General features: G+C 60.8%; 52 protein-coding genes, 1 tRNA gene and 1 pseudogene (2 of these 54 only partly in view). 33 read left to right on the top strand and 21 right to left on the bottom strand.

What is annotated here, in order from left to right; translation table 11 throughout:
* Both Q1B40_RS15970 and Q1B40_RS15965 read left to right on the top strand, forming a co-directional pair.
* On the top strand, positions 1-53 hold the 3' end of the coding sequence (locus Q1B40_RS15970; protein ID WP_299816492.1) for a hypothetical protein. Its footprint begins 361 nt before the window's first position; 53 of the gene's 414 nt are visible here — the last part of the coding sequence; its start codon lies beyond the left edge, outside the window; it ends in the stop codon at positions 51-53.
* 127 nt (positions 54-180) lie between these two features.
* Positions 181-1,254, top strand: coding sequence for an alpha/beta fold hydrolase (locus Q1B40_RS15965; protein ID WP_299816490.1), 1,074 nt, complete (start codon positions 181-183; stop codon positions 1,252-1,254).
* Positions 1,255-1,277: 23 nt separating this feature from the next.
* Here Q1B40_RS15965 and hisN read toward each other — a convergent pair whose 3' ends face one another.
* Positions 1,278-2,081, bottom strand: a complete 804-nt coding sequence (gene hisN, locus Q1B40_RS15960; RefSeq protein ID WP_299816488.1) for a histidinol-phosphatase — start codon at positions 2,079-2,081, stop codon at positions 1,278-1,280.
* Positions 2,082-2,348: 267 nt separating this feature from the next.
* Positions 2,349-3,239 carry an N-formylglutamate amidohydrolase gene (locus Q1B40_RS15955; RefSeq protein WP_299816564.1) on the bottom strand — a complete coding sequence of 297 codons (891 nt, stop codon included), beginning with the start codon at positions 3,237-3,239 and terminating at the stop codon, positions 2,349-2,351.
* Positions 3,240-3,777: 538 nt separating this feature from the next.
* On the opposite strand from Q1B40_RS15955, the gene cpdR reads away from it, so the two are divergent.
* The 4 genes from cpdR (at position 3,778) to Q1B40_RS15935 (ending at position 5,446) form a co-directional block, all read left to right on the top strand.
* On the top strand, positions 3,778-4,137 hold the full coding sequence (gene cpdR, locus Q1B40_RS15950; RefSeq protein WP_068409675.1) for a cell cycle two-component system response regulator CpdR: 360 nt from the start codon (positions 3,778-3,780) through the stop codon (positions 4,135-4,137).
* 135 nt (positions 4,138-4,272) lie between these two features.
* A tRNA-Val gene (locus Q1B40_RS15945) sits at positions 4,273-4,347 on the top strand.
* A gap of 148 nt (positions 4,348-4,495) precedes the next feature.
* Positions 4,496-4,621 (top strand): type B 50S ribosomal protein L36, encoded by a 126-nt coding sequence (gene ykgO, locus Q1B40_RS15940; protein WP_006932207.1) that lies wholly within the window; start codon positions 4,496-4,498, stop codon positions 4,619-4,621.
* Between the two features lie 162 nt (positions 4,622-4,783).
* Positions 4,784-5,446 carry a tetratricopeptide repeat protein gene (locus Q1B40_RS15935; protein WP_299816486.1) on the top strand — a complete coding sequence of 221 codons (663 nt, stop codon included), beginning with the start codon at positions 4,784-4,786 and terminating at the stop codon, positions 5,444-5,446.
* A gap of 101 nt (positions 5,447-5,547) precedes the next feature.
* On the opposite strand, the gene pyk is transcribed toward Q1B40_RS15935, so the two are convergent.
* Together pyk and Q1B40_RS15925 are read right to left on the bottom strand one after the other, a co-directional pair.
* A complete protein-coding gene (gene pyk, locus Q1B40_RS15930) occupies positions 5,548-6,984 on the bottom strand; it encodes a pyruvate kinase (RefSeq protein ID WP_299816484.1) in 1,437 nt (478 codons plus the stop codon).
* The gene (locus Q1B40_RS15925; RefSeq protein WP_299816482.1) at positions 6,981-7,502 is read right to left on the bottom strand and encodes a DUF1036 domain-containing protein; all 522 of its coding nucleotides are present in this window, start codon (positions 7,500-7,502) and stop codon (positions 6,981-6,983) included. Before Q1B40_RS15925 ends, pyk begins: the two co-directional genes overlap by 4 nt.
* 378 nt (positions 7,503-7,880) lie before the next feature.
* Here Q1B40_RS15925 and Q1B40_RS15920 point away from each other — a divergent pair, with 378 nt between their 5' ends.
* The 3 genes from Q1B40_RS15920 to Q1B40_RS15910 all read left to right on the top strand — a co-directional run bounded on the left by Q1B40_RS15920 (position 7,881) and on the right by Q1B40_RS15910 (position 9,467).
* Positions 7,881-8,690, top strand: a complete 810-nt coding sequence (locus tag Q1B40_RS15920; RefSeq protein ID WP_299816480.1) for an N-formylglutamate amidohydrolase — start codon at positions 7,881-7,883, stop codon at positions 8,688-8,690.
* A 38-nt stretch (positions 8,691-8,728) separates the two neighbouring features.
* On the top strand, positions 8,729-9,025 hold the full coding sequence (locus Q1B40_RS15915) for a DUF1244 domain-containing protein (protein ID WP_299816476.1): 297 nt from the start codon (positions 8,729-8,731) through the stop codon (positions 9,023-9,025).
* Positions 9,026-9,200: 175 nt separating this feature from the next.
* Positions 9,201-9,467 carry a DUF2312 domain-containing protein gene (locus Q1B40_RS15910; protein WP_068409682.1) on the top strand — a complete coding sequence of 89 codons (267 nt, stop codon included), beginning with the start codon at positions 9,201-9,203 and terminating at the stop codon, positions 9,465-9,467.
* Between the two features lie 72 nt (positions 9,468-9,539).
* Here Q1B40_RS15910 and Q1B40_RS15905 read toward each other — a convergent pair whose 3' ends face one another.
* Positions 9,540-11,327 carry a DUF882 domain-containing protein gene (locus tag Q1B40_RS15905; protein ID WP_299816473.1) on the bottom strand — a complete coding sequence of 596 codons (1,788 nt, stop codon included), beginning with the start codon at positions 11,325-11,327 and terminating at the stop codon, positions 9,540-9,542.
* Between the two features lie 310 nt (positions 11,328-11,637).
* On the bottom strand, positions 11,638-13,194 hold the full coding sequence (locus Q1B40_RS15900) for a sigma-54 dependent transcriptional regulator (protein WP_299816472.1): 1,557 nt from the start codon (positions 13,192-13,194) through the stop codon (positions 11,638-11,640).
* A 197-nt stretch (positions 13,195-13,391) separates the two neighbouring features.
* On the opposite strand from Q1B40_RS15900, the gene Q1B40_RS15895 reads away from it, so the two are divergent.
* The 5 genes from Q1B40_RS15895 to Q1B40_RS15875 all read left to right on the top strand — a co-directional run bounded on the left by Q1B40_RS15895 (position 13,392) and on the right by Q1B40_RS15875 (position 18,896).
* The gene (locus tag Q1B40_RS15895; protein WP_299816561.1) at positions 13,392-15,212 is read left to right on the top strand and encodes a M3 family oligoendopeptidase; all 1,821 of its coding nucleotides are present in this window, start codon (positions 13,392-13,394) and stop codon (positions 15,210-15,212) included.
* 19 nt (positions 15,213-15,231) lie between these two features.
* The gene (locus tag Q1B40_RS15890; protein ID WP_299816470.1) at positions 15,232-16,140 is read left to right on the top strand and encodes a DUF3445 domain-containing protein; all 909 of its coding nucleotides are present in this window, start codon (positions 15,232-15,234) and stop codon (positions 16,138-16,140) included.
* A gap of 79 nt (positions 16,141-16,219) precedes the next feature.
* On the top strand, positions 16,220-17,599 hold the full coding sequence (locus Q1B40_RS15885; RefSeq protein WP_299816468.1) for an AarF/ABC1/UbiB kinase family protein: 1,380 nt from the start codon (positions 16,220-16,222) through the stop codon (positions 17,597-17,599).
* A gap of 256 nt (positions 17,600-17,855) precedes the next feature.
* Positions 17,856-18,137, top strand: a complete 282-nt coding sequence (locus tag Q1B40_RS15880) for an aa3-type cytochrome c oxidase subunit IV (RefSeq protein ID WP_299816466.1) — start codon at positions 17,856-17,858, stop codon at positions 18,135-18,137.
* Positions 18,138-18,224: 87 nt separating this feature from the next.
* The gene (locus tag Q1B40_RS15875) at positions 18,225-18,896 is read left to right on the top strand and encodes an RluA family pseudouridine synthase (RefSeq protein WP_299816464.1); all 672 of its coding nucleotides are present in this window, start codon (positions 18,225-18,227) and stop codon (positions 18,894-18,896) included.
* 42 nt (positions 18,897-18,938) lie between these two features.
* Here Q1B40_RS15875 and Q1B40_RS15870 read toward each other — a convergent pair whose 3' ends face one another.
* Positions 18,939-19,793: a tetratricopeptide repeat protein gene (locus Q1B40_RS15870; RefSeq protein ID WP_299816462.1), complete on the bottom strand. Its 855-nt coding sequence runs from the start codon at positions 19,791-19,793 to the stop codon at positions 18,939-18,941.
* Between the two features lie 169 nt (positions 19,794-19,962).
* Positions 19,963-20,193: a 30S ribosomal protein S21 gene (gene rpsU, locus Q1B40_RS15865; protein WP_068409696.1), complete on the bottom strand. Its 231-nt coding sequence runs from the start codon at positions 20,191-20,193 to the stop codon at positions 19,963-19,965.
* A 391-nt stretch (positions 20,194-20,584) separates the two neighbouring features.
* Between rpsU and Q1B40_RS15860 the strand changes: the two genes are divergently transcribed.
* Positions 20,585-21,982, top strand: coding sequence for an MATE family efflux transporter (locus Q1B40_RS15860; RefSeq protein ID WP_299816459.1), 1,398 nt, complete (start codon positions 20,585-20,587; stop codon positions 21,980-21,982).
* A gap of 5 nt (positions 21,983-21,987) precedes the next feature.
* On the opposite strand, the gene Q1B40_RS15855 is transcribed toward Q1B40_RS15860, so the two are convergent.
* From Q1B40_RS15855 to Q1B40_RS15845, 3 genes are all read right to left on the bottom strand, one after another.
* Positions 21,988-23,082, bottom strand: coding sequence for a 5-(carboxyamino)imidazole ribonucleotide synthase (locus Q1B40_RS15855; protein ID WP_299816457.1), 1,095 nt, complete (start codon positions 23,080-23,082; stop codon positions 21,988-21,990).
* 28 nt (positions 23,083-23,110) lie between these two features.
* Positions 23,111-23,605 (bottom strand): 5-(carboxyamino)imidazole ribonucleotide mutase, encoded by a 495-nt coding sequence (gene purE / locus Q1B40_RS15850; protein WP_299816455.1) that lies wholly within the window; start codon positions 23,603-23,605, stop codon positions 23,111-23,113.
* Between the two features lie 188 nt (positions 23,606-23,793).
* Positions 23,794-24,000, bottom strand: a complete 207-nt coding sequence (locus Q1B40_RS15845) for a DUF465 domain-containing protein (protein WP_068409705.1) — start codon at positions 23,998-24,000, stop codon at positions 23,794-23,796.
* 457 nt (positions 24,001-24,457) lie between these two features.
* Here Q1B40_RS15845 and Q1B40_RS15840 point away from each other — a divergent pair, with 457 nt between their 5' ends.
* Positions 24,458-24,640 (top strand): DUF465 domain-containing protein, encoded by a 183-nt coding sequence (locus tag Q1B40_RS15840; RefSeq protein ID WP_068409706.1) that lies wholly within the window; start codon positions 24,458-24,460, stop codon positions 24,638-24,640.
* 89 nt (positions 24,641-24,729) lie between these two features.
* Here Q1B40_RS15840 and Q1B40_RS15835 read toward each other — a convergent pair whose 3' ends face one another.
* Positions 24,730-26,364, bottom strand: a complete 1,635-nt coding sequence (locus Q1B40_RS15835) for an acyl-CoA synthetase (protein WP_299816452.1) — start codon at positions 26,362-26,364, stop codon at positions 24,730-24,732.
* A gap of 80 nt (positions 26,365-26,444) precedes the next feature.
* On the bottom strand, positions 26,445-27,209 hold the full coding sequence (locus Q1B40_RS15830) for a sulfite exporter TauE/SafE family protein (protein ID WP_299816450.1): 765 nt from the start codon (positions 27,207-27,209) through the stop codon (positions 26,445-26,447).
* A gap of 206 nt (positions 27,210-27,415) precedes the next feature.
* Between Q1B40_RS15830 and Q1B40_RS15825 the strand changes: the two genes are divergently transcribed.
* Positions 27,416-29,323, top strand: coding sequence for a propionyl-CoA synthetase (locus Q1B40_RS15825; RefSeq protein ID WP_299816448.1), 1,908 nt, complete (start codon positions 27,416-27,418; stop codon positions 29,321-29,323).
* Positions 29,324-29,459: 136 nt separating this feature from the next.
* Positions 29,460-30,251, top strand: coding sequence for an SDR family NAD(P)-dependent oxidoreductase (locus Q1B40_RS15820; protein ID WP_299816446.1), 792 nt, complete (start codon positions 29,460-29,462; stop codon positions 30,249-30,251).
* Between the two features lie 32 nt (positions 30,252-30,283).
* Here the strand turns inward: Q1B40_RS15820 and Q1B40_RS15815 are convergent, their stop codons facing one another.
* Positions 30,284-32,098: an ABC transporter transmembrane domain-containing protein gene (locus tag Q1B40_RS15815; protein ID WP_299816443.1), complete on the bottom strand. Its 1,815-nt coding sequence runs from the start codon at positions 32,096-32,098 to the stop codon at positions 30,284-30,286.
* Positions 32,099-32,420: 322 nt separating this feature from the next.
* Between Q1B40_RS15815 and rpmE the strand changes: the two genes are divergently transcribed.
* Positions 32,421-32,645 (top strand): 50S ribosomal protein L31, encoded by a 225-nt coding sequence (rpmE, locus tag Q1B40_RS15810; protein WP_008196026.1) that lies wholly within the window; start codon positions 32,421-32,423, stop codon positions 32,643-32,645.
* A 176-nt stretch (positions 32,646-32,821) separates the two neighbouring features.
* Here the strand turns inward: rpmE and Q1B40_RS15805 are convergent, their stop codons facing one another.
* Together Q1B40_RS15805 and Q1B40_RS15800 are read right to left on the bottom strand one after the other, a co-directional pair.
* Positions 32,822-33,352, bottom strand: a complete 531-nt coding sequence (locus Q1B40_RS15805) for a DUF1465 family protein (protein ID WP_299816441.1) — start codon at positions 33,350-33,352, stop codon at positions 32,822-32,824.
* A gap of 427 nt (positions 33,353-33,779) precedes the next feature.
* On the bottom strand, positions 33,780-33,977 hold the full coding sequence (locus Q1B40_RS15800) for a DUF1192 family protein (RefSeq protein ID WP_299816439.1): 198 nt from the start codon (positions 33,975-33,977) through the stop codon (positions 33,780-33,782).
* A gap of 149 nt (positions 33,978-34,126) precedes the next feature.
* On the opposite strand from Q1B40_RS15800, the gene Q1B40_RS15795 reads away from it, so the two are divergent.
* The 4 genes and pseudogenes from Q1B40_RS15795 (at position 34,127) to Q1B40_RS15780 (ending at position 39,222) form a co-directional block, all read left to right on the top strand.
* The gene (locus tag Q1B40_RS15795; protein ID WP_299816437.1) at positions 34,127-35,131 is read left to right on the top strand and encodes an NAD(P)H-quinone oxidoreductase; all 1,005 of its coding nucleotides are present in this window, start codon (positions 34,127-34,129) and stop codon (positions 35,129-35,131) included.
* A gap of 153 nt (positions 35,132-35,284) precedes the next feature.
* A pseudogene (locus Q1B40_RS15790) lies at positions 35,285-35,968 on the top strand (DUF1013 domain-containing protein); the annotation flags it as partial.
* 364 nt (positions 35,969-36,332) lie between these two features.
* Positions 36,333-37,289 carry a TAXI family TRAP transporter solute-binding subunit gene (locus Q1B40_RS15785; RefSeq protein ID WP_299816435.1) on the top strand — a complete coding sequence of 319 codons (957 nt, stop codon included), beginning with the start codon at positions 36,333-36,335 and terminating at the stop codon, positions 37,287-37,289.
* Between the two features lie 139 nt (positions 37,290-37,428).
* Positions 37,429-39,222, top strand: a complete 1,794-nt coding sequence (locus Q1B40_RS15780) for a TRAP transporter fused permease subunit (RefSeq protein WP_299816433.1) — start codon at positions 37,429-37,431, stop codon at positions 39,220-39,222.
* A 60-nt stretch (positions 39,223-39,282) separates the two neighbouring features.
* On the opposite strand, the gene Q1B40_RS15775 is transcribed toward Q1B40_RS15780, so the two are convergent.
* On the bottom strand, positions 39,283-39,759 hold the full coding sequence (locus Q1B40_RS15775) for an Lrp/AsnC family transcriptional regulator (protein ID WP_299816431.1): 477 nt from the start codon (positions 39,757-39,759) through the stop codon (positions 39,283-39,285).
* 88 nt (positions 39,760-39,847) lie between these two features.
* On the opposite strand from Q1B40_RS15775, the gene Q1B40_RS15770 reads away from it, so the two are divergent.
* The 10 genes from Q1B40_RS15770 to Q1B40_RS15725 all read left to right on the top strand — a co-directional run bounded on the left by Q1B40_RS15770 (position 39,848) and on the right by Q1B40_RS15725 (position 50,762).
* Positions 39,848-41,353, top strand: coding sequence for an aminotransferase class V-fold PLP-dependent enzyme (locus Q1B40_RS15770; RefSeq protein ID WP_299816429.1), 1,506 nt, complete (start codon positions 39,848-39,850; stop codon positions 41,351-41,353).
* Between the two features lies 1 nt (position 41,354).
* The gene (locus Q1B40_RS15765; protein WP_299816427.1) at positions 41,355-42,665 is read left to right on the top strand and encodes an MFS transporter; all 1,311 of its coding nucleotides are present in this window, start codon (positions 41,355-41,357) and stop codon (positions 42,663-42,665) included.
* A 32-nt stretch (positions 42,666-42,697) separates the two neighbouring features.
* Positions 42,698-44,185 (top strand): NAD(P)-binding domain-containing protein, encoded by a 1,488-nt coding sequence (locus Q1B40_RS15760; RefSeq protein ID WP_299816425.1) that lies wholly within the window; start codon positions 42,698-42,700, stop codon positions 44,183-44,185.
* Complete coding sequence (locus Q1B40_RS15755; protein WP_299816423.1) at positions 44,182-44,679, top strand: hypothetical protein; 498 nt, start codon at positions 44,182-44,184, stop codon at positions 44,677-44,679. The genes Q1B40_RS15760 and Q1B40_RS15755 overlap by 4 nt, the downstream gene beginning before the upstream one ends.
* Positions 44,676-45,263, top strand: coding sequence for a peroxidase-related enzyme (locus Q1B40_RS15750; protein WP_299816421.1), 588 nt, complete (start codon positions 44,676-44,678; stop codon positions 45,261-45,263). Before Q1B40_RS15755 ends, Q1B40_RS15750 begins: the two co-directional genes overlap by 4 nt.
* A gap of 11 nt (positions 45,264-45,274) precedes the next feature.
* On the top strand, positions 45,275-46,369 hold the full coding sequence (locus tag Q1B40_RS15745) for an NAD/NADP-dependent octopine/nopaline dehydrogenase family protein (RefSeq protein WP_299816559.1): 1,095 nt from the start codon (positions 45,275-45,277) through the stop codon (positions 46,367-46,369).
* Positions 46,370-46,445: 76 nt separating this feature from the next.
* Positions 46,446-47,552, top strand: coding sequence for an extracellular solute-binding protein (locus Q1B40_RS15740; protein WP_299816419.1), 1,107 nt, complete (start codon positions 46,446-46,448; stop codon positions 47,550-47,552).
* A 308-nt stretch (positions 47,553-47,860) separates the two neighbouring features.
* A complete protein-coding gene (locus Q1B40_RS15735; protein WP_299816417.1) occupies positions 47,861-48,868 on the top strand; it encodes an ABC transporter permease in 1,008 nt (335 codons plus the stop codon).
* The gene (locus tag Q1B40_RS15730; protein WP_299816415.1) at positions 48,865-49,659 is read left to right on the top strand and encodes an ABC transporter permease; all 795 of its coding nucleotides are present in this window, start codon (positions 48,865-48,867) and stop codon (positions 49,657-49,659) included. Before Q1B40_RS15735 ends, Q1B40_RS15730 begins: the two co-directional genes overlap by 4 nt.
* On the top strand, positions 49,656-50,762 hold the full coding sequence (locus Q1B40_RS15725; RefSeq protein WP_299816413.1) for an ABC transporter ATP-binding protein: 1,107 nt from the start codon (positions 49,656-49,658) through the stop codon (positions 50,760-50,762). Before Q1B40_RS15730 ends, Q1B40_RS15725 begins: the two co-directional genes overlap by 4 nt.
* Before the next feature lie 12 nt (positions 50,763-50,774).
* Here Q1B40_RS15725 and ptsP read toward each other — a convergent pair whose 3' ends face one another.
* The 4 genes in view from ptsP to Q1B40_RS15705 are tightly spaced (at most 2 nt apart) and all read right to left on the bottom strand, a layout consistent with a single transcriptional unit that may run on beyond the window.
* Entirely contained in the window at positions 50,775-53,273 is a 2,499-nt protein-coding gene (ptsP, locus tag Q1B40_RS15720) for a phosphoenolpyruvate--protein phosphotransferase (protein ID WP_299816411.1), read from the bottom strand.
* A complete protein-coding gene (gene dhaL, locus Q1B40_RS15715; RefSeq protein ID WP_299816409.1) occupies positions 53,270-53,923 on the bottom strand; it encodes a dihydroxyacetone kinase subunit DhaL in 654 nt (217 codons plus the stop codon). The genes ptsP and dhaL overlap by 4 nt, the downstream gene beginning before the upstream one ends.
* A 2-nt stretch (positions 53,924-53,925) precedes the next feature.
* Complete coding sequence (gene dhaK / locus Q1B40_RS15710) at positions 53,926-54,993, bottom strand: dihydroxyacetone kinase subunit DhaK (protein ID WP_299816407.1); 1,068 nt, start codon at positions 54,991-54,993, stop codon at positions 53,926-53,928.
* On the bottom strand, positions 54,990-55,820 hold the 3' portion of the coding sequence (locus tag Q1B40_RS15705; protein WP_299816405.1) for an MIP/aquaporin family protein. The gene runs 15 nt beyond the window's last position; the window shows 831 of its 846 coding nt (coding positions 16-846); the start codon falls outside the window, past its right edge — the gene reads right to left on this strand; the stop codon is at positions 54,990-54,992. Before Q1B40_RS15705 ends, dhaK begins: the two co-directional genes overlap by 4 nt.

The following is a 55,820-nucleotide window of genomic DNA, read 5'->3' as shown; positions in this document are numbered from 1 at the left end:
GCAATGCGCACATCGTCCGCAGCCACCCGATGGGCCGCGGCCACCGCTGGTAACGCGGTCACCACGATTTCCCGCCAACTTCTTTCTGGGCCGGCGCGTGTTCAGTGCCGGCCCGAAGTTTGTTGTGAGCCCGGACGAAGCCGGGTATCAAAAGGCGTCTCTTGAGTGAAGCGGACCGCCATGAAGCTGATAGATCTTCCAGACAATCCTGTGCCGGAGGGCGCCAGAACCGGATATATCGAGACCTCCGACAGTGTCCGGATCCGCTATGCGCATTGGCCGGCGGTCGGGCGGCCACGGATCGGAACAGTGACCCTGCTGCAGGGGCGTGCGGAATATATCGAGAAATATTTCGAGATCATTTCCGATCTGCGCGAACGCGGCTTCGCGGTCGTGACTTTCGACTGGCGCGGGCAGGGTGGCTCACAGCGGCTGACCGGCAACCCGAAACGCGGTCATGTTTCGAATTTCGGCAAGTTCCGGCTCGATTTGCGCACCGTGCTCAAGAATATTTCCCTGGCCAACTATCCGGGGCCTCATTTTGCGCTGGCGCATTCCACCGGCGCCCTGGTGCTGCTGTCCGATTCGGAGCGACTGCGGACAATGCTTGACCGTGCGGTGCTGACCTCGCCGCTGCTCGGCCTTCCTTCCGGTACCTTGCCTCCAAATCTGGGCGGATTTTCCCGCTCTGCGTTGAAAATCCTCAGTCTCGGCTCGCTCGGGCGTCCGGCGCATCAGACGAGGGTGCGCAAGGGGGCGGCCTTCAGTGAACGGGTCGGATTTCCTCTCGCGCGGCTTTGCTCGGCTATCGGACTGGGGCGGTTGTTCCTTCCCGGTGGCAACGGTGAAATCCGCGTGCCGTTCGAGACGAACCGGCAGACCTCGGACAAGACCCGGTTCGACCGTTTCAACAAGGTGCTTGAAACCGCGCCCGAGTTGGGTATCGGCGCGCCGACCTTCGGCTGGCTGAATGCCGCGGCGCGCACCATGCTGGCGCTCCGGAAAAGAGACGCCGGCCCGAACATGAAGCTCCCGTGCCTCGTTCTGGCGTCGGGCAACGACAGGATCGTCTCAACGCCCGCGACCGAGGATTTTGTCTCGCGGACCAAGGCGGCGGCATATCTGGAAATTCCGGGTGCCGAACACGAGTTGATGATGGAACGCGATGTGTTTCGGGATCAGTTCTGGGCGGCGTTCGACGCCTTTGTGCCCGGTCTGGAAGCAGAGCAGGAAATGCAACGCGCCCATCTTTGACCTGAGGGGTATGCGCTCCGGGTTCAGTCGGTCCTGGCGAGATCCCTCAGCAGGATCTCATGAAGACGCGGATCGCCGGAGGCGACGATCTGCCCGCCGTCTGATGGTGAACCACCTGTCCAGGTCGTCACCACGCCGCCTGCACCTTCGATAATCGGGACGAGCGCGACGATGTCATAGGCTTGAAGGCCGGATTCGATGACAGCATCGCCATGTCCGGCCGCGACCATGCAATAGGCATAGCAATCCGTGCCATAGCGAGCGAGCTGGACAGCGTCCTCTACCCGGTCGTAGGCCGCCCGTTCCGTGTCGGTGAAGAGGGCAGGGGTCGTGGTGAAGATCGTCGCGTCCTTGAGCTGGTCGCAGGGACGGCACTCGAGTTTCCTGGATCCGAGCGAGCCTTTGTACCAGGCGGTGTGGCAATCGCCGCCGAAGCGTTCGCCGACATAGGGCTGAACCATCATGCCGAGGCTGGGCTTGCCGTTGGTGCGCAGGCCGATCAGCGTTCCCCAGGTCGGCAATCCGGTGATGAAGGCGCGAGTTCCATCGATTGGATCGAGTACCCAGACGTTTTCCGCGTCCAGGTTCTCCGGACCATGCTCCTCACCGAGAATGCCGTGAGCCGGATAGGCGCGGTTGATGAGCGTCCGCATCGCCGTTTCGCCGTTCCTGTCGGCAATCGTGACCGGATCGAAGCCGCCTTCCCTCTTGTTGTCGACGGCGAACCCTTGCCGAAAGTGCGGCATGATCGCAGCGCTCGCGGCATCCGCAAGCTGGTCCAGAAACGGGGAAAATTCATTGGAACTGTCTAACTGGCCCTGGGTCATCGATACCTTCCGCCTATCAGGATTCTGAATTTCTTCGATTATCGAAAAAAATCCAGCTTGCCGCTTGTATAACCGTCTTTGCCGAAAAATGAACCGCTAAAACCGGCTTGTTTGCACAATGTTTGGTCAAAATGCGAACCCATGCAGGGTTGACCTTTGTGCACTGCGGTGCGATTTTATTGCAGTGCGATACGTTGTATTGCGCCGCCCTCCTTGGGCGTTTCCTCCCTAGACTTCAGGCCGCCTCAATTGAGTGCGGCCTTTTTTTTATTCTGCTGCGATGGAGTCGGCGGGCAGGGCCGCGTCGGGCATGGCGGTGAGCTCGCGGGCGAAGTTGCGCAGGTTATGAAACAGGTCGGCAAATCCGGCGGAAGGCTGGTGGGACGCCTCGTCCATGTAGAGACCGCGATTGATCTCGATCTGCAGGGCATGCAGGCCGCTTGCGGGCCTGCCGTAGTGCTCGGTGATGAAGCCGCCCGCATAAGGCTTGTTGCGCGAAACGCTGTAGCCCATGTTTCTGAGGACGGAACAGGCAAACTCCGTCAGGTCGCTGCTGCAGCTTGTGCCGTAGCGATCGCCGAGAATGAAGTCGGGGCGCGCGTCGGTTGTCTGGCACTTCACGCTTGACGGCATGGAGTGGCAATCGATCAGGACCGAATAGCCGAAGGTCACATGGGTCTGGGCCAGCAGGCGCCGCAGGGTCGAGTGATAGGGCTTGTAGATATGCTCGATCCGGCTCAGCGCTTCTTCCACCGGCAACTTGTGCCGGTAGATCTCATGATTTTCGCTGACAATCCGCGCGACCGTGCCCAGTCCCCCCGCCACCCGGATGGAGCGGCTGTTGGCATAGACCGGAAGCCGACCGTCGAACATCTTCGGATCGAGTTCGTAGGGCTCCCGGTTCACATCCAGATAGGCTCGTGGAAAATGCGCCCGCAGGAGCGGCGCCCCCAGTGGCACCACATGCGCGAACAGATCGTCCACATAGGCATCTTCCGAACGTCTGATGGAATTTTCGTCCAGACGCGAGGATGCCAGAAAGTTTTTGGAATACTGGCGGCCTGAATGGGGGGAATTGAAGATATAAGGGATCCGCTGATCGGCGGGAGACAGGACTTCAAACGCGGGCAGGCCGTTGAAATCAGCTTCAAAGGGCATTTGAAAAGCAGGCAGAGTGTTGTCCGTCAAATGATGTGTCCCGTCTGGTCTTTCGCCATCGTGCCAAGGAATTGGTCGGCAGTCCACTCTCACAGCCGCAAAAGCCTGCGTCATCGCGACATTCTTTCCTTGTTTCGCAAGATGTTCTGAAAATTATGGCGAATCTAAAAGCTTCCCGGCGAGATCAATCAGCGCACTTATGAACGCTTTCAAGGTGATGGGTCATCCGGTGTGACACCAGTTGAACGCTGGGAAGTCCGGCGGAAATACGCAGCGTCACGCCGGGATCGGGTACAGGTGATCCCGGTAGCGGCGCTGCATGCAGTTCATTGCCACCCAGCCGGTCTGCGTTGCCATCCGCTCCACCCTCTCTGCCCTGGGCGGGTCTGCGATAAAACTGTGTAAACCAGTGCGGCAGTTCTATCCACACAGCGGCCTGCGGGAACCGATTCTCGCTATCATTCTCTGGAATTCGAGCTATAACCGGCAGCTAGGAAATCGCACAGCCAACGCATACCAAGGAGATTGGTCGATTACGATGCCACGTATCCTGCTTGCCGAAGATGATAATGACATGCGCCGCTTTCTGGCGAAGGCGCTGGAAAATGCCGGTTATGATGTCGTTTCGTTCGATAACGGCAAAAGCGCCTATGAACGCCTGCGTGAAGAACCGTTCTCCCTTCTCCTGACCGACATCGTCATGCCGGAGATGGATGGGATAGAACTGGCGCGTCGGGCAACCGAGCTCGATCCCGATCTCAAGGTGATGTTCATCACCGGGTTCGCAGCCGTGGCGCTCAACCCGGAATCGGATGCTCCCAAGGATGCGAAGGTTTTGTCAAAACCCTTTCATTTGAAGGACCTTGTGCAGGAAGTGGAGCGTATGCTGGCCGCTTGAGACGGCCTCCGGGAAAGACGCCAAAAGGCCCTGGAAATTTTGCCTGATCGGTGAAAAGAGGGGTTGCACAGATTGGCGTTCCCCGTTATATCGCACTCCACCACGGCGTTGGGGCGCCGGCGGACCGATAAATTCGGGCGTGTAGCTCAGCGGGAGAGCACTTCGTTGACATCGAAGGGGTCACAGGTTCAATCCCTGTCACGCCCACCATTATAGCGCTGATTGAGGTTTCATGAAGCGCGGGTTGTTCTGAAGCCGGCGCAAATTCTGCTGCTGCTTCGTGAACAGCCGGAAACACCCGGGCGCCTCTGGCGCTCATTTGGTTTAAAGAAGCAGGACCCTCTCGGGGGACAGTGACATGAAGATCAAGAACTCGCTCAAAGCACTGATGACGCGCCACCGGGACAACCGTATGGTACGCCGCAAAGGCCGCGTGTACATCATCAACAAGAAAAACCCGCGCTTCAAGGCACGCCAGGGCTGAGCCCTGCTGCCACGCATAGCGTTGCGGGCTTCTGAAACATGTTGGCGGGTGAAGCACTTAAGGCGCCGATCCCGTCACTGTGACAGCCCCGGCAGCCACTGCGCACGAAGATGTGTCAAATTCCCGGATTGACCGCCGCATTCAACGATCCATAATCGTCGAATGCGGATTTTTGTATTTGCCCTCCTTTATATGATGAGCGTGCCCCTTGCGGGCGCGCAGACCGTTCCCGACCTGGGGCCGGAAGTCGAGCCTCCGTCTGCGGAGGATTTCAGCCCGTTGCCCGAGGAGCTTCCCGAAGAGGGAGGCAAGGTTGTCGTCGAGGAAGCGGATCCGGACGCGGAAAAGTCCCGTCTGGAACAGCTCTATTCCGATCTGGCCGAGGCGAAGTCCCCGAAGTCGGCGGAGCGCATCGCGCGGAGCATCCAGAGGATCTGGATGGCTTCAGGCAGCGATACGGTCGATGTGCTGATGTCACGTGCCGGCAGGGCCATCCAGTCGGAAGATCCCGCCCTTGCGCTCGATTTCCTCGATGTGGTCGTCACATTGAAACCCTCCTACGCGGAGGGCTGGAACCGGCGTGCGACCGTGCATTACATGCGCGAGGATTTCGGCAAGTCCCTCGTCGATATCGAGCGCACGCTTGCGCTGGAGCCCCGTCATTGGGGCGCGCTGTCGGGTCTGGCGATCATCCAGCGCCGTCTGGGTTTCGAGGACGCCGCGCTGGACACCTTCAGGAAAGCGCTGGAGGTCAATCCTGGTCTTGAGAACGCCGCCAAGGCGGTCGTGGATCTGGAAAAAGAGGCCGAAGGCGAAGGGGTCTGAGACGCCGAAGCCGCTGGAGAGCTCTCCGCAAAACCACAGCATATCAGATATGAAAAAGGCGGCTCGATGAGCCGCCTTTTTCATTCAATCGAACAGCGTTCTCAAATTCCGCCCTGTCCGTCACTGCCGACAAAGGCGATGCGCAACATGTTGGTGGAACCCGGGGTGCCGAAGGGAACGCCGGCGGTGACGATGATCCGCTGTCCCGGCTTGGCGTATTCTTCCAGATAGGAGATACGGCAGGCGCGGTCGATCATGTCCTCTTCGTTGGCGGCATCCTCACTGACGACACAGTGAAGGCCCCAGGCGAGGGACAGGCGGCGGGCGGTTGCCAGAACGGGGGAGAGCACGATCACCGGGCAGGCAGGCCGCTCGCGGGATGCGCGAAGGCCTGTGGCACCCGAGGTGGTATAGCAGACAACGGCGGCCAGGTTGAGCGTTTCGGCGATCTGCCGGGCCGCTGCGGAAATCGCATCCGCCCCGGTAGCTTCCGGCTCGGTGCGCTGTGCATAGATGATGTTCTGGTAATTTGCGTCCTGCTCCACCTCGTTGGCGATACTGTCCATCGTGGATACGGCTTCGATGGGAAAATCGCCGGCAGCGGATTCGGCGGACAGCATCACCGCGTCGGCGCCCTCGAACACGGCGGTCGCCACATCGGAGACCTCCGCACGGGTGGGCACCGGCGAGGTAATCATGGATTCGAGCATCTGGGTTGCCACGACCACGGGCTTGCCGGCACGGCGGCAGGCGCGGGTGATGCGCTTCTGCAGGCCGGGGACCTGCTCCAGGGGCATTTCAACGCCGAGGTCACCACGGGCCACCATGATGGCGTCGGAGAGCTCGATGATTTCGTCCAGGCGGCCGATGGCCTGGGGCTTTTCGATCTTGGCGAGAACGCCTGCGCGGCCGCGGGTGATCTTGCGCACTTCGGCAAGATCGTCCGGGCGCTGCACGAAGGACAGGGCGACCCAGTCGACATTCTGATCGAGGGCCGCGATCAGGTCGCGGTGATCCTTTTCCGTCATTGCGCTGGTGGCGATTTCGGAATCGGGGACACTGACGCCCTTGCGGTCGGACAGCTTGCCGCCGACGATCACTTCGGTGACGGCGCTGGTGGCGTTGGCCTTGACGACCTTGAGCTGTATCTTGCCGTCATCCAGCAACAGCCGGTGACCCGGTTCCAGGGCCTGCAGGATTTCCGGATGGGGAAGATGGACCCGATTGATATCGCCGCCGGACGTGTCGGCATCCAGAGTGAAGGATGCGCCGTTCTCGAGCGTGACCGGACCCTTCGCGAAGGTTCCAACCCGTAGTTTCGGTCCCTGGAGGTCGGCCAGAATACCGATCGGCCGTCCTACTTTTTCCTCGACAGAACGGATGCGTTCGACAAGCATCTTCAGACGATCATGATCTGTATGGCTCATGTTGATGCGGAACACATCAGCGCCGGCGCGGTACAGTTTTTCAATGATGTCTTGTTCTGAGGAAGAGGGTCCGAGAGTTGCCAGAATTTTGACTCGCCGGTTACGCCTCATCGCCCACCTGTTCCCTGTTGCACGGGTTCGGTCAGCTGAACTGTCCAGCTGCTCTGTTCGCCCGTGTCGATTTCAAAAAAGCCTGTCCGCTCAAAGCCGCGGGCCACACAGTCTTCAATCCCACGAATGGTGAATTCCTTTTCCCGGGTGCACATGAACGCCCGGCCTCCCCATTCACCGAATTGGTCATAATCAACTGCGTAAATGTAATAGTATCGTGAAACCAATGCACCCGGTACCAGCGTTTCACAGGAATTGGAGGAAAGATTCCACCATCCTTCGGTGACCCAGTCGGTCTTGTCCTTGTAACCGATGGCCACGCCAACCTGACTGTCGGTCTTGTTGCAGAGCCGCAGGTCAGCCTTCGCTTCGTCGCTGGTTGCCGGAAGAAACAGCAGGGCAAGAAAAGCGGCACAGACAGTTTTCAGGGGCGCGCCTATACGTGCCCGAGACCCATCCTGGTTCCGTTCCCCAACCTCAAACATATGCAGTCGTTCACTTTGCTGCTTTACAGACATTCGCTTTTTGCGTTGACGAGGAGTGCTTGTCAACGTCGTTAACAGGATCAGGAGCGCTTTCGCCCAATCTTGACACTGGAAACCGCACACTCACTTCTGCCCCGAGGCGCGGTCTCCCTCTATGAGGCCAGAAATGGGGCGGTAACATGACCGGACCTTCCATGTGAGAATTTAGCCGTCGATAAACCTTATACAGGTTGGTCGTCCATTGGCAAAATTGCCTGTAAATCCAACGTTCAAAGTCAGGCCGGACCGACAATCGCGCGCTGCGAATCGGCGATGAGATTCTGCCTGATGCGGCTTGGTTCCCGGGCCGGTTTGCCGTAAACCTGTCGGCCTGTACCTTCGCATGTCCGATGACCTTCCACGAAGCGTGAAATGACAAAACCAGCAGCCGTGGCCGAAGAGGCCTTTCAGCCGACGGAATATATCGATGGCGACTTCGGTTCGGGTATCCTGCTCCTGTGCGATCATGCGAGCAACGCGGTGCCGCCGGGCTACGGGAACCTTGGTGTTCCGCCCGAACAGTTCGAACGTCATATCGGTTACGACATCGGTGCGCGGGCCGTCACGCTCGAACTGGCCAGGCGTCTTGGCGCGCCTGCCTGCCTGACGACTTTCTCCCGCCTGCTGATCGATCCGAATCGTGGTGCTGACGATCCGACGCTGATCATGCGCCTGTCCGATGGAGCCGTCGTGCCCGGCAACGCAAAGGTGGATGCGGAAGAACGGTCCCGCCGCATCGAAAGATTTCATCGCCCCTATCACCAGCTGATTGCCCGCACACTCGATGCGATGCTGGAAAGGGCCGCGCCGCCGGTGATCTTCTCCATCCACAGTTTCACGCCCGTGTGGCGCGGCGTGCCGCGGCCCTGGCATGTCACGGTTCTCTGGGACAGCGATCCGCGGGCCGTTGTGCCGCTGCTGGAGGGGCTGCGAGCACAGGACGGGTTGATCGTCGGAGACAACGAGCCCTATGACGGCGCTCTCAAAAACGACACAATGTACCAGCACGCCACGCTCCGTGGACTGTCTCAGGCGTTGCTCGAACTGCGTCAAGACCTCATCGCAGACGCGGCCGGCGCAGAGGAGTGGGCGGACCGTCTGGAGCCTGTCCTGAGAGATATCGCCCGGTTGCCGGACTGCCGGCAAACCCGGTATTTCAAATCACGCTGCGACACCGAGTAAGTGCACACAGCCTGTTACGGCAAAGGGAGTTCATGAGTATGGACGAGCAAACCAGAGTGGAATTGGAAGCGGCGGTGTTCAGGCGCCTGGTAGAGCACCTGCGCAGCCGCACGGATGTGCAGAACATCGACATGATGAACCTGGCCGGCTTCTGCCGGAACTGCCTGTCCAACTGGTACCAGGACGCAGCGGGGGAAAAGGGTCTGGATATGGACAAGGCCGAGGCGCGCCAGATCGTTTATGGTATGCCCTATGACGACTGGAAGGCGAAGTATCAGGCGGAAGCCTCGGCGGACCAGAAGGCGGCGTTCGAAAAAAACAAACCTCAGCACTAGGGTGTGGACCCGGATGGCGGACCAAGGGCAATCAGGGTTTTGCACCGGCATTGCTTGACGGCCTTGCCCAAGTCTGGCACGGCACGGGCGGATTTCAGAACGGTCCGGGATTCGCAACCGAACCGGACCATCAATTTCAACAAACCGAGAAGACGACTAAAGGAGAACTGAATTCATGTCCGATCCGGGTGGAGTGGCAGCCGATCAGCTGCGGGCATTCGTGGAACGCATTGAGCGCCTTGAAGAAGAAAAGAAGGTCATTTCAGATGACATCAAGGACGTCTACGCCGAGGCAAAGGGCAACGGTTACGACGTGAAGATCCTGCGCAAGGTCGTGTCGCTGCGCAAAAAGCAGCCGCACGAGCGTGAAGAAGAAGAAGCGGTTCTGGATCTTTACATGCATGCGCTCGGCATGGCTGCCCAGGCGCCGTCCGAAGGCTGATTTGCTCAACAGTGAACAGACGAAAAAGAGCGGCACAACGGCCGCTCTTTTTTTGTTCGTTTCAGGCAGATGTCAGCGTGCGAAGCGGACAGGCAGAACCACGATGGCAGGGCCCTCGAACCGGTCGGTGCGCAGACCGGCATAGGGATCGCGCTCAAAGCTTGCGGCCACGAAGCGGTTGCCCGGCATCATGACATTTTCAAGCTTGCGCTGGTTGGGGTGGCTCAGCCCCGCAAAGGTACGATTGCGGGTGGTGCCGGCACCCGACAGCAGGGTCGCTGCGGACTTGTCCGGAAGGCTGGCAAATCCGGCGAGCGGGTCGATGATCTGATCCCTGGGGATGCGCCCGGAAACAGACGGCAGCTTGCGTGCGGCTGCCGCGGGCGTTGCCGGCCCGGCCCGGCTTACGGACTTTTGCTGCGGTACGCTTGCGGAAGGCCGCAGCGAGCGGCTCAGGCTCTGAGGCACTGCGCTTGCGGAGGCATAGGCGAGGGTGGTTTCAGGACGCGGGGCAGGCGAGGGAGACGGAACAGTTCCGGTTGCCGCGGCAATCGCCGCCACCGGATCGGAGGCGGGAACGGTTTCGGAAAGGCCGAGCGTTTCAGCCGCTGCCCTGGCCGCGTTGCTCAGGCCGGTGCTGGGTTTTTGAACCGGGGCACGGGCAACCTGAAACCGCGTATCGATCACGTCTTTCGTCGATGCCGGCGGCTGGCCGGATGCCAGCGTAAACCTTTGCGCGTCGAGTGTGTTCGGGGCGGGGGCTGCCGGTACCGGAGCCGGTGGCACGGGCGACGCGGGCGCAGTCGCCTGCTGCAGGACCGGTTCGGCACTGGCAACGATGATCGGCTGCTCTTGCGGAGCGGGTGTTGCCGGTTCGCTCTCCAGCACCTTGCGGGTCGGGATCGGCGGATTTTTAAGAACCGGCGAAGCTTCCGCGGTCAAAGCTGCGGGCGGCGTGTTGCCGACCGCGCCAGGGCGCTGGTTCTGCTCACCACGGTTGTTGCCGCCGAACAGGCTCGCGAACAGGTTTCCGCCACCGGCGGGCTTGTCGTTGTTGGCAGCAGCCACCGGGATCGGCGTGCCGGGCTTGGTCAGGCTCTGGTCCCGGGTGCTGGCGGGACGGCTGTTGGAGGCGGGCCGGTCGTTCGAGGCGACGATTGTCGGCCGCGAGGAGCTGCGTCCACCGGATCGCGATTCGGCAAGAGCGACCTTGTAACCGCTCATCGGCTTGCCGTCGGAGGGAATATGCAGGGTCTTGCCATCGGGGAAGACCTTGGCGAGCTGCGAGCGGCTCATGCGCGGCCAGTGGCGGATCGTGCCCGTGTCCATGTGGACGAAAGGTGACCCGGAACGGGGATAATAACCGACACCGCCCACTTCCTTGCGCAGTCCGGTTGCCCGCAGCGTGGCGAGATTGACGCCGGGAATATAGAAGTCCATCGCCTTGCCGAGCGTGTGCTGGCTGTTTTTCGCAACGCCGGAAGACCGCTTGCGCAGCATGTTGTTGGTTGCCGGAGACCGGTAGCTGGAGACGACGTTGATGGGCTCGCGGGCGCGAACGCTCTGATAGACCTCCCAGACCAGATCCAGAAGCTCCGGGTCCATCTTGATGATCTCGTTGCGCCGCCAGTCGCGCAGGAAGCGGTTGGCCTCGCGCAGACCTTCGGGCAGGTAACGACCGTTTTTCTTGAAGGTGATCGAAACACGCTCTTTGGTATGCGTGTTGTAAAGCTTCAGCGTACGGGTTTCCGCCTGCGCGGCACCCGTGAGGAAAGCACACACAACTGCCAGCGCGCCAGCCGCCTTAGCCGCGTTCTTCAGCCAGTTGACGGCGTTGAAATCAAACAACCGTTTACGCAAAATCTGTCTCGCCGTTTTTGATGGCATCACCCATCCCGTGCTCCCCAGCAGGAGCTCCACATTAGCCGCAGCAAGTTAAGAAGTTTTTACCCTAATTTCATTAGCGCGATAATCGTTGCGGAATTGCAACGGCGCAACAGGAAATTAGATAAAAGGCCCTCCGCAGATCTGCATATCGGCAGAATGCGTCAAAAAATCGTCCGAATTTTGCTCAAGCGGCCGAGGATACAGTCTGGCGACAGCTTCAGGGCATTCCGGGGAGCCCTCCTGCAAGGCAGGGTCCGGGTGCCCGGTTGCTCTTCAACCGGTTTCAGGCAGCGTTTTCCTCGCCGCCTTCCTCCAGACCGTATTCCTTCAGCTTGCGATAAAGCGTCGAGCGGCCGATGCCAAGGCGCCTGGCGACTTCCGTCATGCGGCCCGAGTAGTGATTGATCGCGGCGCGAATCAGCTCTTCCTCGATATCGGCAAGTTTGCGCACATGGCCTTCCGGGTCGAGATTGCGCATGAACCCGAAAGGGGCTGCCTGTTCAAAACCGGACCGGGGTGCGGGAGGCTGCGGGGCAGGGTCCAGCGGTCTTGCTGTGACGGGCGGCGAAGCAACGGCAGCGGGATCGGGCGCTCTGGTTTCGCCCGGGAGACCGGCAGGCGCTGCGGAAAGAGCCGGCGGCTGATCGACGGCCGCTGCGACCTGCGGGAAATCATGCACCGTCAGTTCGGCGCCGTCACACAGGACGACGGCCCGGAAAACGGCATTTTCCAGCTGCCGGATGTTGCCCGGCCAGTGATAGGCCTGAAGCATGTCGAACGTCTCGGAACTCACTCCGGCCACCTGGGGCTTGCGTTCTTCCGCGGCGAACCTTGCCAGGAAGTGCCGCGTCAGGGCGGGAATGTCCTCACGCCGGTCGCGCAGCGGCGGTATCCAGATCGGAAAGACGTTGAGACGGTAATAAAGATCCTCGCGGAAAGCGCCGTCCTTGACCTGGTCGATCAGGCGCCGGTTGGTCGCGGAAATCAGCCGGAAGTCCACCTTGACCGGACGCCGGGCACCGATCGGATCGATCTCGCCTTCCTGAATGGCGCGCAGCAGCTTGACCTGAACTTCCTGCGGCAGTTCGCCGACCTCGTCGAGGAAGAGTGTGCCGCCATGGGCTTCCTGGAACTTGCCGACATGTTTGTCGACGGCGCCGGTGAAAGCGCCCTTCTCGTGGCCGAACAGAATCGATTCGACGAGATTTTCCGGGATGGCGCCGCAATTCACTGTCACCAGAGGTTTGGATTTCCGGTCGCTGGAGCCCTGGATGGCGCTGGCGATCATCTCCTTGCCGACACCGCTCTCCCCTTCAATGAGGATGGGGATATTGGAGGCGGCGGCGCGTTTGCCGAGATTGATCACGCGTTCCATGGCCGGGGAATGGGTGATGATGTCCGCGAAGGTCAGCGTGCCGGAGGCCTGCTTGCGAAAGCGGGTGATCTCGTCCTCGAGTGCCGAGGTCTTCAGCAGGTTCCGGATCGATACGTTGAGCCGCTCCGGCGCAACCGGCTTGACGGCAAAGTCCTGGGCACCGGCATTCATCACGCTGACGACGGTGTCGATGCCGCCGTGGGCCGTCTGGACGATGACCGGCGTGGCGATCCTGTCGCCGCGCAGGCGCTGCAGGACACCCAGGCCGTCGAGCTCCGGCATGACCATGTCGAGGATGATCAGGTCGATTTCGCTGGCTTCCGGCCCCGTCATGATGCGCACGGCTTCCGCGCCGTTTTCCGCTGTCTTGAACCGGTAGCCGAATTTGACAACGGCTTCCTGCAGCAATCTCCGCTGGATCGGATCATCGTCTACAATAAGAATTTTACCGCTGATTGCTTGCATTTGCCGGCCAGACCCGTCCCGATTTGTCTCGTTTCGAACCATTCTGGTCGCAATTGGGTAAACAAATCGTCCAAGACGCGGCAAAAAAGTTTGGCATTTGCGATTGCGGCGCGGCGTCGGCCCGGCCTACTAATTCTGTAGCTGAAATACCCAGGCCTTCCAAAGGCGACCGTTTACCGGAGTAAGAAATGCCGAAGATGCCGCACCCCGTTTTTGCGCCTCAGTCTTCTTCGTCCGCCGATCTCGGGCCTCTGCCCGAATGGGATCTGACGGATCTCTATCCGGCTCTGGATGCTCCGGAAGTGATCGCGGACCTGAAAGAGAGCCTTGACCGGTCGAAAACCTTCGAAACCTCCTACAAGGGCCGCCTTGCCGAAATGGCGCGGGACAACGTGGCGGCGCTCGTCGTCGCGATCCGGGCCTATGAGGAACTGGAAGATCTGATGGGACGGCTGGTCTCCTTCGCAGGGCTGGTCTACGCGGAAAACACCATCGATCCTGCGTCGCAGAAATTCTACGGCGATGTGCAGGAGCAGATCACCACCGCCAGTTCCCATCTCCTGTTTTTCACGCTGGAACTCAACAAGATCGATGACGCGGTGATGGAAGCCGCCCTCCAGGATCCGCATCTTGGCCATTACCTTCCGTGGATCGAGGATCTGCGCAAGGGTAAGCCCTATCAGCTTGAAGACCGGGTCGAGCAGCTTTTCCACGAAAAATCGGTCACCGGAGCCGGCGCCTGGAACCGTCTCTTCGACGAGACCATGGCGTCGCTGAAGTTCGATGTCGACGGCGAGGAGCTGGCCATCGAGCAGACGCTCAACCTGCTTGTCGATCCGGCACCGGAAAAGCGCCAGCTTGCGTCGCAGGCTCTGACGACGACCTTCAAGGAAAACCTCAGGACCTTCACGCTCATCACCAATACGCTTGCCAAGGACAAGGAGATCTCCGACCGCTGGCGGAATTTTTCCGACGTCGCCGACAGCCGCCATCTGGCGAACCGCGTGGAGCGGGAGGTGGTGGATGCCATGGTCGGCGCCGTCCGGGATGCCTATCCGCGCCTGTCGCACCGTTATTACAAGCTGAAGGCCAAATGGCTCGGCATGGACCAGCTCAACACCTGGGACCGCAATGCGCCGCTTCCCGATGCGGACACGCGGGTCATTCCCTGGGACGAGGCCAGGGAAACGGTGCTGTCGGCCTACAGCACTTTCTCGCCCGACATGGCCGAAATCGCGGGGCGCTTCTTCGACAAGGGCTGGATCGATGCTCCGGCCCGCTCCGGCAAGGCGCCGGGAGCCTTCGCCCATCCGACGGTTCCGAGTGTGCATCCCTACGTGCTGCTCAACTACCAGGGCAAGGTGCGCGATGTGATGACGCTGGCGCACGAGCTTGGCCACGGCGTGCACCAGGTTCTGGCCGGGCCCAACGGACCGCTGATGGCACCGACACCTCTGACGCTGGCGGAGACCGCGAGCGTCTTCGGTGAAATGCTGACGTTCAAATCCCTTTTGGCCAAGGCGGACAATCCGCAGACCCGCAAGATCATGCTGGCCTCCAAGGCCGAGGACATGATCAACACCGTCGTGCGGCAGATCGCCTTCTACACGTTCGAGCGCAAGGTCCACACGGAACGGCGCAACGGCGAGTTGACCGCCGACAAGATCGGTGAGCTATGGCTGTCCGTCCAGGGTGAAAGCCTCGGACCGGCGATCCGGCTGAACGAAGGCTACGAGTCGTTCTGGACCTATATCCCGCATTTCATCCATTCACCGTTCTACGTCTATGCCTATGCGTTCGGCGACTGCCTGGTGAACTCGCTTTATGCGGTTTACGAAGAGGCCGAAGCTGGATTTCAGGAGAAGTATTTCGACCTTCTGAAAGCCGGAGGCACCAAGCACCATTCGGAGCTGCTCGCACCTTTCGGTCTCGATGCCACGGATCCCGACTTCTGGAAAAAGGGACTTTCGGTGATCGAGCGCATCATCGACGAACTGGAAGAGCTCGATCAGGCTTGAGACTGGATATCGGCAGCGCATGAGTTCGTACCCTAATCCGCCGTTCACGCATTCGCCTTATGACGGCTCCAGCCGGCCCTTCACTGTCGGGTTGAAGCCTTTCGAGGAAGCGGTCTTTCTGGAGCCCGACCTGTCCCTCGGCGCATATCTGAGCGAGAAGGAGCGATTGTTCTCGCAGGATCTGGACACGGTGTTCCGGGTCGAGGCCGGCACGGAGGCCGCGCAGGCGGAAGTGCTGGATCTCGTCACCGGCAATCTGGAACGGTTTCATGGCGGTACGTATCGCTTTGGTTCCGGCACGGTCGAGATCCCGTCCGCCGGGCGCGTCGTGCGGCTGTCGGAAGGACCGGCTCTTCTGACGGCGTCGCAGCTTGTTCAGGAAGACCTCATCATCATGCGCCCCGGACCTGAAGGCTATCGGCTGGTGGCAGCGTCCCTGTGCTTTCCATCGTCCTGGTCGCTCGATGAAAAATTCGGCCAGTCGATGCACGGTATTCATGAAAACGTGCCGGGGTTCAACGGTGCGCGCATGGGCCAGACCGTGGCGCGCCTTTTCGACAATCTCAAACCGGAACAGCTTGTCGGCAGGTTCAACTGGTCGGTTTACCCGGACGGGAATCTGCATCACCCGCGCCCGAAGCAGATCCGTCCCGAGATTTCCAACGGCGGCCTTGCCCGGCTGTTCCTGCGCGTCGAGCGCCAGACCCTGCGGCGGCTGCCGGGAAGCGGTGATATCCTGTTCACGATCAAGGTCCACCACGACCCGCTGGCTGCGCTGGAGGTGCACGAAGATCGCGCTAGGTTGGCGGCAGGGCTCAGGCAACAACTCGTCGAACTCGATACGGATCAACTCGCCTACAAGGGGCTGGTCAGCACCCGCGATGCGCTCGTGAAAGCTCTCGAAGGACTTTCCGTCGCAGCGCAATAGTGCCGGCAGGACTGGATATTGCCGGGCTTCCGCATATCTAGACGATGACACTGCGCCTTGAAATGGAGCCTTGAACCAAATGCCGAACTCCAAAGACCGGGAAAGCAACCGGTTCAGTGCCCGCATGGGCCGCTACGCCAAAGTCGGAACGAACATGGGCGGCATCGCCGCCAAGGTTGCCGGCGCCAGGCTGTTCGGCATGGAACTGGACAATGCCAAGAATGCGACTGAGCTGGCAGCCGCGCTGGGCGGTCTCAAGGGACCGCTGATGAAGGTGGCCCAGTTGCTGTCGACAATCCCCGATGTGCTGCCGCCGGAATATACGACGGAGCTTGCCAAACTGCAGGCAAACGCCCCCCCGATGGGCTGGGCGTTCGTCAAGCGCCGGATGCGGGCGGAACTCGGCGCCGACTGGCAAAGCCGGTTTGAGGACTTCGGCAAGGAACCGGCCGCGGCCGCATCGCTCGGGCAGGTTCATCGCGCGGTTGGTCACGATGGCAGGATACTGGCCTGCAAGCTGCAGTATCCGGATATGGCGTCTGCCGTGGAAGCGGATCTGAAGCAGTTGCAGATGCTGTTTTCCGTGCACCGGCGCATGAGCCCGGCGATCGATACGCGGGAGATCGCCAAGGAAATCAGCGCCCGGGTCCGGGAAGAGCTCGATTACGTCCGCGAGGCGGCGCATATCGCGATGTATCAACGGATCCTTGCCGATAGCAGCCGTATCCGGGTTCCCGAGGTGGTCGAACCGCTTTCGACCGGACGCCTCCTCACCATGGGATGGCTTGCTGGGAGACCGCTGCTGGACTTCAAGGAGCACAGCCAGGAAGAACGGAATCTTCTGGCGGAGACCATGTTCCATGCCTGGTGGCATCCGTTCAGCCATTTCGGCGTCATTCACGGCGATCCGCATCTGGGCAACTATACGGTTTTCGAAACGGACGGCGCGCCGGCGGGAATCAACCTTCTGGACTATGGCTGTATCCGGGTCTTTCCCGAAAGCTTTGTCGAGGGCGTGGTCGATCTTTATCGCGGGCTGCTGGAAGGCGACGACGAGCGGGTCGTGTCTGCCTATGAGCGCTGGGGCTTCAAGAACCTCAAGAAGGAAGTTATCGAGGTTCTCAACATCTGGGCGCGCTTTATCTACGGGCCGCTTCTGACTGATCGTGTGCGCTCCGTCGCCGACGGCGTGTCGGCGGCTGAATATGGCCGCAAGGAAGCTTTCCGGGTGCATAGCGCGTTGAAGGAACTCGGTCCGGTCACTGTGCCGCAGGAATTCGTGTTCATGGACAGGGCGGCCATCGGCCTGGGGGGTGTCTTTCTTCACCTGCGGGCGGAGGTGAATTTCTTTCGCCTGTTCAACGAACAGATCGACGGGTTTGAAGCGGCAACGGTTCGCCGGCGGCAGGATGAGGTGCTTGCCGCCGCCGGGCTTGGAGCAGCGCCGCACGCGGCCTGACAGAGGCGCATTCGGTCGGACAAAACCGGTCCGTGATCCACCCCCGGCAAAAAGTCGCGCCTGACGGACGGGTTTGTGCACATGGGAACATTGCCGAACCGTGAAACTTTATTGTATGAAGGCAACCGACCAGAGCGTCCTGCATTCGGATGAACGCAGACAAGGTGCTCTTGAAACTTTAAGACCGGTCAACTTAGGGCGCCTCGCCGCAATCAGGCGGACGTTCGTTGATCCAGCGAATTTCCTGGGGGACTTTATGTCTGACGATAACGCTCCTGCGATGGACTATGACGCTCACGAGCGGACTTACGAAGGGTTCATCAACTTCTCCAAGGTTGGCACTATCGCGGTTCTGACCATCGTGGTGTGCCTCATCATGTTCAGTTTCGGCGGAACCGCCGCAACCATCTTCGGCTGGTTGATGCTGATCGGGACGATGGTCGCCTCGGCAATCGGCCTTGCCCTCGGGGCTTCCGGCTGGATTCCGCCCGCGATTGTCTTCGTGCTGACAGGCATCCTGGCGATCCTGACGGTCTGATCTCTGCCACGGCAGTCATGTTTTCAAAAAAAGGCGCGGTCCAGACCGCGCCTTTTTATTGACCGCCATGGGCTATAAGCAGATGTCATGACCCCTTCCGCGCTTGTTCCGTTCGTCTACGATCCTCCCTCGGAGCCGTATCTGACCGTCGTCCACATGGACGAGGATCTGCTTGTCGTGGACAAGCCGAGCGGGCTTTTGAGTGTTCCGGGCAAAGCCGCGGAGCATTTCGACTGTCTCGAATACAGGGCAAGGGCGGCCTATGAGCAGGCGCGTATCGTTCATCGGCTGGACATGGATACGTCCGGTGTGATGGTCCTGGCGATGAATCCGCGGGCTCATCGCCATCTCGGTCTCCAGTTCGAACGGCGCAAAACCGTGAAGACCTATATCGCCGAGGTCTGGGGTCATCCGGCCGCCGAGGAAGGCGAGGTCGATCTGCCGCTGATCTGTGACTGGCCGAACAGGCCGAAGCAGATGGTCAGTCCCGAGCACGGTAGAGCGGCGTTGACGCGCTGGAAAGTTCTGGAGAGGCGGGGCAGAACGACACGGGTCAGGCTGTTTCCTCATACGGGCCGATCGCATCAGCTCCGGGTGCACATGCTTTCGCTGGGCCATCCGATTGTCGGGGACAGGTTCTACGCGTCAGGAGAGGCGCTGAATGCGTCCGGGCGTCTGGCCCTGCACGCGGAAAGCCTTGAGTTGCATCACCCTGCCGACGGTGTACGGATTCTCTTTGAAAGCCCGTGCCCATTCTGAAGCGCGGGCGGACTTTGCTGTCCCGTCATCCGCTGAGAAGCGTCAGCCCTGGCCGACGCGGCCCATGCCCTCACGTGCGATCTTGTTGGAATTGTCCAGAGTGATCGCCTTGGAGAAATTGCGGCGGGCGTCCTTCTGCTTGCCGAGCATTTCCAGGGCAAGGCCGCGGTTCGCCCAGGCGATGGCGGAGTCGCGGTCAAGGTTGACGGCCATGGACAGATCGGAGAAGGCGGCGTTCGGGTCGTTCACCGCGATATAGGCGATCCCGCGGGCGGTATAGGGGGCCGCAGCCTTCGGGTTGAGGCCGATCGCGGTGGCGAAATCCTCAATCGCGCGGTTGTTCTGATTCTGTGCCTGGAAGATCAGGCCGCGGTTGTAGAACGCGCGGGCGTCGCTGCTGTCGCGGGAAATCACGGAATTGAAATCAGCCAGAGCGGCGCTGAAATTGCCCTGCTGGCGATAGATGTTGCCGCGCCCGACATAGGCGACATCGTAATCGGGTTTGATGTTGATCGCGCGGGTGTAGTCGGCAACGGCAAGGTCGTTCCGGTCCAGCCGGCGGTAGACGAGTGCCCGGTTGGCATAGGTCTGATAGGACTGGGGATCGAGCTGCAGCGCCCTGTTGAAGTCTTCCACCGCCTGATCGAGCTTTCCGGCCTTGCCATAGGCTATCCCGCGTGTGGAATAGGCATGGGCATCGGAGGGGTTGGACTCGATCACCGCTGTCAGTGACGCGATGTTGGTGGAGGATCCGGCGGATGTGTCGATGGGCACATCGTTATAGACACCGCCGGTGTTACACGCCGCCAGCAGTGTGGTCAGGCAGAACAATGCGGCAAAAGGCAGAAGTTTGCGCATGCGGCACATGTGATCTCTTATCGTCAAGGGACTGAACATGCCGTTCTTCTGCCTCCAATTGGGCGTGAATGTGGCTTTGCTTCGAGGTGCTGCCTGTATCCAGAGCATTCTCTTCAAAACGCCAAAAAGCCGACCGTGGCTCCGGTCGGCCTTACGGCAGTCTTGAATGAGGTCCGGCGGTCCATGCCGCCAGGCACGCTCAAGCCGCTTAGCGGCGAGCGGCCGGCTTGCCCGGAAGAAGACCTTCACGCTGTGCCCGCTTGCGAGCAAGCTTGCGCGCGCGGCGAATTGCTTCAGCCTTTTCACGCGCCTTCTTTTCAGACGGCTTTTCGAAATGACCACGAAGTTTCATTTCACGGAAGATGCCTTCGCGCTGCATCTTTTTCTTGAGCGCCTTCAGCGCTTGATCGACATTGTTGTCGCGAACCAGAACCTGCACGCGTTTTTTCCCATTTTCGTTGCGCTGCGACCGATCCGCAGCCAGAATTGGACTTGGCCAGTATTGGACAATGATTGAAGCGAGGTCTTGCCAGCGGTTTCTGCAGCCGCCCTGAAGACACGCAGCCAACGCCCATCTCGTTTACATGTGTATCGAGCAGCACATGTGAACAGAAACCTGATCGCCGCTGACGCGTCGCTCACTTTGGGCGGGTTAATACCAGAGCGGCTCGGTCGTGTCCACAGTCATTCGAAAAGAAACAACCCCGCGCATGTGGCCCGGCTTCGGCTGAGGTGTCTCACGAAGGCTGTCTAACATGTGTAGACACCACCTCTCAACCGGACTAGAGGTGAGTTCCTTCCATACCCAACCCCGACTGCTGGAGGAAACAATGGCGCAGCTCGCGTCAAGGGCCCCCGATTCGCAAAAGGGCGTGTCCCTCTGGCGAAGCGACATTCTCCCGACACTTGCGCTTGGTCTGCCGCTGGCGGGCGCGCAGTTGGCGCAGATGGCGATCAATACCACCGATGTGTTGATGATCGGCCGGCTGGGAGCCGAAGAACTGGCGGCGTCCGTGCTGGCGTTCAATCTCTATATGCTCATGTGGTTCTTCGGCATGGGCGTGCTGCAGGCGGTCATCCCGCTTGCCGCCAGGGCGCGCGGCCAACGCAAGCCGCGAGACCTGCGCCGTGCCGTGCGTATGGGCTTCTGGGTATCCGTGCTCTTCTGCATACCGGTCTGGAGCGTTCTGTTCTTCACCGAAACCATTCTGCTGGCACTCGGGCAGGAGCCGGAGCTTGCGGCGACGGCAGGCCTTTACATGCGCTACCTGCAGTGGACGATGCTGCCCGCGCTTCTCATCATGGCCGTGCGTGGTTTCCTGACGGTCATGGAGCGCACGCAGGTGGTGCTCTGGGCCACGATCGCCGGTGCTGTCGTCAACGCCATCCTCGACTATCTGCTGATTTTCGGGGAATTCGGATTTCCGCGCCTGGAGCTTGTCGGGGCCGGGATCGCCTCGGTGTTCAGCGCGTCGACCACATGCCTGTTTCTCATTCTTTACGCGATCTGGCATCCAAACCTGCGGCGCTATCATATCCTCGGCCGGATCTGGCGCTCGGACTGGCCGGTGTTCTTCCAGATCGTCCGGCTGGGAACGCCCATCGCCCTGACGATCATTGCGGAAGGAGCGCTGTTCACTGCGTCCTCCATCATGATCGGCTGGCTCGGAACCCTGCCGCTGGCGGGGCACGGCATCGCCCTTCAGATCGCGTCGCTCACCTTCATGGTGCCGGTCGGCTTCTCCGTGGCGGCAATGACCCGTGTCAGTCTGGCGGCGGGGCGCGGCGATCACGTGGCTGTCGGCCGGGCGGGCTGGACGGCGTTGGGGGTGACGATGATCTGCATGGGCAGTTTCGCGCTTCTGTTCTGGAGCCTGCCGGAAACGCTCGTCGGCTTCTATCTCGATCTGGAAGATCCACAAGCTGCTGAGGTCATGGCTTACGGTGCCTCGTTCCTGGCTGTCGCTGCGATCTTCCAGCTTGCCGACGGTGGGCAGATCATTGGAGTGAACAATCTGCGCGGGCTGGGGGACACCACGATCCCGCTGTTTTATGCGCTTTTCGGATATTGGGTGGTGGGAATCAGCCTGTCGCTCGGTCTCGGGTTCGCTGCCGGCTGGGGTGGCGTCGGCGTCTGGTCCGGTCTGGCCGGGGGCCTCGCCTCGGTCGCCCTTCTGGCGAACCTGCGCTTCGCGCGCCGCAGGAAACTGGGGCTTGTCGGGCTCTGATCGCGTCAGGCGGTCCTGGGGGAAATCCGGTTCACATGACCCATCTTGCGGCCCGGGCGGGTTTGCGCCTTGCCGTAGAGATGCAGCCGGGCGGCAGGCTCCTCAAGCACGCTCTGCCAGCCGTCGGCCTCAAAGCCGATCAGGTTCTCCATCACCGCGTCGGAATGGCGGTCGGCCGACCCCAGCGGCCAGCCGGCGACCGCACGGATGTGCTGGTCGAACTGGGAGGTCAGGCAGGCGTCCTGTGTCCAATGGCCGGAGTTGTGCACGCGCGGTGCAATCTCGTTGACCAGGAGCCGTTCACCGGCTCCATCGCGGACCAGGAACATCTCCACCCCCATCACGCCGACATAGTCGAGACCGGTGACGATGCGTTCGGCCATCGCGCGGGCCGTCGCGGCAGTGTCCGCAGAGACGCCGGCCGGAACGGTTGAGGTTTTCAGAATGTGATTTTCGTGGTGATTGCGGGCGATGTCATAGCTGGCGCACGCGCCGTCCAGGTCCCTGGCGACGATCACCGAAACTTCGCATTCGAACGGGATGAGGTCTTCAAGTACGGCGGGGACCGCACCGATTTTCTCGAACGCGCCGGCGGCGTCCTGCGGGCTGCGGATCATCATCTGGCCCTTGCCGTCATATCCGAAGCGTCGGGTCTTCAGGACCCCTTTGCCGTCAAAGGCGGACAAGGCGGTTTCCAGATCGTCCTGCGAGTTTACTTTCGCAAAACCGGCTATGACGACACCGACCTCGGTGAGGAACTGTTTTTCGGACAGGCGGTCCTGCGAGACCTGCAGCGCTCTGACGCCCGGTCTGACCGGCACTTTCGCATCGAGATGCGCGGCAGTCGGGCCGGGGACATTTTCAAATTCGTAGGTGACAGCAGACACGGCGGCGGCGAACCGGTCGAGAGCGTCGATATCGTCATATGGAGCAACAGTGAAGTCGGCGCAGACGTCGAATGCCGGGCTGTCCGGATCGGGGCAGAAGATATGCGCCTTGAGGCCGAGGCTGGCGGCCGATTGCGCCAGCATGCGGCCAAGCTGCCCGCCGCCGAGAATTCCGATCGCATCGCCAGGGCTCAGCCGGGGTTTTTCACTCATGCCTGAAATCCTGTTCCTGCCCAAAAATTCAATGTGCCTCGTCGGAGGGAACTTCGGCTACTGCTGCCGTGCGCTCGGTGCGGAAGGCATCCAGTGCCGCTTCGACTTCCGGATCGTTCAGGGCCAGTACTGCCGCGGCAAGCAGGGCGGCGTTGGTCGCGCCCGCCTTGCCGATCGCCAGCGTGCCGACCGGGATGCCGGCCGGCATCTGGACGATCGACAAAAGGCTGTCTTCTCCGGAAAGCGCCCGGCTTTCCACCGGGACGCCGAAGACCGGCAGCGGTGTCAGGGCCGCGACCATTCCGGGAAGATGGGCGGCGCCGCCGGCTCCGGCGATGATCAGCTTGAAGCCATCCGACTTCGCGCTTCTGGCAAAATCATACATGCGGTCAGGCGTGCGATGGGCGGAGACGATCCGGGCCTCATAGGTCACACCGAGCTGATCGAGTGTATCGGCCGCATGTTTCATTGTCGGCCAGTCCGACTGACTGCCCATGATGATTGCGACATCCGCGTTGGCCATGTGTTGCTCCACCATCCTGGGAACGGTCAATTTTTGGCGTTCGGTCTTTTACAGTCGAACGTCCGTCGATCTCGAAGAGCGGCGGAGTATAGGCAGCGCGCCGTTCACCGCAAGCCGGAATTGCCGGAAAAAGTCCGCACTCCGGTTCGAGGCGTGCAGATGAATGGATTGAATGCCCGGAACGCCGGTTACGCGATGATGTCGGGGAAAAACTGGTCTTCCAGCGCGCTGATCCGGTCCTTGATCATCAGCTTTTTCTTTTTCAGTCTCTGAAGCTGCAAGGCGTCATGGTTGGACGAAGCCGCCAGCGCCTCCACTGCAACGTCAAGATCCCTGTGCTCCTGACGAAGCTGCGCGAGCTCCGCTCGTAAGGCATCATTGTCCATTTTCGCCATTTGTCTTCCCCGGAAACGGAATCAGTTCCAGAACATCTGTCCCATGTCGGGCCGAATTCAGGAGAGATACCCTCATACGTCAAGAGCGATCACCTTTTCCGCTTTCATGTGATTCCACAAGCGGGCAGGGCGAAGTCGTCCACTTTTCCGCCGGTGAAAAAACAGCATCTGTTTCGGGGTGCCGGCGGCAGCTCATCATGCCAGAGACAGACGCGACCATAAACCGCACAGATTCTTGCCCTTGGGAAAACCTGTGAACCGGCACAATTCCCAAGGGGAAAATTGGTGAGTTTAGAACCGCTTATTTGCCGCGCGATTTTTAGAGTTTTCTAACGATAGCAGCGGGAATGCGTGTTTTGACGGCGAAACGATCGACATATGCAGAATCCGCAATCGACAAGGCCGGATTCTCTATGGCACGATGAGGATGTTGAGCCAACCGACAGGAGGTTTATCCATGTCCATGCAGTCACATCTCGCAGAACTTGAGCGCCGTCACGCGGAAATGGAACGCAAGATCGAAGATGCTAATTTGCACCCGAGTACGGACTCCCTGGAACTGGCTGGCATGAAACGACAAAAACTGAAGATCAAGGACGAGATCGAGCGAATACGGCAGGATGATGTGACGCTTCATTAGAAGCGCCAGCCATATGTTTCGAGAACGCCGCGCTCCGTCGCGGCGTTTTTTGTTGTTTATACACTTCCGCGGATGGCTGGACCCTGGGCCTAAAGCGCCTTCGCCTGCTCGCGCAGGGCGAATTTCTGGATCTTGCCGGTCGAGGTTTTGGGAAGTTCACAGAACACGACGGTCCTTGGAGCCTTGAAATTTGCCATGTGCTCCCGGCAGAAGGCGATCAGATCCGCTTCGCAGGCTGCCGCACCCTGCCGGAGTTCGACAAAGGCGCAGGGCGTTTCGCCCCATTTTTCGTCCGGCCGGGCCACGACCGCGGCGGCCTGTACGTCGGGATGCTTGTAAAGCACCTCTTCCACCTCGATGGACGAGATGTTCTCGCCGCCCGAAATGATGATGTCCTTGGACCGATCCTTGAGCTGGATATAGCCGTCAGGATGCATGACCCCGAGATCGCCTGAATGGAACCAGCCGCCGGCAAACGCCTCCTTGGTGGCGGCCGGGTTCTTCAGATAGCCCTTCATCACCACATTGCCCCGGAACATCACCTCGCCGAGGGTCTGGCCGTCGGCTGGAACAGGTTCCAGCGTCTCCGGGTCGAGCACGGCCAGGTCTTCCAGGGCGACATACCGGACGCCTTGGCGGGCCTTCTTCTGCGCCTGCAGGTCCAGCGGCAAGGCATCCCATTCGGCCTTCCAGTCGTTGACGACGGCCGGGCCGTAGACTTCGGTCAGGCCGTAGAGATGGGTGACGTTGAAACCGGCGGTTTTCATGGCCGCAAGCACGCTCTCCGGCGGCGGGGCCGCGGCGGTGAAGAACTCGACCGGGTGATCGAGCGCGCGCTTCTGGTCGGGAGCCGCATTCAGGAGCGTCGACATGATGATCGGCGCACCGCAAAGATGAGTGACCTTTTCGTCGGCGATCAGGTCCCACATCGGTTTCGGCCTGACCCAGCGCAGACACACATGGGTGCCGGCAACCACCGACAGCGACCAGGGAAAGCACCAGCCGTTGCAGTGAAACATCGGCAGGGTCCACAGATAGACCGGATGCCCGGTCATGGCGGCGGTTATCACATTGGCCTGGGCCAGCAGATAGGCACCGCGATGATGATAGACGACGCCCTTGGGATTGCCCGTCGTCCCCGAGGTATAGTTGAGGGCGATCGCGTCCCATTCGTCATCGGGCAGCGACCAGGGATAGTCCGGATCGCCGGATTGCAGGAATTCCTCGTAGTCGAGCGTGCCGAGACGCTCGCCATCCTGAGGAAACTGGAGATCGGAATAATCGATCACGGTCGGGCGGACGCTGGCAAGCGACAGCGCTTCCTTGACGACCGGTGCATATTCCCGGTCAGTAATCAGGACCTTGCAGTCGGCGTGATCCAGCTGGAAGGCAATGACGGCCGCGTCCAGGCGGGTGTTCATGGAATGCAGCACCGCGCCCGACATGGGGACGCCGTAATGGGCTTCCAGCATCGGTGGCACATTGGGAAGCATCACGCTGACCGTATCGTTCTTGCCGACGCCAAGCCCTTCGAGTGCGGAAGCGAGCTGGCGCGTACGGCGGTAAAAGCTGCGATAATCGGTGCGCTGCTTGCCATGAATGATCGCGATGGTGTCGGGAAACACATCCGCGGCCCGTGCCAGAAAGCTGAGCGGGCTCAGTGCGGCATAGTTCGCGGTCGTCTTATCGAGCCCCTGGGCGAACGGGCTGACACTGGCATCCATTGTCTTCCTCCCTCGATCCTTTTTCGAAATCAAAACCGGAAACCGGACCGCACGCAATGCTTCATTTACGGGGCCGCCCCCTAAGCGAAGAACGCGTAAATGCCATCATAGGTCAGTTTGACGCCGATCACGGCCATGAAGACGTAGATGATGCCGTAGAAAGTTTCCGCCTTGACGATCCGCACGAGGCGGACGCCTGCCAGAGTGGCGATCAGGGCGACCGGAAACAGCGTTACCGAGGTGGTCAGATTGGTGGCATCGAACTGGCCGAGAAGAAAATAGGGCACCAGCTTGATGGCGTTCATGGAGGCAAAGAAGATCACCGCCGTGCCGGCGAAAAGCATTGGCGCGAGGCGCAGCGGCAGCATGTACATCTGGAACGGCGGGCCGCCCGTGTGGCTGATGAAGCTGGTAAAGCCCGCGACCGCCCCCCAGAAGGTGCCCTTGGGCACATTGTGGCCGGGTGCGGTGGTTTCCTTGCGCCGGAAGAAAACGTAGTCGGCGACAAAGGCGATGGAAATGATGCCGACCAGCAGGGTGACGAAGGAATCGTTGACGTAGGCGGCGGCGGCCCAGCCGGCACCGATCCCCACGAGGGCGGCCGGAAACAGGATGACCAGGCTTCTCCAGTCGGCGCGGCCCTTGTAGGCGAGGAGCGCGATCGCATCCATCACGATCAGGATCGGCAGCATGATGCCCGCGGCCTGCAGCGGCGAAACGACGAGGGCCATGACCGGAACGCCGAGCATGGCGAATGTGCCGCCGAAGCCTCCCTTGGAAAGGCCGACGAGAAACACGGACGGAATGGCGGCAGCATAGAACCAGGGGTCTGTAATCGGGGACATGAGCTTTGAAGGCGGGATCGAGGGTCAGGACAGGACCGGCAGACAAGCATGCCAGAATGATTACGTAAAGTCCCGACCACCGAATTGCTTATACGCGGAGGCTTGCATTTCCGCATGCCCATACAGCACTCTATCGGGCAAAAGCCCGGTTCGGTTCCCATCAGATGATTGCGACCGTTGCGGGAGGCTATCTGGGAGGAGAGGTCATGGCGAGCCGCTATCACGAGGTCTATCAGGGCTGGAAGGACGATCCGCTGGGGTTCTGGAAGGATGCAGCCTCGGAAATCGATTGGATCTCGACATCCGAGCGGGTCTTCAATCCCGACGAGGGACAATACGGAAGCTGGTTTCCCGACTGGCAGTGCAACACCTGCTACAACTGCCTCGACCGACATGTAGAACGTGGACGGCCAGGACAGCCGGCGCTGATCTATGACAGCCCGATCACCGGCAGAACCGCGACCTACACCTATTCGGAACTGCTGGAGGAAGTCGAGGCGCTAGCCTGCGTCCTTTCAGACCGGGGACTGGAAAAGGGCGACCGGGCGATCCTCTACATGCCGATGACGCCGCAGGCGGTGATGGCGATGCTCGCATGCGCGCGCCTGGGAGTCGTTCATTCCGTCGTCTTCGGCGGCTTTGCCGCAAACGAACTGGCCACACGCATCGACGACGCCACCCCGAAAGCCATCATCGCCGCGTCCTGTGGTATCGAGCCGGGAAGGGTCATCGCCTACAAACCGCTGATCGATGCCGCGATCGAGCAGGCGCGGCACAAGCCGGAAAGCTGTCTCGTCTTCCAGAGAGAGGAACTGACAGCCGGGCTGATGGAGGGCAGGGACCATGATCTCGGCGCCCTGCAGGAAGAGGCGAAGACGGCCGGCCGGCGGATTGCGCCGGTTCCGGTCAAGGCCACCGACCCGCTCTACATTCTTTACACCTCCGGCACGACCGGCCAGCCGAAAGGCGTGGTGCGCGACAATGGCGGCCATATGGTCGCGCTCAAGTGGTCGATGAGCAATCTCTACGACATCCAGCCCGGCGAAGTCTTCTGGGCCGCGTCCGATGTCGGCTGGGTGGTTGGTCATTCCTACATCTGCTATGCGCCGCTGCTGCATGGCTGCACGACCGTCGTGTTCGAGGGCAAGCCCGTGGGCACGCCCGATGCGGGCGTCTTCTGGCGGGTGATCTCGGACCACGACGTGGTGTCGCTTTTCACGGCGCCGACGGCCTTCCGGGCGATCCGTAAGGAAGACCCCAACGGCGAGCTGATCGAGAAATACGACCTGTCACGCTTCAGGTCGCTGTTCCTGGCCGGCGAACGCGCGGACCCCGAAACCGTTAACTGGGCGATCGACAAGCTGCAGGTGCCAGTTATCGACCACTGGTGGCAGACGGAAACCGGCTGGTGCATCGTCGGCAATCCGCTCGGGCTCGGGCAACTGCCGGTGAAACCGGGTTCCCCCACCGTTCCAATGCCCGGTTACGACGTGCAGGTGCTGGACGATGCCGGTCATCCCCTGGGAACGAATACGCTGGGCAACATCGTCGTGAAACTGCCTCTGCCGCCCGGTGCGCTGCCGACGCTGTGGAACGCGGACAAGCGGTTTTTCGATGCCTACCTCGCGGAATTTCCGGGCTACTACAAGACATCCGATGCCGGGGTGATCGATGACGACGGCTATCTGTCCATCATGGCGCGGACCGACGATATTATCAACGTGGCCGGCCACAGGCTGTCCACCGGCGGTATGGAAGAAGTGCTGGCGGGCCATCCCGATGTTGCCGAATGCGCGGTGATTGGCATTGCCGACAAGTTGAAAGGCCAGTTGCCTTGCGGGTTCGTGGTGCTGAAGTCGGGCGTTGACCGGTCCCATGACGAGATTGAAAAGGAACTGATCAAACTGGTGCGCGAGAAAATCGGACCTGTTGCCGCCTTCAAGATCGCAATCACGGTTGAGCGGCTCCCCAAGACGCGCTCCGGCAAGATCCTGCGCGGCACGATGCGCCAGATCGCTGACGGTGAAACCTACAGGATGCCCGCGACCATTGACGATCCGGCGATCCTGGATGAAATCAGCGACGCGTTGAAAACACACGGTATTTCCGTTTGATAAATCGGAACGCCGGTTACGGAGGCCAATAACGGCCATCGACAGAGCCTGTTTTGCCTCTTAATGTCGGGCCGCCGCGAAGCGGCCCGCGTTTGTGACGCGGTGCGAATTTACTCAAGCAGCCGTGAGGGTTTCCGTGTCTTTGGAAAATAAGGTCGCCATCGTAACCGGCGCAGCCCGGGGTATAGGGCTCGCCATTGCCAGACGTTTCGTCATGGACGGCGCGAAAGTCGTGATCGCCGATGTTGACGATGATGCCGGAGAGGCCGCGGCCGGGGATCTGAGCTCCCTGGGCGAAGCGATGTATATCCACTGCAATGTTGCCGAGCGCCTGGACGTGCGCAATCTGGTCGCAGAAACGCTGAACGCCCATGGCGACATCGATATTCTGGTCAACAATGCCGGAATTGTCGCCGGAGCCGACTTCCTGGAACTGGAGGAAGATGATTTCGACCGGGTTCTTTCCGTCAATCTTAAAGGGGCGTTCCTTTGTTCACAGGCGGTTGCCCGCCACATGGTCGAGAAGGTGGAAGGCGGCGGCGCTCCCGGCTGCATCGTCAACATGTCGTCGATCAATGCGGTGCTGGCGATCCCCAACCAGATTCCCTACTGCGTCTCCAAGGGGGGGCTGTCGCAGCTGACCAAGGCGACCTCGTTGTCGCTGGCACAGTACGGCATTCGGGTAAACGCAGTCGGTCCGGGGTCGATCATGACCGATATGCTTGCCACCGTGAACGATGACCCCGCTGCGAAAAACCGCATCATGTCCCGCACGCCGATGCTGCGGATCGGCGAACCGTCCGAGATCGCTGGCGTCGTCGCCTTCCTGGCGTCCGACGATGCCAGCTACGTCACCGGACAGACCGTCTTCGCCGATGGCGGCAGGCTGCCGCTGAACTATACGGTCGCCGTGCCGGACGAGGACTGAACGCAAGGCGTTATAATCGCCCCTCCTGCCGCTTAAGCTGTTTCCTCCTCGGCTCCGAACTGGAGCCGGGCGAGCTTGGCGTAAAGGCCGTCGGCGGCACTGAGCTCCGCGTGGGTGCCGGTTTCGACAATCCGGCCGTCCTCCATCACCAGGATCCGGTCGGCTTTCAGAACGGTTGCAAGACGGTGGGCGATGACCAGCGTGGTACGGTTTTCCATCAGCCGGTCGAGCGCCTGCTGGACAAGGTTCTCGCTCTCCGCATCGAGAGCGCTGGTGGCTTCGTCGAGAAGCAATACCGGCGCGCTCTTGAGGACGGCTCTGGCGATGGCGATGCGCTGGCGCTGGCCGCCTGAAAGGGTAATGCCGCGTTCGCCCACCAGGGTGTCGTAGCCGTTCGTCATCGTCTCGATGAAAGGCGCAGCAAGGGCTGCCTGTGCGGCGGCGACGATTTTCTCCCGGGAGGCATCGGGCCGGCCATAGGCGATGTTCTCGGCAATGCTTGCACCGAAAATGGCCGTGTCCTGAGGGACCAGGGCAATGTGAGCGCGCAGGTCTTCCGGATCGAGCTGTCTTATATCCACGCCGTTCAGGCGGATGCATCCCGCCGTCGGATCGTAGTAGCGCATCAGAAGACTGAAGAGCGTGGACTTTCCAGCGCCTGACGGTCCGACCACCGCCACGGTTTCACCGGGAGACACCGTCAGCACCAGATCGGTGAGAACGGGCAGGGACTTGCTGTTCTCATACGCAAAGGAAACATGGTCGAAGGAAATTTCGCCCTTCGGCGTTTCGGGCAGTCGGACAGGATCGGCGGGAGCGCTGATCTCCGGCTGGATTTCCAGAAGCTCGGACAGACGTTCGGCGGCACCCGCGGCCTGTGAGAGTTCGCCCCAGACCTCCGACAGTGCGGCCAGGGATCCCGCAGCGAGGATCGAATAGAGCAGGAACTGGCTCAGCTCGCCGCCGGTGATGCGGCCGGAGAACACATCGCTGGCGCCGATCCACAGAACCGCGACAATGCTGGCGCCGATGACGAAGATCGCAAAACCGGTCAGCGCCGCACGGGCCATGATCGCCTGGCGGGCGGCCTGAAACGCGGCCTCGACGGCGCTTCGGTAATGATCGGCACTGCGACGCTCGTGAGTGAAGGCCTGCAGGGTGCGGACCGCGCCGAGCATTTCGCCGGCAAAGGCGGAGGCGTCGGCAAGGGTGTCCTGGGCGAAGCGGGATCTTCTGCGCACCTGACGTCCAAAGCCCAGTATGGGGACAAGGATGACGGGAATGGCGGCAAGGACAATCACTGAGAGCCGGGGGCTGGTGACGACCATCATCACCGATGCGCCGGCGAACATGATCAGGTTGCGCATGGCAAGGGAGGCGCTTGCGCCGAAGGCCGACTTGATCTGCGTGGTGTCGGCCGTCAGACGAGAGAGGATTTCCCCGGATTTCGCGCTGTCGTAAAAGGCCGGGCTGAGACGGGTCAGATGGGCAAAGACATCGGAGCGGACGTCGCTCACCACCCGTTCGCTGATCCACATGACCAGGAAGTACCGGATTGAACTCGCCAGCGCCAGAGCACAGACGACCCCGACAAGGACGGCGAAATAGGAATTGACCAGAGCAGGGTCATCCGCTCCGAAGCCGAAGTCGATCATCCGGCGGACGGCGGCGGGCAGGATCAGAGTTATCACGGCTGCGGAAAACAAGGCGACGACCGCGGCGCCCACGACGGCCTTGTGTTTCAGCAGGTAGGGCAGCAGCCGGGTCAGCGGCCTGAGCGATTTTCGCGATGATTCCGCAGAGGGTCCCGAAGGGGAATTTGCGTCTGGAATTTGGGCGTCGGCCAAAAGGGTCTCCTCGTCGTTTGCGAATGTCTTTAACATGTTCGGCGGCGGGCTCAATGGCATAGGTCAAGTCCGGGCGCTCGAAGGGATCATCGAAGGTCCGGGCAGCCGGGAAGACGGGCCGGCAGGCGGGCCGCTCCCATTCCTGAAGGCAGGAGGAGATTGCCGGATTTTGCCCCTTGTCTTGCCCGGCACCTTGGGGTATATCCCCGCCTCATGTTTGTGAGGGCGGCGTCCGCATCCGGATCGGCGGCCCTTTATCTCGTTTGCGCTGGCGTTGCGGCTTTCACGGAAAGACGTTTTGAAGCGCTTGAAAGGACCGGTCATGAAAGCGGATATCCATCCCGACTACCACACCATCAAGGTCGTCATGACCGATGGCACCGAATTCACCACCCGCTCCACCTATGGTGCGGAAGGCGACACCCTGCAGCTCGACATCGACCCGACGTCTCATCCGGCATGGACCGGCGGTGACCGTCAGTTGATGGACCGCGGCGGCCGCGTGTCCCGCTTCAAGAACAAGTTCGCTGGTTTCCTGGGCTCCTGATCAGTCCGCGACAACAGCCTTGTTATCGAAAGCCCGGCCTCTGGCCGGGTTTTTTTGTTTCCGGAAGATGTGCCGAAACAGGACTTCTGCCTGCGGCTCTGAAGTCGATCTGAAACGGGAAACGAAAAAAGCCGCCCGGAGGCGGCTTTTTTGAGAATTGAAGTTCCGGAGTAGCGTCAGCCGAGTTTGCCGAAGGCAGCGTGGAGCTGGCTGATCTGCGAAGCGACCGGATTGTCGTTGTTGGCTTCTTCGGAGCGCTCCGTCTCGTCCTTGCGGTAAAGCATCTTGTCGAGATGAACCACGCGTTCCTGCAGGCGGGTCGAGCGTTCGATGAGATCGCGCAGGGTATCGGGAAGCTCTTCCCAGGTCGGGCCACCGGTCGCGCTGCTCAATTTATCGAGGCGAACCTTGTTCTTGTCACTGCCGGCCTGTTCACGGGACATTTCGCCCTCGTTCACGGCCCGCTGCAGGAGAAGCCAGGAAGCGAGCTGCATCAACCGGGTCGTCAAACGCATGGATTCAGTGGCATAGGCAAGCGAAGTGGGACGCGGAAGCTGCTTGGCTTCCTCGCGGCCGGCTCCGTCCAGATACATGGCTGTTTCTTCCACCAGCGACATGCCTTCCTGAAACAGGCTCTGAAAGTTGTCGGAACTGGCCAGGTGATGCGCGATGTGCACCGTTTCAACAGGACCACCGGCTTTTTTCATGTCTTCCGTCATAGGATTACTGCGCCTCAATTGCTCTTCCGGTTGAACCATGCATCTCTTCAGAAACTGACCCAGGATAAAACAGCCGGGACAATGTGTTCCTTTTTGGAACAATGCAGGTCTTCATGCCATTTACTGAGCAATCCGTGTGCCATTTACAAAGGCAAACAGCCATTAACCAGAACACAGGCACCTTACTATGAGGTGGAGGCAAAAAAAAGAGCCGCTGGAATGCGGCTCTGAGTCATTAACAGGGAGGCGTCAAACAGAGTGGACAGGAGCCACTCAAATCCAGATGACTGGATGTATAAATTTATAATTTGGAAAGATTAACAAGAGGTAAACAAGTTAATTTTTACCTACTCTGTTTACCATGAGACGCGGTAACAGATTGGGTTTGTTTCAAATTTTATAGAAATTTGCCAAGTTATTTTTGAAAAATAGAGTTGGCAGCATCGCGAATATTCCCGCGTTGCTCAAGCTCCTGCCGGGTGCGATTAATTTCGTCTCCCAGCGCCTTGATCCGCTCCGCGAGATCGGTCTCCGAAAGTGTGGACAATTCTTCCCCTACGGTAATTGTGCCGGAGGCGGGTTTTTTGGGGACATCTTCGTCAAACAGACCCATTGTCGCTTTCCCTCACGCAAGACAGGCGAATTCGTTCCATAGCGCTTGTCTGATCCGCATTCCTTCAAATAGGTTCAGTGCGATTTTACCATATGCCAGGCACGGATCGCCTAGCCAGTCCCAAAATGAACCAAAAAGGAAAGGGTGCTATGCAAAATCTGCCCGACAGCATGACAGCCGTGGCGATATCCGAACCGGGCGGTCCGGAAGTCCTGGTGCGCGAAACCCGCCCGCTGCCGGAACCGGCCCCGGGCGAGATCCTGATCCGCGTTGCTGCAGCCGGCGTGAACCGGCCGGATGTCCTGCAGCGCGCGGGAGCCTATCCGCCGCCGAAGGGCGCCTCCGACCTTCCCGGCCTCGAGGTTGCCGGGGAAGTGGTGGCCCGCGGGTCGGGGAGCGGGCGTCACGCCATCGGCGACAAGGTCACGGCTCTGTGCCCGGGCGGCGGCTATGCGGAATATTGCAAGGTGGTGGACGGACATGCCCTGCCGGTGCCGGCGGGGCTGTCGATGCAAGAAGCTGCGGCATTGCCGGAAACCTTTTTCACGGTCTGGAGCAATGTCTTCGATCGCTGCGGGCTGAAGAGCGGCGAGCGGTTTCTGGTGCACGGGGGAACGTCCGGAATCGGGACGACGGCCATACAGCTCGCCAAGGCCTTTGGAGCGGAGGTCTTCACCACCGTCGGGTCGCAGGAAAAAGCGGAGGCTGTTCAGAAGCTCGGCGCGGACCATGTCATCAATTACCGTCAGGATGCGTTTGAAAAGGTCATCCTCGATGTCACGGGCGGCGAAGGCGTCGACGTGATCCTGGATATGGTTGGCGGCGACTATGTCGAACGGAACTGGAAGGCGGCCGCGGTGGAAGGACGGATCTGCCAGATCGCGACCCTGAACGGCGTGTCGGAAAAGGTGAATTTCTCGCGCCTCATGGTCAAGCGACTGACCCATACGGGGAGCACGCTCAGGCCGCGCAGCGATGCCTTCAAGACGGCGATCGCGGAAGCTCTGGAAGCCCAGGTCTGGCCGCTGATCGAATCAGGCAAAATCCGGCCGATCATGGATTCAACCTTTCCGCTGGTCGAGGCCGCCGAGGCGCATCGAAGGATGGAAAGCTCTGGACACATTGGCAAAATCGTCCTGACCGTGGGGGGCTGAATTCCCACGGAAGGCGCGAGGAAATGCCAGAATGCAAGTGCGTTGCGTTTTGGCGGCATTTCTCCTATATTCCGGCCACTTCCCTTGAAATGGAAATCGAACACCGCTTTTTTGCCCTGCCGGGCGAGGGAGCAGACGAGAGGAATTTATCCGATGGCGAATACGCCGCTGATGCCGAAGGCAACCGCTGTCTGGCTTGTGGACAATACCGCGCTGAGCTTCACCCAGATCGCCGCGTTCTGCAAACTTCACCCGCTGGAGGTGAAGGCGATTGCCGATGGCGAAGCCGCGCAGGGAATCAAGGGCCTCGATCCTATCCTGACGGGCCAGCTGACCCGCGAGGAAGTGGAGAATGCGCAGGCTGATCCGAACTACCAGCTGAAGCTTCAGGGTTCGAAAGTGGTGGTGCCGGAATCCAAGCGCAAGGGACCGCGTTACACGCCCGTCTCCCGCCGTCAGGACCGCCCGAACGCCATCCTGTGGCTGGTGCGCAACCATCCGGAACTGAAGGACGCGCAGATCATGCGCTTGGTCGGCACCACCAAGCCGACAATCGCCGCGATCCGTGATCGCACACACTGGAATTCGTCGAACCTGGTTCCCTCCGATCCGGTCACGCTCAGCCTATGCAGCCAGCTTGAACTGGACATGGAAGTCGAAAAGGCCGCCAAGAACGCACCGCAGCCGGTCGCAGGCGGTCCTGCCGAGACGCTGATGCCGGTCGAAGAATCGACCAGCGAAGACGCCCTCGCTGCTGCCTTCTCGTTCGGTACGAGCAAGCCGATCAAGCGTGAGGAAGAAGAAGAGATCGACGCGGACGCGGTCTTTGCGAATCTGGGCATGCCGAAAAAGGTGAGCAGCGAAGAGGCTGTCGAAGCCGATGCTCTCGCCGAAGAGGCTGAAGCCGGTGTGGAGGCAGAAGTCGAAACCGAAGCCGAGACAGAGGTCGTAGCTGCCGAGGAGACTGATGCAGAGGTGGAAGCCGACGCGGAACCCGAAGCTGTTGACGAAACGGAAACTGACGAAGCCGTCAAGGAAAAATAGGGTTTCGATCCGTTCTGTTGCGAACTGTCAAACCGCCGGCTGATCCAGCCGGCGGTTTTTTGTTCCCCTGAAGATCTCGTTTTCCGGAAGAGCGGCGAAAACGCGTTGCCACGGTGTCGATCAGGACATAGTCTGCCGGCCTTTCAGGGAGAAAACGATGTCTAACAAAATGCTCAAGCTGGGCTTTTCGCTCGCACTCGCGCTCGGTGTCACACAGGCACAGGCCGAAACGCGGATCACCTACAAGTCCGCAAAATCCACCTCCTCCTACTACCAGATGGGCGTTCAGATTGCCGAAGCCGTCAAGGCCGGAAGCGATGGCGAGATGATCGTGACCGTCGAGGAAAGCCAGGGCTCCGTCCAGAACGTGATGGAAGCCAAGGCGAGGGGAGGCGACTATGTCTTTACCACTCCGCCGGTGCTGGTGTCGCTGGCGCAGGGCGGGAAGGCGATGTTCGAGGGCAAGGGAGATCCGAAGTTCGACGAAATCCGCGCCCTGTTTCCGATCCCGTCGCTGACCATGCATTTCGTGATGTCGGACGAAAGCGGCGTGACGGATTTCGCGGGTATGGAAGGCAAGACCATCCTGCTCGGCAAGGGCTCGTTCGGAGCCACGGAAGGTGCAAAATACCTCAATCTGTTCGGTCTGGAAGGCAAGGTTGACCTTGCCGAAGTCGAGCTTTCGAACGCGGTCGCGGCCCTGAAAAACGGCCAGATCGACGGCTTCGTGACGGCCGGCTCCTGGCCGGCGCCGAATGTCATCGAGGCTGCCGCGTCCACCGATGTGCGTGTCCTTTCCCTCGATGACGACCAGATCGCGCAGACGAAGCGCGCGAAACTGGTGATCCCGGCGGGCACATATGCCGGCCAGGAAGAAGACATCGTGACCACTTCATTGCCGGTCGCCGCCTTCACGACGACGGCCATGGATGACGACACCGCCTATACGCTGACCAAGACCTTCTGGGAGCAAAAGGCCGACATGGGCGCGGATGCGCCGTGGTGGAACGGTGTCGATCAGGCCCTGATGGCGAATATCACCGGAAAACTTCATCCCGGTGCCGTTCGCTACTACAAGGAAGCCGGCATCGAGCTCACCGACGCGCAGCAGTAATCGCAGCACCGTGTCTTGAAACCTCCGGCGCACGGCCGTCAGCAGTTGCTGGCGGCACCGTGCGCCGGATCTTTTCGGCCGGACGTGTCGACCGACGCCGGCCAATCCTCATTCCAATCTCGGTCAGACAAGCAATTCCATGATCCGCAGCGAACCTGCAAACACGCCTTTCTGGCGAACGGCGATGATCGTTCTGGCCGTCACTCTCGTCGCCTTTCACCTCGGGCTGATCTTTTCGGGCCTCGTTCCCAATCTCGTCAGCCGGCCGCTGCATCTTGCTCTGGCGCTGCCCTGGATCTTCATTTTCGCGGGCGGTGGAGTCACCCGGCGGGCGAGCGGCGCGGTTTTCTGCGTCGCGGGAATTGCCGCCTGCATCTGGGTCGCGGTCAACCAGTCCGCGCTGTCCGACCAGTACGGTTTTCTGGAAGGCACCTTTCAGCGCGTCGTGGCCGTTGTTTTGCTGGTGACCGTCCTGGAGGGCGCGCGGCGTGCCATCGGCTGGCCGCTGCCGATCGTTGCCGGTCTTGCCCTCGCCTACGGTCTTTTCGGACAGTACATACCCGGTGAATTCGGTCATTCGGGGACGCCGGTTGCCAGCTTCCTGGGAACACTGACAATTGCGGAAGGCGGCATCTGGGGAAGCCTGACCGGCGTCTCGGTCAATGTCGTGGCGATCTTCGTGATCTTCGGCGCGGTGCTGAACGCGGGTGAGGCAGGGCAGGGCTTCATGAATGTTGCCGCCGCCGCGGCGGGCCGTCTGAAGGGGGGAGCTGCCAAGGTTTCGGTTCTCTCCTCGGCGTTGTTCGGATCGATCTCCGGGTCTGCTTCCGCAAATGTTGCCTCCACCGGCGCGATCACCCTGCCGGCCATGACCCGGCTCGGCTATCCCAGGAGACTGGCTGGCGCTGTCGAGGCTGTTGCCTCCTCGGGTGGACAGATCATGCCGCCGCTGATGGGCGCCGGAGCCTTTGTCATGGTTGAGCTGACCCGCGTACCCTACACCCAGATCATGGCGGCGGCGCTGCTTCCGGCCGTCCTGTATTTCTTTGCCGTCTGGGTGGGAATCAATGCCTATGCCCGCCGCTTCGATCTTGCTTCCGTCGCGCGGGAAGATCAGCCACGCCTGAGGCAGGTTGTCATCACCTCGGCGTTCTTTCTGGTGCCGTTTCTGGTCCTGCTCAACGGGATGTTTGTGGCGAACTATACGCCGCAATATGCAGCCTGCATCGCCATCCTGGCCGGGTTCGTGCTGCTCTTCTTCAATGCCAAGGGCACCTTCGATCACCGGGAAATCCTTCGAAGGATGGAAGACGCGTTTCTGAACGCAGCGCGTCAGGTTTCCGTAATTGCGGCCATCATTGTCTGCGCCTCGATCATCATCGGCGTTCTTGCGATCACCGGGCTCGGGGTCAAGATCACGTCCCTGATCCTGTCCGGTTCGGGCGGGTACCTGTGGCCGTCGCTGTTCCTGACGGCACTGGCCTGTCTCGTGCTCGGCATGGAAGTGCCGACAACCGCCGCTTACGTCATCTGTGTATCTGTCGCCGGTCCAGCGCTGATACAGCAGGGACTGGAGCCGCTGCAGGCGCACCTCTTCGTGTTCTGGTTCGCCCTGCTTTCAACAATCACGCCACCGGTGTGCGGGGCGGTTTTCATCGCGGCCGGCATGGTTGGCGAGAACTGGCTCAAGGTTGCGATGACGGCCATGGCGCTTGGCGTCGGCCTTTATGTCATTCCGCTCGCCATGATCGCCAATCCGTCGATCATCCAGTTGTCGGCCGCGCCAATTGCCGCAATTGCGTCGGCGGTCAAGATCGGGGCCGGGCTCGGTCTCGTGTCCTTCGGTATCATCGGCTACAGGACACCATGGAAAAGGCTGTTGTCCGCAGGCGCCGGTCTCGCCGTGATTTTCGTCGGTGGCAACCTGATTTAGGTTGCAGCGAAAAGACGGAAATACAGCGCTTTTCGCATTTCGGCAGGGACGCTCCGTACCCTAACCCTCGTCCGTCCGGCAAAGCGGGAAGGGACGCTGCTCCGCTATGGCTTCCATGGCGAAATAGGAGGTCACGTTCTCCAGTTCCACCTCGGATATGAGGCGCTGGTAAATCGCGTCATAGCTGGTCATGTCGCGCGTTACTACCTTTATAAGGTAGTCATAGTCCCCGCCGATCCTGTAAAAATCCACAACATTGGGAATGGAAGAGACGTGGTCGCGGAAGGTTCCCAGCCAGCCTGAGGAATGGTGCCGCGTCCGGACCATCATGATGACCACGAGGCCGGCGCCCAGTTTTTCCCGGTTTAGCAGAACCGTGTGATTGCGGATCGCGCCCGCGGCTTCCAGCGCCTTGAGGCGCCGCCAGCAGGCGTTCTGGGAAAGGCCGATGCTGTCCGCCAGCTCCCGCTGGGACTGGGCCGCGTCTCGTTGAAGTTCCTCGAGAATGCGGCAATCAATTTGATCTAATTTTATCATGTTTGTTGGTTCACGTGACCCAATTTAGAGGTATTTTTGCTAAAAATATGTGATGAATTCATTCAATTCGAATGTCAAGATTATCTTCATGAACGAAAGATTACATGCCACGGAATCAAATCCGCCTGCCCTCGGGCAGGAGAGCGTCCTGGATGCGTTTTTGACCTCCTTGCGGGACCCGAACCTCGTTGAAGCTTTGCGGGATGGCCTGATCGGCGAGGACGCCCTTGTGCCCGGTCTCGATGGCCCGAAGAAGCTTGTCTATGCGGATTACGTCGCCTCGGGGCGCGCCCTGAGCCAGGTCGAGGATTTCATTCGCGATAAAGTGCTTCCCTATTACGCCAACAGCCACACGCAGGCGTCTTTCTGCGGCGCTTTCATCACCCAGTTGCGGAACCGGGTCCGCGCGGAGATTGCGCGGATCACCGGAGCGGGCGAGGGGTATTCTGTCGTCTTCACGGGGTCCGGCTCGACTGCCGGCCTGAACCGGATCGTCATGCTTCTGGACATTCCTCAGGTTGTTGCGTCCGGCAAGCGAGCCGTTGTCCTGATCGGCCCCTATGAACACCATTCCAATCTCCTGCCCTGGCGGGAAAGCGGCGCCGAGGTGATCGAAATCCCGGAAGGTCCGGGCGGTGGTGTGGATATGGCGGCTCTTGAAAGCCGTTTGCGCGAGAATGCCGGTGCAGAACTCCTGGTCGGTGCGTTCGGGGCTGCGTCAAATGTCACCGGAATTCTGACCGACGACCATGCCGTCACGCGCCTGTTGAAGGCACACGGCGCTCTGGCGGTCTGGGATTTCGGCTGCGCCGGTCCTTACGCGCCGATGCGCATGGAAGCCGGTACGGATGCCGCCAAGGACGCAATCGTCTTCTCGCCGCACAAGTTTCCGGGCGGTCCGGGCGGGTCCGGCGTCATGATCATCCGCGACGCCATTGCGCGGCGCAAGACACCGACCCTTCCGGGTGGGGGAACGGTATCGTTCGTCTCTCCCTGGGATCACGTCTATTCCACAAGCCTTGAACACCGTGAAGAAGGCGGAACGCCAAACGTTCTGGGAGACATCCGCGCCGGTCTGGCACTGATGGTGAAGGACGCGCTCGACGCGACCTGGCTTGCCGAGCGTCAGCAGGATTTGCGCGCCCGGGCGTTGGCCGTCTGGCGGCGCAATCCACATCTTGAACTGCTTGGCTGTCAGGACGCGAAGGCCTTGCCGATATTCTCGTTCCAGGTGCGCGACGCCGCCGGGAAACGGGTGCATCATCAACTCTTCACAAGGATGCTTTCGGATGTTTACGGGATCCAGGCGCGCGGCGGTTGCGCCTGTGCCGGATCCTACGCCCATGCGCTGCTCGATATCGACCAGGAGGCTTCCGCCACCATCAAGAAGTCGCTTGATGCGGGTGAAGAGATTGAAAAGCCGGGATGGGTCCGGTTAAACTTGTCGCCGTTGATGCGAGACGAAAAAGTCGATTTCGTCATCGCATCGGTGGATCGGCTGGCCCGGGAACAGGCGGCTTTTTCCCGACATTATGTGGCCGACATCTCAAACGGCCGGTTTTCCGCCATGCTCCTTGAACAGACCGGGCCCTGAAATGCTGAACCCGCTCCGCCACAGTACCTTCCGCTTTCTATTCGCATCGCAGGTCCTGTCTCTCACGGGCGTCGGGTTGATGACGGCGGGATTGTCGCTGGCGGCGTGGCGGATCGGTGGAGCAAGCCATGCGGGGCCGATACTGGGACTGTTCTTCGCGCTCAAGATGATTGCCTATGTCGGCTTTTCGCCTCTGGCGCAGGCGGCCCTGATCAGAATTCCGCGCTTGCGCGCCCTGGTCGGTCTGGATGTGGCCCGGCTGTTGTTCATGGTGCCGCTGGCCTTTGTCTCGTCCTGGTGGACAATCGCCGTCCTGGCGTTTCTGTTTTTCGCGGTCTCCTCCGCCTTCACGCCGCTGTTTCAGGCGATGATACCATCCGTCCTGCCGGACCAGGAGACGTATTCGGAGGCGCTCGCACTCTCGCGAATCGCCTACACCCTGGAAAGCATCCTGACGCCCATCCTGGTCGGGGCGGCGCTGTTGTTCATGCATACGGAATATCTGTTTGCCCTTGCGGCGCTGGGTTTCACCGGATCCGCGATCTGCCTTCTGCTGTCCCGCAGTGGCAGGGACGTGCAGGTCCAAAGTCAGGATCCGTTTCTCACACGTGCGGTGCGTGGGCTCTGGATCTATGCCAGGACGCCACGGCTGCGCGGCCTGTTCGTCCTGAATTTCGGCTTGTCCCTGGTCATGGCCTGGATCCTGGTCAACACTATCGTTTATGCCGGAACGCGGTTTGATAACGCGGAGCAGGTCTTCCCCTGGCTGATGGGCGGTTACGGCGCGGGCGCTGCACTCATGGCCTTCGCGCTGCCCGCCCTGCTGCGGATGTTTTCAGAGCGCCGGGTCATGGCGGCGGGAACTTTCACGTTTGCCATGCTGTCTCCGCTGATCCTGCTGGAACCCACCTTGGCGGAACTGGTGGTGCTGTGGGCGTCATTCGGGGCTGCCTGCACACTGACGCTGACGCCGGGCGGACTGGTGCTGACGCGTTCGGCATCGGACGCCGACAGGCCTGCCGTGTTCGCAGCGCAGTTTTCCCTGTCCCATGCGGGCTGGCTGGTTGCCTATCCCCTTGCCGGCTGGCTGGGTGCTGCGTTTCCTCCCGCGACCGCGCTGATCATGTTGGCGATCCTGGCCACCCTGGTGACACTTGCCGGTCTGGCGGTATGGCCGGCAAAGGATCCGGATCTGCGGGAACACAGTCATCCGGATTTGCCGCCGGATCACCCGCATATCGTGACCTCTCACCGGGGCGTTCATGCCCATCCCTTTTACATCGATGAATTGCATCCGCGCTGGGATGCCTGAGAAGAACGCCACTCGGCATGAAGGATTGACTGATGTCTGATTTGAGTTCCACGTTTCCCCTGGATGGCGCCGGCCTGACCGTTCTGGAAGACCGTTTGCGGGAAAACCTGGAATATCTGTGCTGGCCGGGCAAGTCCTGGGTTCCACCGAAGCAGGTGGGCGGGGAGACGGTGAGCGATGTCGTCGTCATCGGCGGCGGCATGTGCGGAATGGTGGCGTGGCTGGCGCTGCGCACCGGCGGCGTCGCCAACATCCGGGTTCTCGACCGCAACCCGGAAGGGCTTGAGGGCCCCTGGCTGAACTACGCCCGCATGGAAACGCTGCGCTCTCCCAAGACGCTGACCGGCCCGGCCTTCGGTCACGGCATGCTGACGTTTCAGGCCTGGTACAGGGCGCAATTCGGAACGAAAGCCTGGGAGACGCTGGACAAGGCTCCGCGTCCCATGTGGATGGATTACCTGAAGTGGTACCGGAAGGTCCTCGACATTCCGATTGAAAACGGTGTGGCCCTGGAGCGGGTGGAACCGGAAGGCGACTTTTTGCGCCTTCATCTGACGGGAGCCGAGACGGGCTCGATCCTGACCCGCAAGCTTGTCATGGCAACGGGCCGCGACGGCACCGGTGTGCCGAACATTCCGGTGTTCATGGACGGGATCAGCCGCAAATTCTGGGCCCACAGTTCGGAGGAGATCGATTTCGCCGCGCTCAAGGGGAAAAAGGTTGCCGTGATCGGCGTCGGTGCCTCGGCGGTGGACAATGCCGCCGAAGCACTCGAACACGGCGCGGCCGAGGTGCGGCACCTGGTCCGCCGCAAGGAAATGCCGACCATCAACAAGATGATGGGCATCGGCAGCTACGGGTTCACGGCCGGCTTCAGTGCGATGTCGGACGAATGGCGCTGGCGTTTCATGAATTATTCCTTTGTTACCCAGACGCCCCCTCCGCACGGTTCGACACTGCGGGTGTCCCGTCACAAGAACGCCCATTTTCACTTCGATCTGCCGGTTCGAAAGGTGGAAGAGGCGGGCAACGGCCTGAAGCTGAGCCTTGGCGAGAATTCCGTCTATCACGCCGACTATCTCATCCTCGGGACCGGCTTCAGCATCGATCCCATGGCGCGGTCCGAATTCGGTCCCGCAGCCGGCGAGATCTCCCTCTGGCGCGACGTCTATCAGCCGCCGCAGGGAGAAGAAAATCGCGATCTGGGGCATTTCCCCTATCTGAACCCGGACTTCACCTTCCGGGAAAAAACACCGGGCAAAGCCCCCTGGCTGTCCAACGTCTACTGCTTCAACTACGGTGCGACGGCGAGCCTGGGCAAGGTTTCCGGAGACATTCCGGGCATCTCGGAGGGAGCCGGATGGCTGGCGAAGGCAATTGCCGCCGAACTCTATTGCGAGGACATCGGCGCGCATTGGCAGGCCTTTCAGGACTACACTACTCCTGAGCTGACCGGTGAGGAATGGACACCCACCCCGCTACCGCAACCCGAACCGGAAGCCGCAGAGGCCGTATCGTGAGTACCGAAACCTTGACGAAAAGCACCATAGTGGAATTGTCTGCGATCCCTGAAGGCAGTGCGGTTGCAGCGGCCGTGGACGGACGCTCCAACATCATGGCCCTGTCGCAGTCAACCGAGGATGCGGTGCTCAAGCCGCTTGAGACGGGGGCGTGGTCCCATGATATCCGTGCTGCGCTTGCCGCCCGTATCGCGGCGTTGAACGGTGAAACCGCCCTGGCCGATCGCTATTGCGCTCTCATTGAAGATGCGAGCATCGCCGATCTGGCGGATCCTCTCCGGTCCGGCAAAGCACAGGGTCTCGAAAAGACATGTGACTTCATGGACAAGGTCGCGGTTCAGACGCGCGATGTCGACGCGGCGGACATCAAGGCCCTGCAGGACGCAGGCGTCTCCGACGCCGATATTGTCCGGCTTTGCGAAATCAACGCCTTCATGGCCTATCAGGTGCGTGTCCTGGCCGGGATCCGGTTGATGAAGGAGGGCCGGGCATGAGCGATGTCATCCGCAAATTCACCCGCTCCGTTCCCGACTGGCGACCGCGGGTCGAACCGATCAAGCTGGAGGATGCGACACCGGAACAGCTGGAAGCGCTTCAGGTGACGCCGTCCAACACGAAGATTTCCGCCTATGTGCTGACGCTTGCCCATGACGTGGAAACCCTGAAAGTCCGTTCGCCACTGTTCAACGGCATCATGTACGACAAGGGTGGACTGTCGCGCGAGGAACGTGAACTCGGCGCCTTGGCGGCCTCCATGGTCAATCACTGCATTTACTGCGCGGCGGTGCACGCCAGCCGGCATGCACAGATCGCCAAGGACACGTCGGTCACGGACGAGCTCTTTGCGAAGGGAACGAAGGCCGACCTTTCGCCGCGCAACCGGGCGATTTTCGATTTCGCCCATGCCCTGTCCCAGACGCCGTCCGAGGCGAGCCCGGAGCAGATGTCGGCACTGCGCGCCGCAGGGCTGGACGATGCGGAAATTCTCGATCTCATCCTGTCCTCCGCGCTGTTCGGTTGGGCCAACAGGCTCATGCATGTTCTCGGTGACCCGGTCCGCAAAGGCAGCGAACAATGAAAGGCAATCCATTGAAAGTTGGCATAGCGGGCGCAGGATCGATTGCGTTCGGAACAGCGGCGCTGCTGCATCAGACGGGACATGAGCCGATGCTCTGGTCGCCGTCGGGCGAGGGAACCGCAGGATTGCGCACGGGCGGCAAGCTCAAGGCGACGGGTGCGATCGAGGCTGAATTCACACCGGCGATTGCCAGTGATGCCGGCGAGCTTGCGGCGGCAAGCGACGTGATCGTTCTGGCCATCCCGGGCTACGGCCACAAGGCTGTCATGGACAGCCTTGTCCCTCATCTGCGCACCGGCCAGCCCGTCATCATTTCCTCGCATGCCTCGTTCGGCGCGCTTTATCTCGCCGACAGGCTGAAGGCGAGGGGCGTCGAACTGCCGATCACCGCATGGGGCACCACGGTGGTGACCGGCCGCAAACAGGCTGCGGATCATGTTCAGGTCAACACAGTGCGTTCGCTTGTCGACCTGTGCACGGTTCCGGCCGCGGAAAGCGACGCCGGCAAGGCTCTGTGCGAACAGCTGTTCGGAGAACGCTTCAATCTTCGCGACGGGCTGCTGGCGATCACGCTTTCCAACCTCAATCCCCAGAACCACATGGGCATCGCCCTGGCGAACGCCACACGGATGGAAAAAGGCGAGACATGGGGCCAGGGAGACAACGTGACGCCGAACGTCGGCCGTCTTCTGGAAGCTCTGGATCAGGAACGGCTTGCCATCGCAGACAAGCTTGGCCTGTCCGTGAGGACCATCTTCGAGCACTTTCACCTGTCGTTTCACGTGCCGGTGGCGTCCATCAGCGAAATGAACCGGCAAATGCATGAAGAGGGCCGCGGGGGCATGGGTCCGTCGACGGCGGACAGCCGCTACGTGACCGAAGACGTTCCCTTCGGATTGGCGGTTACCGTGGCATTGGGCCGGATGGCGGGTTGTCCCGCGGTGCTGCACCAGGCGGGGGTTGAAATTTTTTCGGCCATGTACGGGCGAGACTTTTTTGGAGAGAATGACCTGCTTCCGGCCATCGGCCTGGAGCACATGAATCTGGACGACTTGTGTCAGGCGGCCTTGACCGGCCACCTGTCGGAAGCGGGCGAGCGGGCATAGTTCGTTTCGGCCATTAGAGGGGATCGGTCCACAAAATATAAAAGATCATCACGTGGACAAACAGTGGAGAAACTGCATGAAAAAGTTGATATTAAATCGTAGAGCATTCCTTGGCACAGCGGCTGCAACGGGAGCCACTCTGGCTTCTCCGGCCTATCTGCGCAGCTCCTATGCCGCCGGCGGCGAAGTGAATATCTGGACCTATGCCAACTTCGTTCCGGACGCGTTCAAGGAGCAGTTCGAAAGCGAAACCGGGATCAAGGTCAATGTCCGGCTGGTCGACGACCAGGGCAAGCAGTTCAACCTGCTGGCCGCGGAAGCCGACAATCCCACCGTCGACATCATGACGGTCGCCGGCCACCGGTTCCTTCAGTTCATCGACAGCGATCTTCTGGCGCCGATGGACCCGACCCGCCTGTCGAACTGGGGCAACATCAATCCGGTTTACTCGGAAAGCGACTGGTCGACGATCAACGGCAACAAGTGGGGCGCGCCGATCCTTTCGGGCATGGAAGTGTTCGCCTATAACACCGAACTGGTCTCGCCCGAGGAAGCGACCACCTGGGACACGCTCTTCTCTGAAAAATATGCCGGTCAGACGGCCTATGTCCTTCAGGACATGTTGTCCATCGTCATGCTGATGAAGGGCTACGACGGCAACATGGTCGCCTATCTGGACGATCCTGAAAAAGCCGCGGCGATCGTTGCCGAAGCCCGGGACTTCCTGATCGAGAAAAAGCCGCTTGTCCGCAAATATTATGACGGCGGCGCCGAAGTGCAGCAGATGTTCGTCAACCAGGACATCGCTCTTGCCTGTGCCTGGAACGGTCCGATCGCGGCGCTCATGAACGACGGCTTCCCGGTCGCCATGTCCATTCCCAAGGAAGGCAGCTACGGCTTTGTGTATACCTACAACATTGCCAACAACGCTCCCAACCAGGACAACGCCTACACCTTCCTGAACGCCATTCTGGCTTCAGGCGAGATCGGCGCGTCCATGAGCCGGGCATCGGGCTTCATCTCCACCTACAAGGACGCTTCGCAGCATCTTACGGATGCCGAAAAGGCTTCGACCAGCTTCCCGGAAGAAGAGCTCGCAAACATGAAGTTCTTCAGAGCGGAAGCCAACGAGTTGAAGTACGGACTTGTCGATCCGGCGGTGGAAGAGATCAAGGCTGCCTGATCGCTGACGACCGGCTTTCAGGCTTCTGACGGCACGTGCATCGTCCCGGGACATTTTCGAAAATGTCCCGGGACGGAGCGCCGGCAAGACCAGCTTCCGGAGGCGCGCCTCGCGCGTCCCCGGAGGCCTTGACGGAATGCATTCAGGTGGCCGGGCAGGTGGCCGGGCAGATGGCCGAACGGTCCATCGCGTTTGACCTTCGAGGGGAAGGTGACGCGCCATCGGCTACGGCTTGTTTCGAAATCCGGATATAATTCTTGTGACCGTGGCCTCCAGCTGAGCCCGCAGTCTTGTTCGAAGGAAAAACGATGTCTGGAAAGGTTCAGACCAGCGCTGCGACACTGGCGGGAGATCTCGGCGCAGGGAACCGGTCGGGTGGACGGGAAGGGCGCTCCTTCTGGGGGGCGATAGCAGCTTCCCAGTTTTATCAGGCGTTTTCGAACGCACTCCTGAGCTCGCCGCGACGCCAATTCGCCATACTGCTTGCGTTTCCGGTGCTCTGGGTGCTGACCCAGCACCTCGGCCCCATGCTGCAGATGTTCTACGTCAGCTTCGTCGATGCCTATCCGGTTTCGCGGGGCTATCAAAACGAGTTCACCCTCGACAACTACGCGCGGTTCTTCGGCAGTGCCATATTCATCATGCCGTTTTTCCGCACGCTTGCCTTCGCCGCCACCTTGACGCTGGCGACGCTGATCCTGACCTATCCGGTTGCCTATTTTCTGGCCCGGCACGTCAAACGCTCCAACCAGATGGTCTTTCTGCTACTCCTGCTGATCCCGTTCTGGGTCGGGGAAATCGTGCGCACCTACGCGATCATGATCCTGCTGGGAAACAACGGTGCGGTGAACCTGGCGCTCAAGTGGCTGGGTCTGATCGACCGGCCGATACCTTTCATGTACACGGGCTTTTCCCTGTCGGTCGGCATCATCTATCTCAGCGCGCTCTACATGCTGTTGCCGCTCTATTCGGCGCTTGAGAAGTTGCCGCGCAGCTACACGGAAGCTGCGGCCGACCTGGGAGCCGGACCCTGGACGCGCTTCTGGAAGGTGACCCTGCCGCTCTCGCTGGAAGGCATTTCCTCCGGTGCGACGCTCGTCTTCCTGATCTCGACGGGATATTACGCCACGCCGGTTCTGCTAGGTGGTCCCTCGACGACGGTCTTTGCGGAAACCATTGCCGGCTTCTTCCATACGGCCGGTGACGAATGGCCGACGGGTGCGGCCTTCGCGTGCCTGATGTTCGTGACCGCACTGGCAATCAGCCTGGCCTTCGGGCGCCTGATGACCCGTCTGCAGAAGGGAGTGCGCAAATGACCCGTCACACACGTCTTGTGATGTCGATGATCTATTGGGCGTTCGTCCTTTACATCTTCGTTCCCCTGATCCTGATGATCACGATGGGGTTCAAGGATTCCAAGTTCATCGGCTTTCCGATCCGCTCCTGGACGCTCGACTGGTATGTGGAGGTCTTCAAGGACGTCGAAGTCCTTTCGGCTTTCGGCTATTCCATGCTGATCGGCGTTTCCTCCACGCTGATCTCCCTTGCCGTCGGCATATGGATCGCGGTGCTGCTCAACGGGCGCGGCTTCGTCGGCAAGGGCCTCATCTACGGGCTGACGCTGCTGCCGGCGCTCATTCCGGGCATCATTTCGGCGATTTCCTTCCGCATCTATGCGCAGCTCTGGGGTATTCCGCCGGGAACCGGCGCCATCATCTGGTGCCATGCCGTGCACAATGTGCCGTTCGTGGTGCTGATCGTCGCCGCCCGGCTGAGCACCCTGCCGAAGAGCCATCTCGACGCGGCGCGGGATCTCGGCGCCGACCCGATCATCGCCTTCATGCGGATCACATTGCCGTATCTGCGGCCGGCTCTCATCGGCGGCGGCGTCTTCTGCATGCTGATCAGTTTCGATGACTTCGTTCGCTCCTTCTTTCTGGGAGGCTACCAGCCGACGCTTCCGGTGCTCATCTTCGCCAAGCTGCGCTCGGGCATGTCTCCTGAAATCAATGCAATCGCGACAGTGGTTCTGGTTCTCACCGGCCTCCTCGGCATCTGGGCAGAACGGACCACGCGCCGGATGAAACAAGGGAAATTACAATCATGACGGACTCCCAAGAAAACGGCGCCGGGGAGATTGTTCGCCTGGAGGCGATCAACAAGCGCTTTGGCGATACGGAAGCCCTGAAAAGCCTGAGCATGACGATCAAGGAAGGCGAATTCGTCACCTTTCTGGGGCCGTCGGGTTGCGGCAAGTCGACGACCCTGCGGATACTCGGCGGTTTCGAGACGCCCACCTCCGGCCGGGTCATCGTCGATGGCGAGGACGTCACGAAGCTTCCGCCCAACCGCCGCAAGGTCAACATGGTGTTCCAGGATTATGCGCTGTTCCCGCATATGACGGTCCGCCGCAACATTTCCTTCGGACTGGAGCTCAAGGGCCTGAGCAAGAGGGATATCGCGCAGCGTTGCGATGAGCTGATGGAGTTTCTGGAACTCTCGGTCCTCGCCGACCGTCTTCCCGACCAGCTTTCAGGCGGACAGCGCCAGCGTGTGGCGCTTGCCCGGGCTCTGGCTCCCGATCCCGCGCTGCTGTTGCTCGACGAGCCTCTGGGCGCGCTGGACGCAAAACTTAGGGGACAGGTTCAGGCGGAGCTAAAGTCTATCCAGCGGCGGACGTCGAAAACCTTCTTCTTCGTGACCCACGATCAGGATGAAGCACTCACCATGTCCGACCGCATCGTTGTCATGAACAACGGCGTGGTGGAGCAGGACGGTACGCCGGAAGAGCTGTATTTCCATCCCACGTCGCGTTTCGTCGCGGAGTTCGTCGGGGAGACCAACCTGATCGAGGGACGTGTCGATGCCGTCAACGGCGCCGATGTCACGCTCGACTGGAAAGGCCTGAAACTGGCTGGACGCCCGCCCGTGTCCGGGGGATTGCAGGCCGGCAACCAGGTTGCCGCCTCGATCCGCCTGGAAGGCATGAAGCTCTCCCTCGACAGGCCGCAGGACCAGCCCAACGCGGTTGCCGTCCGGATTGCCGGGCGGACTTTCAAGGGAAGCCGGACCGAGCTGGATCTGCGTGCGGAAAACGCCCCAGATTTTTCCATGCGGGCCTATGTGGACACGTCTCTCGCCAACGGACTGGGAGAAGCTCCCGTCTGGGCCAGCTGGTCGCAGGAAGCCATGGCGGTGCTGCGGGACTGAGGATCTGCGTTCCTAGCGGCCGAGCAGAAAATTTGCCCGGTCGCGAACGGCGTTTGCCGAGCTCAGTTTGAGAACGTCTTCCGCCAGATCGCGGCAGGCCGGCAGGCACAGCTCGCTCAGGGTGAGCTTGAACTCGGGGATGTCGGACGGCGTCATGCTGAATTCATCGAGCCCGAGCCCGAGCAGGATCGGCGCTGCAACCGGGCTGCCGGCCATCGCACCGCACATGCCGATCCAGATGCCTGCCTCATGGGCAGCTTTTATCGAGCGGGCAATCATGCGCAGGACGGCGGGATTGAACGGGTCGAAGAGATCCTGCACCCTGGCGTTGGCACGATCGGCGGCCATGACGTATTGCGTCAGATCGTTGGTGCCGATGCTGAAAAAGTCGACTTCGGGTGCCAGGACATCCGCCATCTCCGCTGCCGCCGGCACCTCTATCATGAGGCCGATTTCGACGTTCTCGTCAAAGGCGAGATTGCGTGCCTGAAGCTCTTTCATCACCGCCCGCAGCCTTTCCTTCGCGGCCTTCACCTCGTCAAGCGTGCTGACGAGCGGAAACATGATCCGGACGGGACCATGGGCGCTGGCGCGAAGGATCGCGGCAAGCTGCACATCGAAGAACTCCGGCACGCCAAGGCTGTAGCGCAGGCCGCGCCAGCCCAGATTGGGGTTCGCCTCCGCTGGCCGGTCCATATAGGGAACCGGCTTGTCGCCGCCGATGTCGGCCGTGCGCACGGTCAGGGGTTTGCCGGCCAGGCCGGTCACAAGCGTGCGGTAGACCTCATATTGCTCGTCTTCCCCGGGGGCGGAATCGCGGCGCATGTACAGGAACTCGGTGCGCAGCAGACCGACTTCCTGCGCCCCGCTGGCAGCGACCACACCCAGCTCTTCGACGGATGCCATGTTCGCGGCGACCCGGATTTCCTGACCGTCCGCCGTCCGCGCGGGAAGCTTCCTGACCGCTTCGGCGCGCGCGCGCCGCTCTTCCCAGGCCTTGCGGTCTTTTTCCATCGCCGCGATGGTCTCCGCGTCAGGGGCAGCGAAGATCGTGCCTGCCGTGCCGTCGAGGAGGACCTGCTCACCTTCTTCTATGCCTACCAGCGCATCCCCGACGGCAAAGACCACCGGAATGCTGAGTGCGCTGGCGAGAATGCCGGCATGGGAGGTCTTGCCTCCGGTCATGGTGCAAATGCCGAGAACCGATTTTTCGTCGAGGGCAAGGACATCGGAGGGGCGCAGATCCTCGAAGGCCAGAACCGAAGGTTCGCCGACGACGGCAGGCGAGGTCTCGCCGCCGCTCAGAAAGCGCAGGACGCGTTGCCCGACATCGATCACATCCGCTGCGCGGGCCTGCAGCAACGGGTCTTCCAGGGCCGCGTAGGTGCGGGCGAGGCCGGCGACGACATCGCGCCAGACAGCTGCTGCGCAAATGCGCTCTCCGGCGATGCGCTGTGTCACGGTTTCGATGATTTCCGGGTCGTGCAGGTAACTGATATGGGCATCGAAGATCTTGCGGTCATAAGCGCTGATCCGCTGTCCCGCACCGGCCAGCGACATTCTGATTTCCGCCTCTGCATCGGACAGGGCCCAGGTGAAGCGTTCTGTTTCGGCTGCCGGGTCGGTGATCTCCACCGGTTCGACTTCCGGAAGAGTGCTCCTGACATGATGCAGCGGACCGAGCGCGAAACCGGGCGCGATGGAAATGCCGTCAAGCTGCCCGGACGCAATCACGGCGGGAGAAGCTGTTTCCGGCGGGGGAGGGGCGCCGGCCGGTGCGGCCGCTGCAGGCCTTGAGGCGACAGCCGCCTCCTCGCCGAAATTCGTCCGGATCAAGTCCTCGATCGCGGCGAAGACGGGCTCCGCTTCGGCAGGGTCTGCCGTCACGGATATCCGGTCGTCGGCGGTCACTTCTGACAGCATGATGCCGTTGATGCTCTTGGCGTTGACCGGCTTTTTGCCCTTGCTGAGGTTGGCCAGCCGGATATCTCCCGTGAACGCGTTCATGGTGGTGACCAGAAGCGCGGCGGGCCGGGCGTGCAGGCCCATCGGATTGCGGATGGTGAATTCGCGTGTCACGCCGCCGCTCTGTGCGTCCTGAGGGGCTTCAGGAGCAGGAGCCTTTTGCGATGCCGCCTGACGGGCTTCGCGCATGACGGCCTGAAGAGGACTGCCCGCACCGATCTGGACGGCGGCGGCAAGCACGCCTTCGACAAGGGGCGCATCGCAAAAATGCACCTTTTCCTGCTCTTCCGGCTCCAGCAGGTCGATCGCCGTTTCCGCATTCAGTCTGGCCGACCCGATATCGGCGAAGACGAGAACGCCCTCGTCCGACAGAACCTCGCGAATGGCATCGAGAACGCGTATGCCGTCAGTACCCAGTGGGTTCTCCGGATCGTCCACGCCGCCTGCCGCAGCGATGGGGACCGGCTGGCCGCTCATCACGTCGGCGATTTCCTTCAGACCCTCGGCCAGTTTGCGGCTGTGCGAGACAATGACAATTCCGATCACTGCACGGCCTCTTCAACGGCGTCGGAGAATGCCTGCAGGATCAGGTAGCTGGAGGTTGCCCCAGGGTCCTGATGGCCGATGCTGCGTTCGCCGAGATAACTTGCGCGTCCGCGCTGCGCCTGCATCGGGATGGTGGCTTCCATGCCCTGTTCTGCCGCCTTTGCCGCAGCCTTCAGAGCTGCCGGCATGTCGCTGCCATTGGCGATCTCTTCCCGGAAGGCCTTCGCCGCAGGCGCGAGTGCATCCAGCATTGTCTTCATGCCAACATCCGAGCGGCCGCGCTTCATGACACCGGCCACCGCGTCGTCGAAAAACCGGGCCAGTTCCTCTCCGGTCAGCGAGGTTTTGCCTGCCAGCGGTTTGGCTCCGTCGAGAAACATGGTGCCGTAGAGCGGTCCTGCTGCTCCGCCGACCTTGGAGATCAGGCTCATCGCCACCGATTTGAGCATGGCGCCGATATCATCGCCCTGCGGCAGCTTTTCCAGAACCGCCTTGAAGCCACGATCCATGTTGTTGCCGTGGTCGGAATCTCCGATCGGCGAGTCGAGTTCGGTCAGGTGCGCGCGGTTGTCCGCGAGCACCTTTGCCGATTTTTCGATCCACGCCCGCACCATCGGAGCGGTAACGGCTCCGGCCAGCGTATCCGTCATGGTCACATTCCCCACCTTAGCGCCGGTGTTTTCACGGGCGCATCATACAGACGCAGGATTTCCTCATCCGTCTTGACCAGCGTGATGGAAACGCCGGCCATTTCCAGTGACGTGATGTAGTTGCCCACCAGGTTGCGAACGATCTTCACGCCGCGCCGGGCGGTGAGATCGGCCAGCTTTGCATAGACGGTATAGAGTTCCGACAGGGGCGTGCCACCCATGCCGTTGACGATGGCGATGACCTCGTCTCCCTTTTGCAGGGTGATGTCGGTGACCTCGACGTCAACCCAGTCTCCCTTCGCCGGATCCCATTCGCTCAGATTACGCGTGTAGGCCTCGTCGTCGAGGATACGGTCCGTCAGGATCTCGGTCACCTCATCGGCGCTCTTGATCTTGCTGCGCATGATGCCCGGTTCGCCGTGAATGCCGATGCCGATTTCCATTTCGTCGTCCGGCAATTCGAAGCTTGGCGTGCCGTTCTGCGGCGTGGTGCAGGAGGTCAGCGCCATGCCCATGCTCTTGCCGTGGATGTTGACCTTCTTGCAGAGCGCGGCGAGCCGGTCGAGGTCATAGCCTTCCCGGGCGGCCGCACCGCAGACCTTCTCCGCGATCACCGTCGTGCCGAGACCCCGGCGGCCGGCGGTGTAGAGGGAATCCTTGAGCGCAACGTCGTCGTCGATGATGACGTTGCGGACTTCGATGCCTTCGTCGCGCAGCATGTCGGCTGCCATCTGGAAGTTCAGCACGTCGCCGGTATAGTTCTTGACGATCTGCAGGATGCCCCGCCCGCCATTCACGGCCTTGCCGGCCTCGAACATCTGGTCGGGTGTCGGCGAGGTGAAGACCTGGCCCGGGCAGGCCGCGTCCAGCATGCCCGTGCCGACATAGCCGCCGTGAAGCGGTTCATGCCCTGATCCGCCGCCGGAGACCAGGGCGACGCGGTCCTGCACGCCTCCGGCCACACATACGTAATTCGGATCGAAATGCACGTCGATGTCTTCGCAAGCGAGCCCGAAGCCCTTCAGCTGTTCGACTGTGACGTCCTCGGCATTGTTGACCAGCTTTTTCATGGCTTTTTCTCCCATTCGGGTGTTTCCGTATCGTAGGTCTTGAAGACCGTGCGGTAGTAGCCGCGATAGAAGGCGCCACCGACCAGCCCACCGGCGATCGAGGCCACGGCCGGGATCCACCAACCGCCGCGCGGTCCGGGGAAGGCCATCTCGCCCCAGCCGAAGATGAACGAGACAAGACGCGGTCCGAGATCTCTTGCCGGGTTCATCGCGGTCATGGAAATCGGCGCTTCATAGGCGACCAGCGCCGCGACCAGCAGACCGATGAAGAAGGGCGCCAGATTGGCCGAAGGCGCGGAGGTGTTGTGCTGGTCGGTCAGGAACAGGACACCGAAGACGAGAATGGTGGTGGTGAAGGCCTCCGAGAGGAACCATTTGACCAGAGAGACCTGCGCAAAGGCTTCTTCGGTCGTGCCGAAGAAGGCGGGGTTCGGAGCATAGGTGCCGAAACCCATGGCGCTCAACTGGCTTCCGGGTGCGCCGCGGACCAGGCCGGCACCCAGTTCATAATGCTCGATGATACCCGAATAGAAGCCGTAGATTGCCGCGGAGGCGAGAATGGCACCGAGCATCTGCGCGATGATATAGGGCGCAACCTTGGCCCACGGAAAGCCGGTGAAAACGGCCAGGGCGAGGGTCACCGCCGGATTGATGTGGCCGCCGGAAATCTTGCCCGATGCATAGACACCAAGGGCCACGCCAAGCGCGAACATCATCGATACGGGCCAGAGACTGAGACCACCGGTCCACACGGATACGGCGACCGATCCCACGCCAAAAAGGACGAGAATGAAGGTGCCGATACCTTCGGCGACCATTTCAGGAAC

The sequence above is a fragment of the uncultured Roseibium sp. genome, from assembly GCF_947496995.1.
GTDB lineage: Bacteria > Pseudomonadota > Alphaproteobacteria > Rhizobiales > Stappiaceae > Roseibium.
The sequence above is the reverse complement of the archived record's forward strand: the minus strand, read 5'-3'. Positions and strand labels throughout refer to the sequence as shown.

Bases quoted from the DNA above. Each gene is read 5' to 3' on its own strand.
- Q1B40_RS15965 (WP_299816490.1), top strand. From the start codon at position 181: ATGAAGCTGATAGATCTTCCAGACAATCCTGTGCCGGAGGGCGCCAGA.
- hisN (WP_299816488.1), bottom strand. From the start codon at position 2,081: ATGACCCAGGGCCAGTTAGACAGTTCCAATGAATTTTCCCCGTTTCTG.
- Q1B40_RS15955 (WP_299816564.1), bottom strand. From the start codon at position 3,239: ATGCCCTTTGAAGCTGATTTCAACGGCCTGCCCGCGTTTGAAGTCCTG.
- cpdR (WP_068409675.1), top strand. From the start codon at position 3,778: ATGCCACGTATCCTGCTTGCCGAAGATGATAATGACATGCGCCGCTTT.
- ykgO (WP_006932207.1), top strand. From the start codon at position 4,496: ATGAAGATCAAGAACTCGCTCAAAGCACTGATGACGCGCCACCGGGAC.
- Q1B40_RS15935 (WP_299816486.1), top strand. From the start codon at position 4,784: ATGCGGATTTTTGTATTTGCCCTCCTTTATATGATGAGCGTGCCCCTT.
- pyk (WP_299816484.1), bottom strand. From the start codon at position 6,984: ATGAGGCGTAACCGGCGAGTCAAAATTCTGGCAACTCTCGGACCCTCT.
- Q1B40_RS15925 (WP_299816482.1), bottom strand. From the start codon at position 7,502: ATGTCTGTAAAGCAGCAAAGTGAACGACTGCATATGTTTGAGGTTGGG.
- Q1B40_RS15920 (WP_299816480.1), top strand. From the start codon at position 7,881: ATGACAAAACCAGCAGCCGTGGCCGAAGAGGCCTTTCAGCCGACGGAA.
- Q1B40_RS15915 (WP_299816476.1), top strand. From the start codon at position 8,729: ATGGACGAGCAAACCAGAGTGGAATTGGAAGCGGCGGTGTTCAGGCGC.
- Q1B40_RS15910 (WP_068409682.1), top strand. From the start codon at position 9,201: ATGTCCGATCCGGGTGGAGTGGCAGCCGATCAGCTGCGGGCATTCGTG.
- Q1B40_RS15900 (WP_299816472.1), bottom strand. From the start codon at position 13,194: ATGCAAGCAATCAGCGGTAAAATTCTTATTGTAGACGATGATCCGATC.
- Q1B40_RS15895 (WP_299816561.1), top strand. From the start codon at position 13,392: ATGCCGCACCCCGTTTTTGCGCCTCAGTCTTCTTCGTCCGCCGATCTC.
- Q1B40_RS15890 (WP_299816470.1), top strand. From the start codon at position 15,232: ATGAGTTCGTACCCTAATCCGCCGTTCACGCATTCGCCTTATGACGGC.
- Q1B40_RS15885 (WP_299816468.1), top strand. From the start codon at position 16,220: ATGCCGAACTCCAAAGACCGGGAAAGCAACCGGTTCAGTGCCCGCATG.
- Q1B40_RS15880 (WP_299816466.1), top strand. From the start codon at position 17,856: ATGTCTGACGATAACGCTCCTGCGATGGACTATGACGCTCACGAGCGG.
- Q1B40_RS15875 (WP_299816464.1), top strand. From the start codon at position 18,225: ATGACCCCTTCCGCGCTTGTTCCGTTCGTCTACGATCCTCCCTCGGAG.
- Q1B40_RS15870 (WP_299816462.1), bottom strand. From the start codon at position 19,793: ATGTTCAGTCCCTTGACGATAAGAGATCACATGTGCCGCATGCGCAAA.
- Q1B40_RS15860 (WP_299816459.1), top strand. From the start codon at position 20,585: ATGGCGCAGCTCGCGTCAAGGGCCCCCGATTCGCAAAAGGGCGTGTCC.
- Q1B40_RS15855 (WP_299816457.1), bottom strand. From the start codon at position 23,082: ATGAGTGAAAAACCCCGGCTGAGCCCTGGCGATGCGATCGGAATTCTC.
- purE (WP_299816455.1), bottom strand. From the start codon at position 23,605: ATGGCCAACGCGGATGTCGCAATCATCATGGGCAGTCAGTCGGACTGG.
- Q1B40_RS15845 (WP_068409705.1), bottom strand. From the start codon at position 24,000: ATGGCGAAAATGGACAATGATGCCTTACGAGCGGAGCTCGCGCAGCTT.
- Q1B40_RS15840 (WP_068409706.1), top strand. From the start codon at position 24,458: ATGTCCATGCAGTCACATCTCGCAGAACTTGAGCGCCGTCACGCGGAA.
- Q1B40_RS15835 (WP_299816452.1), bottom strand. From the start codon at position 26,364: ATGGATGCCAGTGTCAGCCCGTTCGCCCAGGGGCTCGATAAGACGACC.
- Q1B40_RS15830 (WP_299816450.1), bottom strand. From the start codon at position 27,209: ATGTCCCCGATTACAGACCCCTGGTTCTATGCTGCCGCCATTCCGTCC.
- Q1B40_RS15825 (WP_299816448.1), top strand. From the start codon at position 27,416: ATGGCGAGCCGCTATCACGAGGTCTATCAGGGCTGGAAGGACGATCCG.
- rpmE (WP_008196026.1), top strand. From the start codon at position 32,421: ATGAAAGCGGATATCCATCCCGACTACCACACCATCAAGGTCGTCATG.
- Q1B40_RS15805 (WP_299816441.1), bottom strand. From the start codon at position 33,352: ATGAAAAAAGCCGGTGGTCCTGTTGAAACGGTGCACATCGCGCATCAC.
- Q1B40_RS15800 (WP_299816439.1), bottom strand. From the start codon at position 33,977: ATGGGTCTGTTTGACGAAGATGTCCCCAAAAAACCCGCCTCCGGCACA.
- Q1B40_RS15795 (WP_299816437.1), top strand. From the start codon at position 34,127: ATGCAAAATCTGCCCGACAGCATGACAGCCGTGGCGATATCCGAACCG.
- Q1B40_RS15785 (WP_299816435.1), top strand. From the start codon at position 36,333: ATGTCTAACAAAATGCTCAAGCTGGGCTTTTCGCTCGCACTCGCGCTC.
- Q1B40_RS15780 (WP_299816433.1), top strand. From the start codon at position 37,429: ATGATCCGCAGCGAACCTGCAAACACGCCTTTCTGGCGAACGGCGATG.
- Q1B40_RS15775 (WP_299816431.1), bottom strand. From the start codon at position 39,759: ATGATAAAATTAGATCAAATTGATTGCCGCATTCTCGAGGAACTTCAA.
- Q1B40_RS15770 (WP_299816429.1), top strand. From the start codon at position 39,848: ATGAACGAAAGATTACATGCCACGGAATCAAATCCGCCTGCCCTCGGG.
- Q1B40_RS15765 (WP_299816427.1), top strand. From the start codon at position 41,355: ATGCTGAACCCGCTCCGCCACAGTACCTTCCGCTTTCTATTCGCATCG.
- Q1B40_RS15760 (WP_299816425.1), top strand. From the start codon at position 42,698: ATGTCTGATTTGAGTTCCACGTTTCCCCTGGATGGCGCCGGCCTGACC.
- Q1B40_RS15750 (WP_299816421.1), top strand. From the start codon at position 44,676: ATGAGCGATGTCATCCGCAAATTCACCCGCTCCGTTCCCGACTGGCGA.
- Q1B40_RS15740 (WP_299816419.1), top strand. From the start codon at position 46,446: ATGAAAAAGTTGATATTAAATCGTAGAGCATTCCTTGGCACAGCGGCT.
- Q1B40_RS15735 (WP_299816417.1), top strand. From the start codon at position 47,861: ATGTCTGGAAAGGTTCAGACCAGCGCTGCGACACTGGCGGGAGATCTC.
- Q1B40_RS15730 (WP_299816415.1), top strand. From the start codon at position 48,865: ATGACCCGTCACACACGTCTTGTGATGTCGATGATCTATTGGGCGTTC.
- Q1B40_RS15725 (WP_299816413.1), top strand. From the start codon at position 49,656: ATGACGGACTCCCAAGAAAACGGCGCCGGGGAGATTGTTCGCCTGGAG.
- dhaL (WP_299816409.1), bottom strand. From the start codon at position 53,923: ATGACGGATACGCTGGCCGGAGCCGTTACCGCTCCGATGGTGCGGGCG.
- dhaK (WP_299816407.1), bottom strand. From the start codon at position 54,993: ATGAAAAAGCTGGTCAACAATGCCGAGGACGTCACAGTCGAACAGCTG.